The sequence below is a fragment of the Sphingomonas mollis genome, from assembly GCF_016427505.1.
Taxonomy (GTDB): domain Bacteria; phylum Pseudomonadota; class Alphaproteobacteria; order Sphingomonadales; family Sphingomonadaceae; genus Sphingomonas; species Sphingomonas mollis.
In genome coordinates, this window is the sequence record NZ_JAELXS010000001.1 from 1 (window position 1) to 57,007 (window position 57,007).

49 protein-coding genes, 1 tRNA gene and 1 pseudogene (1 of these 51 cut by a window edge) are annotated in these 57,007 nt (G+C 67.3%); 25 read left to right on the forward strand and 26 right to left on the reverse strand.

The features are described from left to right. The 4 genes and pseudogenes from JAO74_RS00005 to JAO74_RS00020 all read left to right on the forward strand — a co-directional run. Positions 1-294: pseudogene (locus JAO74_RS00005) on the forward strand (methyl-accepting chemotaxis protein); the annotation flags it as partial. Positions 295-567: 273 nt separating this feature from the next. Beyond that, positions 568-1,473 carry a 4-hydroxybenzoate octaprenyltransferase gene (gene ubiA, locus JAO74_RS00010; protein WP_199033810.1) on the forward strand — a complete coding sequence of 302 codons (906 nt, stop codon included), beginning with the start codon at positions 568-570 and terminating at the stop codon, positions 1,471-1,473. Between the two features lie 51 nt (positions 1,474-1,524). Next, the gene (locus tag JAO74_RS00015) at positions 1,525-2,871 is read left to right on the forward strand and encodes a TldD/PmbA family protein (RefSeq protein WP_199033812.1); all 1,347 of its coding nucleotides are present in this window, start codon (positions 1,525-1,527) and stop codon (positions 2,869-2,871) included. After that, a complete protein-coding gene (locus JAO74_RS00020; RefSeq protein ID WP_199033814.1) occupies positions 2,864-3,646 on the forward strand; it encodes a 3'(2'),5'-bisphosphate nucleotidase CysQ in 783 nt (260 codons plus the stop codon). The genes JAO74_RS00015 and JAO74_RS00020 overlap by 8 nt, the downstream gene beginning before the upstream one ends. A gap of 262 nt (positions 3,647-3,908) precedes the next feature. Here the strand turns inward: JAO74_RS00020 and JAO74_RS00025 are convergent, their stop codons facing one another. From JAO74_RS00025 to JAO74_RS00040, 4 genes are all read right to left on the reverse strand, one after another. Further along, a complete protein-coding gene (locus JAO74_RS00025) occupies positions 3,909-4,517 on the reverse strand; it encodes a hypothetical protein (protein ID WP_199033816.1) in 609 nt (202 codons plus the stop codon). Between the two features lie 98 nt (positions 4,518-4,615). Continuing rightward, positions 4,616-5,410, reverse strand: a complete 795-nt coding sequence (locus JAO74_RS00030) for a LytR/AlgR family response regulator transcription factor (protein ID WP_056527152.1) — start codon at positions 5,408-5,410, stop codon at positions 4,616-4,618. Continuing rightward, the gene (locus JAO74_RS00035) at positions 5,407-6,558 is read right to left on the reverse strand and encodes a sensor histidine kinase (protein ID WP_199033818.1); all 1,152 of its coding nucleotides are present in this window, start codon (positions 6,556-6,558) and stop codon (positions 5,407-5,409) included. Before JAO74_RS00035 ends, JAO74_RS00030 begins: the two co-directional genes overlap by 4 nt. Before the next feature lie 115 nt (positions 6,559-6,673). Beyond that, positions 6,674-10,144 carry a TonB-dependent receptor gene (locus tag JAO74_RS00040; RefSeq protein WP_199033819.1) on the reverse strand — a complete coding sequence of 1,157 codons (3,471 nt, stop codon included), beginning with the start codon at positions 10,142-10,144 and terminating at the stop codon, positions 6,674-6,676. Between the two features lie 316 nt (positions 10,145-10,460). On the opposite strand from JAO74_RS00040, the gene JAO74_RS00045 reads away from it, so the two are divergent. The 3 genes from JAO74_RS00045 to JAO74_RS00055 are packed head-to-tail and all read left to right on the forward strand — an operon-like array spanning position 10,461 to position 13,799. Then, positions 10,461-11,678: a trypsin-like peptidase domain-containing protein gene (locus JAO74_RS00045; protein WP_199033821.1), complete on the forward strand. Its 1,218-nt coding sequence runs from the start codon at positions 10,461-10,463 to the stop codon at positions 11,676-11,678. A 50-nt stretch (positions 11,679-11,728) separates the two neighbouring features. Continuing rightward, positions 11,729-12,421 carry a response regulator transcription factor gene (locus tag JAO74_RS00050; RefSeq protein ID WP_269845911.1) on the forward strand — a complete coding sequence of 231 codons (693 nt, stop codon included), beginning with the start codon at positions 11,729-11,731 and terminating at the stop codon, positions 12,419-12,421. 1 nt (position 12,422) lies between these two features. After that, positions 12,423-13,799 carry a sensor histidine kinase gene (locus tag JAO74_RS00055; protein ID WP_199033823.1) on the forward strand — a complete coding sequence of 459 codons (1,377 nt, stop codon included), beginning with the start codon at positions 12,423-12,425 and terminating at the stop codon, positions 13,797-13,799. A gap of 69 nt (positions 13,800-13,868) precedes the next feature. On the opposite strand, the gene JAO74_RS00060 is transcribed toward JAO74_RS00055, so the two are convergent. The 5 genes from JAO74_RS00060 to JAO74_RS00080 all read right to left on the reverse strand — a co-directional run bounded on the left by JAO74_RS00060 (position 13,869) and on the right by JAO74_RS00080 (position 21,461). Beyond that, entirely contained in the window at positions 13,869-14,711 is an 843-nt protein-coding gene (locus JAO74_RS00060) for a D-alanyl-D-alanine carboxypeptidase family protein (RefSeq protein ID WP_199033825.1), read from the reverse strand. 176 nt (positions 14,712-14,887) lie between these two features. After that, complete coding sequence (locus tag JAO74_RS00065; RefSeq protein WP_199033827.1) at positions 14,888-16,378, reverse strand: porin; 1,491 nt, start codon at positions 16,376-16,378, stop codon at positions 14,888-14,890. 145 nt (positions 16,379-16,523) lie between these two features. Next, positions 16,524-18,656: an NAD-dependent DNA ligase LigA gene (gene ligA / locus JAO74_RS00070; protein WP_199033829.1), complete on the reverse strand. Its 2,133-nt coding sequence runs from the start codon at positions 18,654-18,656 to the stop codon at positions 16,524-16,526. 50 nt (positions 18,657-18,706) lie between these two features. Then, positions 18,707-20,389, reverse strand: a complete 1,683-nt coding sequence (gene recN / locus JAO74_RS00075; RefSeq protein WP_199033831.1) for a DNA repair protein RecN — start codon at positions 20,387-20,389, stop codon at positions 18,707-18,709. Between the two features lie 73 nt (positions 20,390-20,462). After that, on the reverse strand, positions 20,463-21,461 hold the full coding sequence (locus JAO74_RS00080) for an outer membrane protein assembly factor BamD (RefSeq protein ID WP_199033833.1): 999 nt from the start codon (positions 21,459-21,461) through the stop codon (positions 20,463-20,465). Between the two features lie 117 nt (positions 21,462-21,578). Between JAO74_RS00080 and JAO74_RS00085 the strand changes: the two genes are divergently transcribed. Then, on the forward strand, positions 21,579-22,403 hold the full coding sequence (locus JAO74_RS00085; protein WP_199033835.1) for a class I mannose-6-phosphate isomerase: 825 nt from the start codon (positions 21,579-21,581) through the stop codon (positions 22,401-22,403). 153 nt (positions 22,404-22,556) lie between these two features. Here JAO74_RS00085 and JAO74_RS00090 read toward each other — a convergent pair whose 3' ends face one another. From JAO74_RS00090 to yajC, 4 genes are all read right to left on the reverse strand, one after another. Beyond that, entirely contained in the window at positions 22,557-22,931 is a 375-nt protein-coding gene (locus JAO74_RS00090) for an Mth938-like domain-containing protein (protein WP_199033837.1), read from the reverse strand. A 7-nt stretch (positions 22,932-22,938) separates the two neighbouring features. Further along, a complete protein-coding gene (gene secF, locus JAO74_RS00095) occupies positions 22,939-23,925 on the reverse strand; it encodes a protein translocase subunit SecF (protein WP_199033838.1) in 987 nt (328 codons plus the stop codon). 63 nt (positions 23,926-23,988) lie between these two features. Next, positions 23,989-25,590 carry a protein translocase subunit SecD gene (gene secD / locus JAO74_RS00100; protein ID WP_199033839.1) on the reverse strand — a complete coding sequence of 534 codons (1,602 nt, stop codon included), beginning with the start codon at positions 25,588-25,590 and terminating at the stop codon, positions 23,989-23,991. After that, a complete protein-coding gene (gene yajC, locus JAO74_RS00105) occupies positions 25,590-25,940 on the reverse strand; it encodes a preprotein translocase subunit YajC (protein ID WP_199033841.1) in 351 nt (116 codons plus the stop codon). Before yajC ends, secD begins: the two co-directional genes overlap by 1 nt. Positions 25,941-26,138: 198 nt before the next feature. Here yajC and JAO74_RS00110 point away from each other — a divergent pair. After that, positions 26,139-26,215, forward strand: a tRNA-Pro gene (locus JAO74_RS00110). Positions 26,216-26,399: 184 nt separating this feature from the next. Beyond that, complete coding sequence (uxuA, locus tag JAO74_RS00115) at positions 26,400-27,608, forward strand: mannonate dehydratase (protein WP_233150518.1); 1,209 nt, start codon at positions 26,400-26,402, stop codon at positions 27,606-27,608. A 91-nt stretch (positions 27,609-27,699) separates the two neighbouring features. Here uxuA and JAO74_RS00120 read toward each other — a convergent pair whose 3' ends face one another. The 3 genes from JAO74_RS00120 to JAO74_RS00130 all read right to left on the reverse strand — a co-directional run bounded on the left by JAO74_RS00120 (position 27,700) and on the right by JAO74_RS00130 (position 30,612). After that, complete coding sequence (locus JAO74_RS00120) at positions 27,700-28,251, reverse strand: DNA-3-methyladenine glycosylase (RefSeq protein WP_199033842.1); 552 nt, start codon at positions 28,249-28,251, stop codon at positions 27,700-27,702. A 172-nt stretch (positions 28,252-28,423) separates the two neighbouring features. Then, positions 28,424-29,587 (reverse strand): galactokinase, encoded by a 1,164-nt coding sequence (galK, locus tag JAO74_RS00125; RefSeq protein WP_199033843.1) that lies wholly within the window; start codon positions 29,585-29,587, stop codon positions 28,424-28,426. Next, a complete protein-coding gene (locus JAO74_RS00130; RefSeq protein WP_199033844.1) occupies positions 29,584-30,612 on the reverse strand; it encodes a UDP-glucose--hexose-1-phosphate uridylyltransferase in 1,029 nt (342 codons plus the stop codon). Before JAO74_RS00130 ends, galK begins: the two co-directional genes overlap by 4 nt. 84 nt (positions 30,613-30,696) lie before the next feature. On the opposite strand from JAO74_RS00130, the gene JAO74_RS00135 reads away from it, so the two are divergent. Further along, positions 30,697-31,692, forward strand: a complete 996-nt coding sequence (locus tag JAO74_RS00135; protein ID WP_199033845.1) for an aldo/keto reductase — start codon at positions 30,697-30,699, stop codon at positions 31,690-31,692. A gap of 20 nt (positions 31,693-31,712) precedes the next feature. Here JAO74_RS00135 and JAO74_RS00140 read toward each other — a convergent pair whose 3' ends face one another. Next, positions 31,713-32,948: an ROK family transcriptional regulator gene (locus JAO74_RS00140; protein WP_199033847.1), complete on the reverse strand. Its 1,236-nt coding sequence runs from the start codon at positions 32,946-32,948 to the stop codon at positions 31,713-31,715. A gap of 189 nt (positions 32,949-33,137) precedes the next feature. On the opposite strand from JAO74_RS00140, the gene JAO74_RS00145 reads away from it, so the two are divergent. Together JAO74_RS00145 and JAO74_RS00150 are read left to right on the forward strand one after the other, a co-directional pair. Continuing rightward, the gene (locus tag JAO74_RS00145) at positions 33,138-34,421 is read left to right on the forward strand and encodes a sugar MFS transporter (RefSeq protein WP_233150519.1); all 1,284 of its coding nucleotides are present in this window, start codon (positions 33,138-33,140) and stop codon (positions 34,419-34,421) included. 1 nt (position 34,422) lies between these two features. Next, positions 34,423-35,325 (forward strand): ROK family protein, encoded by a 903-nt coding sequence (locus JAO74_RS00150; RefSeq protein WP_199033848.1) that lies wholly within the window; start codon positions 34,423-34,425, stop codon positions 35,323-35,325. 97 nt (positions 35,326-35,422) lie between these two features. Here JAO74_RS00150 and JAO74_RS00155 read toward each other — a convergent pair whose 3' ends face one another. Next, the gene (locus JAO74_RS00155; RefSeq protein ID WP_199033849.1) at positions 35,423-36,181 is read right to left on the reverse strand and encodes an N-formylglutamate amidohydrolase; all 759 of its coding nucleotides are present in this window, start codon (positions 36,179-36,181) and stop codon (positions 35,423-35,425) included. Between the two features lie 16 nt (positions 36,182-36,197). Between JAO74_RS00155 and JAO74_RS00160 the strand changes: the two genes are divergently transcribed. The 5 genes from JAO74_RS00160 (at position 36,198) to JAO74_RS00180 (ending at position 42,190) form a co-directional block, all read left to right on the forward strand. Continuing rightward, positions 36,198-37,154: a transglutaminase family protein gene (locus JAO74_RS00160; protein ID WP_199033850.1), complete on the forward strand. Its 957-nt coding sequence runs from the start codon at positions 36,198-36,200 to the stop codon at positions 37,152-37,154. Further along, positions 37,154-37,969 carry a transglutaminase-like domain-containing protein gene (locus JAO74_RS00165; protein ID WP_199033851.1) on the forward strand — a complete coding sequence of 272 codons (816 nt, stop codon included), beginning with the start codon at positions 37,154-37,156 and terminating at the stop codon, positions 37,967-37,969. The genes JAO74_RS00160 and JAO74_RS00165 overlap by 1 nt, the downstream gene beginning before the upstream one ends. Before the next feature lie 65 nt (positions 37,970-38,034). Further along, a complete protein-coding gene (locus JAO74_RS00170; RefSeq protein WP_199033852.1) occupies positions 38,035-39,468 on the forward strand; it encodes an amidohydrolase in 1,434 nt (477 codons plus the stop codon). After that, a complete protein-coding gene (locus tag JAO74_RS00175) occupies positions 39,465-40,754 on the forward strand; it encodes an amidohydrolase family protein (protein ID WP_199033853.1) in 1,290 nt (429 codons plus the stop codon). The genes JAO74_RS00170 and JAO74_RS00175 overlap by 4 nt, the downstream gene beginning before the upstream one ends. Before the next feature lie 143 nt (positions 40,755-40,897). Continuing rightward, complete coding sequence (locus JAO74_RS00180; protein WP_199033855.1) at positions 40,898-42,190, forward strand: chymotrypsin family serine protease; 1,293 nt, start codon at positions 40,898-40,900, stop codon at positions 42,188-42,190. Positions 42,191-42,215: 25 nt separating this feature from the next. Here JAO74_RS00180 and JAO74_RS00185 read toward each other — a convergent pair whose 3' ends face one another. Then, positions 42,216-43,622, reverse strand: a complete 1,407-nt coding sequence (locus JAO74_RS00185; RefSeq protein WP_199035035.1) for a UdgX family uracil-DNA binding protein — start codon at positions 43,620-43,622, stop codon at positions 42,216-42,218. Between the two features lie 2 nt (positions 43,623-43,624). Continuing rightward, positions 43,625-44,872: a putative DNA modification/repair radical SAM protein gene (locus JAO74_RS00190; protein ID WP_199033857.1), complete on the reverse strand. Its 1,248-nt coding sequence runs from the start codon at positions 44,870-44,872 to the stop codon at positions 43,625-43,627. A gap of 125 nt (positions 44,873-44,997) precedes the next feature. Here JAO74_RS00190 and JAO74_RS00195 point away from each other — a divergent pair, with 125 nt between their 5' ends. Beyond that, on the forward strand, positions 44,998-45,750 hold the full coding sequence (locus JAO74_RS00195) for an outer membrane protein (RefSeq protein ID WP_199033859.1): 753 nt from the start codon (positions 44,998-45,000) through the stop codon (positions 45,748-45,750). 125 nt (positions 45,751-45,875) lie between these two features. Here JAO74_RS00195 and JAO74_RS00200 read toward each other — a convergent pair whose 3' ends face one another. From JAO74_RS00200 to JAO74_RS00210, 3 genes are read right to left on the reverse strand one after another with little or no spacing between them, the layout of a single operon-like run. Next, the gene (locus tag JAO74_RS00200) at positions 45,876-46,610 is read right to left on the reverse strand and encodes a thioredoxin domain-containing protein (RefSeq protein WP_199033861.1); all 735 of its coding nucleotides are present in this window, start codon (positions 46,608-46,610) and stop codon (positions 45,876-45,878) included. Positions 46,611-46,624: 14 nt separating this feature from the next. After that, complete coding sequence (locus JAO74_RS00205; protein WP_233150520.1) at positions 46,625-47,311, reverse strand: DsbA family protein; 687 nt, start codon at positions 47,309-47,311, stop codon at positions 46,625-46,627. Beyond that, positions 47,311-47,844 (reverse strand): DUF721 domain-containing protein, encoded by a 534-nt coding sequence (locus tag JAO74_RS00210; RefSeq protein WP_233150521.1) that lies wholly within the window; start codon positions 47,842-47,844, stop codon positions 47,311-47,313. Before JAO74_RS00210 ends, JAO74_RS00205 begins: the two co-directional genes overlap by 1 nt. 26 nt (positions 47,845-47,870) lie before the next feature. Between JAO74_RS00210 and JAO74_RS00215 the strand changes: the two genes are divergently transcribed. Genes JAO74_RS00215 through nudC form a run of 3 tightly spaced genes read left to right on the forward strand, consistent with a single transcriptional unit; the run spans position 47,871 to position 51,153 of the window. Further along, on the forward strand, positions 47,871-48,953 hold the full coding sequence (locus JAO74_RS00215) for an A/G-specific adenine glycosylase (protein WP_199033865.1): 1,083 nt from the start codon (positions 47,871-47,873) through the stop codon (positions 48,951-48,953). After that, the gene (locus JAO74_RS00220; RefSeq protein ID WP_199033866.1) at positions 48,950-50,272 is read left to right on the forward strand and encodes a serine hydrolase domain-containing protein; all 1,323 of its coding nucleotides are present in this window, start codon (positions 48,950-48,952) and stop codon (positions 50,270-50,272) included. Before JAO74_RS00215 ends, JAO74_RS00220 begins: the two co-directional genes overlap by 4 nt. Further along, complete coding sequence (nudC, locus tag JAO74_RS00225; protein WP_199033867.1) at positions 50,269-51,153, forward strand: NAD(+) diphosphatase; 885 nt, start codon at positions 50,269-50,271, stop codon at positions 51,151-51,153. The genes JAO74_RS00220 and nudC overlap by 4 nt, the downstream gene beginning before the upstream one ends. A gap of 4 nt (positions 51,154-51,157) precedes the next feature. Here the strand turns inward: nudC and JAO74_RS00230 are convergent, their stop codons facing one another. Next, entirely contained in the window at positions 51,158-52,048 is an 891-nt protein-coding gene (locus JAO74_RS00230) for a prephenate dehydratase (protein WP_199033868.1), read from the reverse strand. 97 nt (positions 52,049-52,145) lie between these two features. Here JAO74_RS00230 and JAO74_RS00235 point away from each other — a divergent pair, with 97 nt between their 5' ends. Further along, positions 52,146-52,847, forward strand: a complete 702-nt coding sequence (locus tag JAO74_RS00235; RefSeq protein WP_199033869.1) for a c-type cytochrome — start codon at positions 52,146-52,148, stop codon at positions 52,845-52,847. Between the two features lie 435 nt (positions 52,848-53,282). Here JAO74_RS00235 and JAO74_RS00240 read toward each other — a convergent pair whose 3' ends face one another. Further along, positions 53,283-54,167 carry an LOG family protein gene (locus tag JAO74_RS00240; protein WP_199033870.1) on the reverse strand — a complete coding sequence of 295 codons (885 nt, stop codon included), beginning with the start codon at positions 54,165-54,167 and terminating at the stop codon, positions 53,283-53,285. A gap of 31 nt (positions 54,168-54,198) precedes the next feature. Then, positions 54,199-54,858 carry an extensin family protein gene (locus tag JAO74_RS00245; protein WP_233150522.1) on the reverse strand — a complete coding sequence of 220 codons (660 nt, stop codon included), beginning with the start codon at positions 54,856-54,858 and terminating at the stop codon, positions 54,199-54,201. Positions 54,859-55,359: 501 nt separating this feature from the next. Here JAO74_RS00245 and JAO74_RS00250 point away from each other — a divergent pair. Together JAO74_RS00250 and serA are read left to right on the forward strand one after the other, a co-directional pair. Continuing rightward, a complete protein-coding gene (locus tag JAO74_RS00250) occupies positions 55,360-56,526 on the forward strand; it encodes a phosphoserine transaminase (RefSeq protein WP_199033871.1) in 1,167 nt (388 codons plus the stop codon). Between the two features lie 186 nt (positions 56,527-56,712). Beyond that, positions 56,713-57,007: the 5' end (the start) of a phosphoglycerate dehydrogenase gene (gene serA / locus JAO74_RS00255; protein ID WP_199033873.1), read on the forward strand. 1,283 nt of this gene lie beyond the right edge of the window; only the first 295 of its 1,578 coding nucleotides appear in the window; it begins with the start codon at positions 56,713-56,715; the stop codon falls past the right edge of the window.

The window sequence follows — 57,007 nt, forward strand, 5'->3', positions numbered from 1 at the left end:
TCGGCGGCGATCACGCAGATCTCGGCGGCGATCGGGACGATGGACCAGTCGACGCAGCAGAACGCGGCGATGGTCGAAGAAACGTCGGCGGCGGCGCGGAACCTCGCCAGCGAAGTGGGCAATCTCGCCGATCAGGCGGGGCGGTTCAAGGTCGCTCAGGGCGGTGGCCGTTCCGCACCGGCCCGCAAGCCGGATTATGTGACGCCGGGGGCGTATACCTCGCCGATCAAACCGCTGCCGGCCGCCGCCATTCCGGCGATGGTGCGGGCGGATGACGACTGGAAGTCGTTCTAGGTTGTTCCCCGGAGGCCGGGGTCCAGTTGGGTGACCGGTGGTGGTCATATCACTGCGGCCTTCCCGACTGGGCCCCGGCCTTCGCCGGGGAACTCCCGTGCCGAAAGTCTCGAAAGTCACACCCTCCTACGCGTGCGCGATCGTGCGCGGGGGTGGGTGGCGGGCGGTCTACGGTTAGAAAGAGCGGTTCCTGACGGGATACCTTAGGGCCGAGGTGTAGGACAGCGACGATCATGGATGGCATGAAGCGTCGGGCATAGTAGAGCCGGTGTTATGACCATCATCGTTCCCGACAGCGAGCATCGCGGGCTCGTCGCGCGGCTGCCCCGGCGCTTGCGGGGGCTGGCGCTGTTGGCGCGGCTCGACCGGCCGATCGGCTGGTGGCTGTTGTTCTGGCCGGGGGCGTGGGGCGTGGCGCTGGCCGGGGGCGTGGTGGCGCGGTGGGATCTGATCCTGTGGATCTTGGCGGGATCGATCGCGATGCGTGGCGCCGGCTGCGTCTATAACGACATCGTCGACCGCGATCTCGATGCACAGGTCGCGCGCACCGCGGCGCGGCCGATCCCCAGCGGCATGGTGTCGGTGCGGACTGCGTGGTTGTGGCTGGTGGCGCTCAGTCTGGTCGGGCTGGTCGTGCTGGTGCAGCTACATGCGCTGGCCGCCGGAGTGGCGCTGGCCAGTCTGGCGCCGGTCGCGGCCTATCCCTTCATGAAGCGGATCACGTGGTGGCCGCAGGCGTGGCTGGGGCTGGTGTTCTCGTGGGCGGCGCTGGTCGGGTGGAGCGAGGTGGCGGGCGACCTGTCTGCGCCGATGTGGTGGCTGTATGCCGGGTCGATCGCGTGGGTGATCGGGTACGACACGATCTATGCGTTGCAGGACCGTGAGGACGATGCGCTGATCGGCGTGCGATCGTCGGCATTGCGGATGGGGCGGCATGTGCAGGGCGGTGTCGCATCCTTCTATGCACTGGCGTTGCTGTTGTGGAGCGCGGCGATCTGGGCGGTGCGGCCCGATCCGCTGGCACTGGCGGCGCTGTTGCCGGCGGCGGTGCATCTGGGATGGCAGGTGGTGACGCTGCGGCCCGACGACGGCGGCAATGCGCTCGCCCGGTTCAGGGCCAATCGCCTGACCGGATTGCTGCTGTTTCTGGCCTTTGCCGTGGTGGGCACCGGCGCCTGACGGCGCGGTCGGCCATTGCCGATCCGGGGCGGCGCCCCTAAGTCGCCAGCCATGCTGGATATCGATCAGGTACGCGAGCGCGCGCAGGACATCGTCGTCCGCGCGCGGGCCGGGGGCGCGGATGCCGCCGATGCCGTTTTCGCGGCGGATGCCTCGCTCGACGTGTCGGTCCGGCTCGGCAGGCTGGAGGATGTCGGCCGGTCGGAAAGCGCCGATCTGGGCCTGCGCGTGTTCGTCGGCCGGCGATCGGCCAGCGTGTCGACATCGGATATGTCGTCGGCGGCGCTGGATGCGCTGGTCGAACGTGCCGTCGCGATGGCACGCGAGGCGCCGGAGGATGCGTGGGCGGGGCTGGCCCCGGCCGAGCGGCTGCTCCACGGCGCGCCGCCGCAACTCGATCTGGACGATGGCGGCGAGGCATCGCCCGAAAGCCTGCGCGATGCGGCGCTGGCGACGGAGGCCGCGGCGCGCGACGTCGCGGGCGTGACCAACAGCGAGGGCGGCGGCGCGAGTGCGTCGCGCAGCATCTGGGCGCTGGCGACCTCCACCGGCTTTGCGGGCGCCTATGCCACCACCGCATACGGCCTGTCCGCCAGCGTCGTGGCGGGCGAGGGCAGCGCGATGCAGCGCGACCATGCTCATCATGCCGCCCGCCGCCGCCGGTTGCTCGACGATCCCGCCGCGATCGGTCGCGAGGCGGGCGAGCGGGCGGTAGCGCGGGTGAACCCCGGCCGTCTGGCGAGCGGATCGATGCCGGTGGTGTTCGATCCGCGTGTCGGTGCCTCGCTGCTCGGCCATCTGGTCGGGGCGGTATCGGGTGCGTCGATCACGCGGCGGACGAGTTTCCTGCTGGAGGCGCTGGGTACGCAGGTGATGCCGGTCGGCCTGTCGGTACGCGACGATCCGCACCGCCCGCACGGCCTGCGTTCGCGCCCGTTCGATGGCGAGGGGCTGGCGGTGTCGCCGGTCGCCATTGTCGAGGAAGGGATGCTGGAGACGTGGCTGCTCGATTCGGCGGCTGCGCGGCAACTGGGGCTGGAGCCGACCGGTCACGCGACGCGCGGGATCGGCGGCGGGCCGGGGGTGTCGACGGCGAACCTGTATCTGGATGGCGGCCATGTGCCGGTCGAGACGTTGCTCGCCGATGTCGGTGACGGCGTTTATGTCACCGAGTTGATCGGGCAGGGCGTGAACGGCGTGACCGGCGATTACAGTCGCGGGGCGGCGGGGTTCCGGATCGAGGGCGGCGCGATCGCCGGGCCGGTCGCCGAGTTCACCATCGCCGGCAATCTGAAGGACATGCTCCTTAACCTGACCGCCGCGAACGACCTGCGGTTCCGGTTCGGCATCAACGTACCGACGCTGCGCGTGGACGGATTGACGGTTGCCAGTGGCTGACCTGCTGGCGGCCGTCGCGCAGATCGCCGCCGAGGCGGGGCAGATGGCGCTTGCCCGCTGGCGCACCGATTTCCGCCGATGGGAAAAGGAAGCGGGCAGCCCGGTGTGCGAGGTCGATCTGGATGTCGACCGGATGCTCAATGCGCGGCTGTCGGCCTTGCTGCCCGATGCGGGGTGGCTGTCGGAGGAGGCCGCCGACGCGCCCGACCGCCTGCGTCACGATCGCATCTGGGTGGTCGATCCGATCGACGGTACGCGCGATTATATCCGCGGGCGCGAGGGGTGGGCGGTGTCAGTGGCGCTGGTCGAGAATGGTCGGCCGCTGCTGGCGGTGCTCGACGCGCCGGCGCGACGGGAGCGGTGGTCGGCGGCGGCGGGGCGCGGGGCGTGGCGGAACGGCGTGCGGCTGGCGGCGGGCGATCGTACCGAACTGGCAGGTGCCCGCGTGCCGGCGGATGTGCTGCCCCGGGCGGACCGCGATTTCGTGGCGGTGGCCAAGCCCAATTCGATCGCGCTGCGGATCGCGATGGTGGCCGCCGACGAGGCCGATCTGGTCGCGACGCTGCGCTGGGGCCATGAGTGGGACATCGCCGCCGCCGTGCTGATCGGGGCGGAAGCGGGGGCGGGCGTCAGCGATGCGTTGGGTCAGGCATTGACCTTCAACAAGCCCGACCCGCAGGCGTTCGGCGTGCTGGTGACGGCGCCGGGGATGCATGCGGCGGCGGTGGCGCGGCTGGCGGAGCGCGGCGCGGCGTTGGTGAGCGTGCGGGGTTGAGGGCTGATGCTGTCGGTTCGCGCCGGGGGCAGACGGAGCAGCCCGGAAGGGGCGTGTCGAGAGCTACGGTGTCGCGCTACAATTTGCACGGGCCTTCCTGCAAACTGGTCGTCATTGCGAGCGCAGCGAAGCAACCCAGTGTTCCGTGTGCCGCCCTGGATTGCTTCGCTGCGCTCGCAACGACGACTGCACTTTGTCAGCGAGCCTTGGTATCAGTCACCATTCGGTATGGACGGCTAATTCTATACCGGGGTCTCCACCGTCAGGAATTGCCGCGCCGATCCGATGGCGCGGGAAGTTTTCGTAGTGCTTCTACATTCAGGTGGCGGGTGAGGACGGCGTCTTCTGCCAGAGCCTGACGCAGCGCCTCGCCGGTCAGGTGCGGGGCTTCGGTCGGCGTGACCTGCCGGCGATAGAGGCGCAGAGGCCGGCGCGGATGATGGACGCGGGTGGCGCGACGCACGTGCGGCACCGTGGACCGGGCGACGGACGCCGACACGATCGCCGCCGGGAGCGACCCGGCCGGGGGCGGGGCGATCACGTGATCGACCGGGAACGGCGGCGTGGGAGTCGACAGATCGGGTGCCTCCCGCGCGCGCGCCATGGGTGGGGTCGGCGCAGGCTCTTGCAGCAACGGCACCGCGATCACGCCGACGAGCGCGACGAAGGCGGCGAAGCCGATCGTGGCGACACCGTCGATGCGGGCGAACAACGACGCCGGTCGCGATGGTGGCGGCGAGGCCGGTGACAACCGATCGACCGCCGCCGGCCCGGCGACCGGCTCGGTAACCGGCGTGGAGACGCCCGCATCGGGCGCGGTCCGGCTGAAGATCCTGCGCATATCGGCGGTGACGGCATCGTTATCGAACATCGGCCATCCTTGCCAAGCTGCTGCTTTCCTTCAGTTACGTTCGATAGCGTGATTCGGACCAACCCGATCGATCGATTACCCGAATGCGGTCACCCGCATCAATGGACGAACCGGGCCACCACGTCGCGGTAAGATCGCGATACCTTCACCTGCGCGCCGGAGCCCAGCACCAGGAAACATTCGCCGTTGGTGTGCGGCTTCACCTGCTTGACCAGATCGAGGTTGACGATGGTGGAGCGGTGGATGCGCTGGAACCGGCGCGGGTCGAGGCGCTTTTCCAGATCTTTCATCGTCTCGCGCAGGATCAGCGTGTTGTCGCCGGTGTAGATGCACATGTAATCGCCGGCGGCATCGATGCGTTCGATCGTATCGACATCGACGCGGAAGATCTGGCCGCGATCCTTGATGTTGATGAGCTTTTCGAAGCGGTTGGCGGAAACGTCCGCCTCGACCATGTCGGCGGCGGCTTCGGGTGCGTGTTCGGCCAGCACTTCCTTCAGCCGGTCGACCTCCTCGACCCCGCGCTTTTCGGCGAGACGCTGGCGCACGCGATCGAGCGTGTCGGCGAGGCGGCTCTCCTCGACGGGTTTCATCAGGTAATCGACCGCCTGCGCCTCGAACGCACGGAGCGCATGGTCGCTATAGGCGGTGACGAAGACGAACAGCGGCGGTTCGACCTCCATCAATCCCTGCACGACCGAGAAGCCGTCGAAGCCGGGCATCTGGATGTCGAGGAAGACGAGGTCGGGTTTGTGGGTCTTGATCGCGCGGATCGCCTCGCGACCGTTCATGCATTTTTCGATGATTTCCACGTCTTCATGACGTTCGAGGCGAAGTTCCAGGCCCTGGATGGCAAGGGGCTCGTCGTCGACGAGGATGGTACGGATGGTCATGCGGCCTCTCTGTTCACGTCTTCCAGCTGAAACGGAATCTCGATCTCTACCGAGAAACCGCCAGCGGGTGCCGAGCGCGTTTCGAAACGCTGTTCCGGGCCATAAGCCTGGACCAGCCGTTCGCGTATATTGGTGAGCCCGACACCGGTTGAAAGGCTTGGACTGATCCGCGCCTCGTGCAAGCCGGGGCCGGTATCGGATACGCCGATCTGCACCCGTTCCCCGGCGAGCCGCACGCGGACGCAAATTTCGGCGCCTTCCTCCTGCGGGGTGACGGCGTATTTGATCGCGTTTTCCACCAGAGGCTGGAGCAGCAGCGACGGCAGGCGGGCGCGTTCGGCGCGGGGATCGATGTCGAATTCGGTGCGCAGGCGATCCTCGAACCGCATCTTCTCGATTTCGAGATACAGCTTCAGCGTCTCGACCTCCTGCGCGACGGTGACGTGCGCGGTGGGTTCGTTGGCGAGCGTGTAGCGGAGGAAGGACGACAGCCGGCTGAGCATCGCGTTGGCGCGCTCGGTCTGTTTCAGCAGCACCAAAGTCGAGATGGAATTGAGCGTGTTGAACAGGAAATGCGGGTTCAGCTGGTATCGCAGCATCGCGAGCTGCGCGTTCGACGCCTGCAATTCCAGCGCGCGCATCTCATCGATCTGGTTCTCGACGATCAGGTAATAGTTGATCGCGAAATACAGCGCCGACCAGCCCGCCAGCGACACCGAGTTGATGAACAGCGACCCCGCCACCAGCGTCAGCGAGATGCCGGCCATGCCGGGCTTCATCAGCGAGAAGGAGAAGGCGTTGAGCGTCGCATAGAGGATCGCCGCCACCACCAGCGTCGCGACGCTGAGCAAGGCGCCGGCGACGCGGGGCAGGTGGCGGTAATAGCCGTAACAGGCCGACAGCAGCAGCGTGACGCAATAGCCGACGATCGCCTCGACGATCACCGGGATGATGCGTTCGAGCGTGAAGCCGTTCGAGATCGACGACACGCTGCGCAACAACAAGTAGCCGGCCCAGCCGACCGCCTGCAGCGTCCAGAACGCACGCGACTTGTCCTCGAAAAACGGCCGGACGTTCAACGCCCTGCGCCGGCCCGACGATCCGGGCGACGACAGGGAGGCAGCGGAGGAAGCGGGAAGCGTAGCCATCGGTCCGCCCGCTTCTACACGGGGCATCGGTCCGGCGCAAAAGCCGGTTCGCCCGCAAAAGCGAAAGGCCGCCGTTCCGGGTGGAACGACGGCCCTTCGTACGACGCGCGACGGATCAGAAGCTGAAGCGGGCGCCGACGCGGATCGAGTAGAGCGACTGGTTCACATAGACCTGATCGACCGGGGTTGTGAACGACGTCGTGCCACCGAGCGGCGAGTAGCGATACTGCGCGCAGGCCTGACCGACATTGTTGGTCACCACGCCCGTCGTTGCCACGCCAGTCGCGGTCGGCGTCGCCAGGCACTGAACCTGCGTCACGGCTGCATTGTACGGGAACGTGTATTCGCGCAGCTGGCCCCACTTCTTGTTGATGAAGTTGGTCAGGTTTTCGATGTCGGCGAACACCTGAAGACGCGAATTGCCGATGCCGGTCGGTACTTCCTGCGATACGTGCAGGTCGAGACGGGTAAACCAGCGCGAGTTGAAGGCGTTGCGCGGCGCGACCTTGCCGCGATACTTGGCCAGACCCGAAGAGTCGATGAACGCGTTCAGGGCGTTCTGGAACTCGGCGCTGCTGTACGAGACCCGCGTATCGTTCACGGTCGGCACGTACATCAGATAGCGCTGACCGCCGGTGCCGGTCGCGGTGCTGCGGCCGGTGGTGCCGAAGATCGCGGAGCGCGGCGTACCGCCCGTGGGCTGATAATCCTGAAACGTGTAGCTGTACGGATGGCCGATGCGGGTTTCGCCGAACAGGCCGATCTGCGTCTTGCTGTCGCCGAAGAACGCGTGATCGAAGTTGACGCCGTACTTGAAGAAGTACTTCACCTGATCGTTCGAGATACCATAGGCGACGTTGTTCGGATCGACGAACGCACCGTTGCTGTAGTTCGAACCAGCGGTCGACGAGGTAGCCGGCGCCTGATCCTTCACATCGGAATAGGTGAAGCTGCCGTTCACGCTGAGGCCGAAATCCCATGCCTTTTCGAGGCGGGCGACGGCGATATAGGCGCGGCCCTTCTTCGTATTGGTCAACAGGATGTCGCTGTTGGTGTTGGTGCTGGCAGTGCCGTTGGCGATGTCCTGATAGCGCTGGCGGCCATCGGGGGTCAGCGATCCGACAATCGGCTGCGAGCGGATGTCGGTGAAGAACACCTGATTGCGGACATCAGAGTACAGGAAGTCGGCCCCGACGATCCAGTTGTCGCCGAGCGGACCGAGGTTGGCCGTGTATTCACCCGACAGGGTTGCACGCCACTGCGACGGCACCTTGAAATTCGGATCGAGGGCGTTGACCGTCGCGCTGGTGGCGATTGCAGCATTGCCGAGCGTCGTGTTGACGCTGCCCGGGATCGAGGTGCCGGTCACGCCATTCAGCGCGGCATTGCCGATTTCGATCTGCGTGGCGGCGGGCGTACCGGCCGGGAAGCCGTTATACCCGGTCGCGGTGCGCGTGAGCGACAGTGAGTTGGTCAGCACGCCGGTGTTGGAGAAGCTGTTTGACACGTACACGTCGGGCGTGCCGCCGCCGAAGATGCCGCCACCGCCACGGATAGACAGTCGACGGAAGGGCTTCCAGTCGAAGCCGGCGCGCGGCTGGAACAGGTTGAAGCCCGAGATGTTCGTCGTGTTTCCGCCAATTACCTTTTGCTGACCATTGACGATGGCGCCGCCAGCATAACGCGTAAGGTATGCATTGCTCAGGGCAGGCGAGTCGTGCATCGCATAGAGGTCGTATCGGGCACCATAACTGAAGTTCAGCGTCGGCGTGATCCGCCAGTTGTCCATGATGCCGAACGTATAGCTCTGGTATCCGAACTTCGCCGCGGCGGCATCGGGGTTGAACGCCTCCAGACCGTTGTTGGCGCGGATCGCGTTGCCATAGGCGAAGGTACTGGCGCGACGTGCCTGGAAGTCGGCGATCGAGTCGAAATAATAGCTGCCGGCGCTGTTCTGCAGGAACGAGTTGAAGACCGACACATCCTGGATTTCGGTGAATACGCGGAGATCATGGTCGTTCATGGTCAAGCGTGCCTGAACGAGGCCGCCCCATGTTTCGGTGTAGAGCTGGTTCGTCTGGCGGGAGCTGTCCGGACCGAAGGACACGACCGCATCGGTGCCGTTCCGACCCGTAACGCTCGACTCGCAGCCGGTCAGCGAACCGATCGAGGTCGGGTTCGTGCAGACGCGCATCTGGGCGAAGCCACGGCCAAGCAGCGGCTCCTGGATACGGGTGTAATGCTTGTAGAAACCGCGTGCTTCGGTCGAGAAGGTGTCCGACCAATCGGAGTTCAACTGTACGACGCCAGTGTGCAGGCGGTTGCCCTGCGTATAGGCGTTGGAGGCGAGGCCTAGACCTGGGCTGCCTGTAGTAATGGTGCTGAACGTATTGTTGAGCAGCGTGACGCCATCATCGGCATAGGTATAGGTCAGGGCGACGCGCTGACGGTCCGACAGGTTGGCGTCGATCCGGGCGACGATGCGGTCGTCCTTGTCGTTCAGGCTGCGTTGCACACCGCCTGTATTGTAGCCGTAAACACTCTGCGCGATGGCCGAAATTGTATTGACCTGCGACTGGATCAGGTTGGGGATCGCGGTGCCGGCATTGTTGTCGGTCGGGCCTTCCGGGATCGGACGACCACCGCGCAGGCGCTCGCCGGCGACCATGAAGAACAGCTTGTCCTTGATGATCGGGCCGGCAAGTTCAGCACCGTAGTTGTCAATCTTGAAGTTCGGCACGGTCGCGCGACCGTTGGTGATGCCGGGTCCGGGCTTGGTACGCTTGCCGACGAACTCGTCGCCCGAACGTGCATAGAAGCCGGTGCCGTGGAAGTCGTTCGTGCCCGACTTCAGAATGATGTTGATCGAGCCGCCCTGGAAGTTGCCCTGACGCACGTCATAGGGGGCGACCTGTGCCTGGAACTGGCCGATGGCATCGAAGGGGATCGGCGAACGGCGGCTGGGCAGGCCATCGGCGTTGAGGCCGAAATTGTCGGTGATCGGCACGCCGTCGACCGTGAAGCGGTTATAGCGCGCGTTCTGACCCGCGAACGAGATGGCGCGGCCGCCGGTCGGCGTATCGTCGAGTCGGGCGAAAGGGTCGCGGCGCGACAGATCGCGGATGTCGCGATTGAGGCTGGCGATGTTGGCGATGTCGGCGGCGTTCAGCACGGTTGCCGGTCCCTGCGACACGGAACGCGCGTTGGGCAGGCGCGCCGCGGTCACGACTATCTCTTCGCCCGTCCCGGTGCCTTCGGCCGCCAGTTCGATCGGCAGTTCATAGGTCTGCGCGACAATGGTGTTGATTTCGGTCACCTGCGCGGCGGTATAGCCGGGGGCCGTGACGCTGACGGTGTAGGGGCCGCCCGGGCGCAGGCCGGTGGCGGTGAAGCTGCCGTTCGCGTCCGTGGTGCTGGTCGCGGTGGTGCCCTGCGTCGTGCTGACGATCGTCACGGTCGCGCCGGCGACGGCGGTGCCGTTGGCGGTCACGGTGCCGCGGATCGAGGATGTCGTCTCCTGCGCCATGGCGCCGGCCGGTGCGACCAGCGCGACCGCGGCCACGCCAAGGAAAAGATTGTTCCGCATCTGATTACCCCTTTTGAGCTTTCGCTCTACCCCACGGCACCGCCGTTCACCGCGCTGCCCTGTGCGTGGATTATGACGCTTCCATGACAGATGCGAGTCGGTTCCCGGTCATGATGCAAAGCTTTGTGCCGCGTTGCAAAAAGGCCACGAATTCTACCGTGTTCGGGCCGCATCGGTCGCGGTGCCGACGCGACCCGCATTCAACGCGAAAGGCGCGAGGCCGAAAGATTGCACCGATGTAATGTTCACCACAGGGGGGCCTCATGATCGCGATCCAGAAGGACCCGTAATCTCCCGTCCGAAGAAGGATCGCCCCATGTTCGCCAATCGCCGTCTGACCATACGCCCCATCATCGCCGCCGCGGCACTGGGCACCACCGCGATCGCCGGCATTGCCGGTGGGGCGATCGCCGCCGATCAGGGTCGCGACGGGATCATCGAGCGGTTCACCGCACCCGGGCCTGCCGCCGTCGCGTCCACCGGCATCCATGCTTCGCTGTCCGACATGGTCGAAGCCGTCGGCCCCAGTGTGGTCCAGATCCAGGTCAAACCGCAGATGATGTCGCAACAGCAGGGGATGCCGATGCAGTTCGGATCGGACGACGGCGATCTGTCCGACCGGCTTGGGCAATTATTCGGGTTCGCCATGCCGGACGGCGGCGAACGGCCAAGTCGGCCCGATCCGCGGCAGGGGCCGCAGCGCGGTGCGCTGGGATCGGGCTTCATCGTCGATGCGTCCGGGCTCGTCATCACCAACAACCACGTCGTCGAAGGCGCCGACCGGGTCACCGTCCAGATGTCGGACGGGCGGGAATTGCCGGGCCGCGTCCTCGGTCGCGATCCCAAGATCGATGTCGCGGTCGTGCGGATCGAGGGGAAGGGTATATTTATCCCGATCAAATGGGGCGACAGCGATCACATCCGGGTCGGCGACAGCGTGTTCGCGGTCGGCAGCCCGTTCGGTCTCGGCAACACGGTGACGTCGGGCATCGTCTCCGCGCGCGGACGCGAGATCGGGGCGGGGCCGTATGATGATTTCCTTCAGGTCGATGCCGCGATCAACAGCGGCAATTCGGGTGGCCCGCTGTTCGACGGCAGCGGCCGGGTGGTCGGCGTCAACACCGCGATCTTCTCCCCCAGTGGCGGCAATGTCGGCATCGGGTTTGCCATTCCCGCCAAGATGGCGCGGCAGGTCGCGCTCCAGATCGCACAGACCGGCCATGTCTCGCGCGGCCGGATCGGCGTGGCGTTGCAGGACGTGACGCCGGAAATCGCCGGCGCGATGGGCCTGAATGTCGCCAGGGGGGCATTGATCGCGGAGGTCGAGGACGAAGGCGCTGCCGCGCGATCCGGCATGCAGCGCGGCGACGTCGTTCGCCGCTTCGGTTCCAGACCGATCGACAACGGACGCGACCTCGCCCGCGCCGTGGCGGAGGCCCGGATCGGGTCGAGCGTTGCGACGCAGGTCATCCGCGATGGCCGTCCGGTCTCGCTCGACCTGCGTATCGCGGGTGAGGCATCCGCCCGGTCCTGAACCGACGGAACCGGGGAGCGGCCCGCGCGTCCGCTTTCCGGACCCCCTGAATGGAACGCCCGGCCTTGAAGCTGCTGTTGATCGAAGACGATGCGCAGACCGCGGATTATGTCCGCCGGGGTCTGGCGGAACTGGGCCATGCGACCGATCATGCCGCGACCGGTGTCGATGGCCTGACCGCCGCGATCGTCGGTCGATACGATGCGATCATCCTCGATCGCAATCTGCCGGGGCTTGATGGATTATCCGTGCTGAAGTCGCTGCGTGCGCAGGGGGATCGCACCCCGGTGCTCGTCCTCTCCGCGCTGGGGCAGGTCGATGACCGGATCGCCGGCCTGCGTGCGGGTGGCGACGATTATCTGCCCAAGCCGTTCTCGTTCGGCGAACTGATGGCGCGGATCGACGCGATCTCGCGCCGGCGTGGCGACGAGGATATCACGGAGGCGGTTCGTCAGACGGGCTCGCTGACGCTCGATCTGCTGGCCCGCACGGCAACCCGGAACGGCCGGCGGATCGAACTGCTCAACAAGGAATATCAGCTGCTCGAATATCTGACCCGCCATGCCGGGCAGGTGGTGACCCGGACGATGCTGATCGAGGCGATCTGGGACTATAGCTTCGACCCCGGCACCAATATCGTCGACGTGCATGTCAGCCGGCTGCGGGCAAAGATCGACGGTGACGGCGAACCGCCGATGATCCGCACGATACGCGGTGCCGGCTATCGGCTGGACGCCCGCTGAAATGCGGCGTCTGCCGTCGACGGCCGCCTTGCGCGGGGCGTTGTGGATCACGCTGATCGCGCTGATGGCGACCGGGATCGCGCTGACCGTCCAGTACGGGCAGACGGTCCGCCTGCTCGATACCCGTGCGCAGGCGAGCGTCGACGACGAGATGGCCGGTTTGGTCGAACGCTATCAGGCAGATGGGCCGCTTGCCGTCGCGCAGGCGGTGTCGCGCGCCGTCGGTCGTCCGCGCGTGACGGACTTCATCTACCTGATGACGGACGCCGCCGGGCGGCCGATCGCGGGCAATCTCGCCGCATGGCCGGGCGAGATCGATCGCACGGGATATCGGACGTTCGATACCCGGATCGCGACGACGCGGGGCACCATGATCGAACGGCAGGTGGCGGCGCGAACGGTGCTGCTGGGGGACGATTATCGCCTGCTGGTGGGCAGCCTGTCAGACGATCGCCGTCTGCTCCACGATCGCTATGTCTCGGCGCTGATCTGGTCGTTGCTGGCGACGGGCGCGGTCGGCCTGCTTTTCGGGTTGTGGTACAGTCGCCGGGGCCTCGCGTTCCTCGATGCGGCCAGTGCGGCCGGCGACCGGTTTCGGGCGGGGCACCTGGACGAACGCCTGCCAGTGACCGGGCGGGGCGACGAATATGACCGGCTGGCCGCAACGCTGAATCACGGATTTGCCGAGATCGAACGTCTGGTCGATTCGCTGCGAACGGCGACCGATGCGCTGGCGCACGACCTCAAGACGCCGTTGACCCGCATCCGGTCGCGCATCGAACTGGCGACGATGCAGGGCGATGCCGACGGCGTATCGGCGGACATCCGCGACGATCTGGATGCGTTGCTTCGGACGATCGACGACACGCTGCGCCTCGCCCGCGCCGAGACGACGATGGCGAGCGAGTTCGCGCCGGTCGATCTGGCCGCGATCGTCCGCGAGGCCGGCGAGTTGTTCGACCCCGTCGCCGAGGATCGAGGGATCGCGTTGACCGTCACGGCCGCGCCGGCGAGCGTGAACGGCGTCCGGTCGCTCCTTGGGCAACTGGTCGCGAACCTCATCGACAACGCGCTCAAATACACGCCCGCGGGTGGTTCGGTCACGGTATCACTGTCGCAGGAGGGCGACGGCATCAGGCTGCGCGTGGCGGATACCGGACCCGGCATTCCCGTCGATCAACGCGACCATGTCCTGACCCGCTTCGTCCGGCTCGATACGAGCCGGCAAACGGACGGCAGCGGCCTGGGGCTCAGCATCGCGCAGGTCGCCGCACGCGTTCATGGCGCCCGGCTTTTACTGGATGACAATCGGCCGGGGTTGATCGTTACCGTCCATTTCGCCGGTGGCAACGGCAGCGAAGCCGCGACGAGCCTGTAGGCGCGCTCCATGACCACCACCGACGTCCGGGCGCAGCGTGGCGGGCGGGGTGATCGTGGCGGTTCAACCTTATCGGGAACGACGTCGGGAAACCTGTCCGGTCGCTCGCGGTGAGGAGAAGCCCGATTCCAGAAGGTTCGACACCAACAGATCGCGCGCGGCCGCGCTGCGGGCGCCAAGGACGACGACGACGACCCGTTTATCGCCGCGTCGACCGGACGCGGCCAGATTATATCCGGCCGGCACCGTGTACCCCGTCTTGACGCCGTCCACGCCGCGCAGCTTGCCGAGAAGATGGTTGTGGTTCGGTCGGACCTGGCCGCGCCACCGGATTACGGGCGTCGAGAAGATCCGGTAGCGTACCGGATGGTGACTGATGATGTAGCGAGCCAGTGTCGCCATATCCCGTGCGGTCGTCAGGCCGCCGGATGGCGCGAGACCGGTGGCATTGGTGAACCGCGTCGCGGTCATGCCCAGTTTCCTCGCCCGCCGGTTCATGGCCTGAACGAACAACGCCTCGCTGCCGGCTACCCGTTCCGCCAACGCGACGGCGACGTCATTGGCGGAGATCACGGCAACCGCGCGCATCGCCGCATCGAGGCCGATCGTTCGTCCTGCCGCCAGCCCCAGCCGTGATGCCGGTTGCCGCGCTCCTCGCGGTGTCATGACGACCTTCCCGGTGGAGCGCAGTCTTCCCGCATCGATCGCCTCGAAGGTCAGGAGAAGCGTCATCATCTTCACGAGCGAGGCGGGCGGGCGGCTCCGGTTGCCGGCGGCTTCGTACAGAACCCGTCCGGACCGGGCATCGACGACGATTTCAGAAACCGGCGCGGTTGCCGCGGATGCCGCGCCCGGAAGGCCGGTTGCCATAACGAACGGCAACAATGCCATCTTGATGTAAGGCAGTTTCATCGGATGCCTTTATGGTTTCGATCGGTGTGGATCGATAGCGGTCTACACGGCGAACCGGATGTACAGCCTGCCCCGGTGACGGCCGACCGTAAAGCTGCCTCGTGGATACGGTGGTGCGCTGCGCAGGTATCGCGACCGTCGAGTTCGGCAGGATGTCCCGAACAGGCCCGGCCGCGTCAGTAATTCCATTGCAGCTGGGTGCGGATCAGGTTCCCCTCGGCCGTGCCCTGACGGCGTTCGTCCGCTTCGGTGCGTTGCATGCGGGCATAGGCGATCGTGAATTCAATCGGCGGCACGGGCTGGAATTCGATGCCCAGTTCGAACTCGTCGGTCTCCAGTCGCGGGGCGTTGGGCAGGGCTTTCCAGCCGCCGCGATAACGCTGCCAGCGGGCGTAGGGCATGAACGCGCCGAGTGGCGAGCGGGGCACGCGGGCCATCGTCTGGATATAGCCGCCATTCAGCGATTTGTCGGTGATCGACCGCAGGACGCGATCATATTCGGGGCCGCGCCCCCAGTTCCATTCGGCCTGGAAACCGATCGGTTGCGGATAGAAGATCGCATGGACGCCGACGCGCTCCTCGCGGAAAGCGACCGGACTGATGCCGCCGTTGCGCAGTTCGGGCTGGACGTCGTTGCGCAGCGCGGCAGCGCCGACTTCGAGGACCTGTCCGGACAATCCCGTGCCCAGCCCGTCGAGTTCGAACGGCCAGGTGACGAGGGCCACGGTCATCACGCCGTCGTTGGTTTCCGTGCGGTTGATACCCTGGCCGTTGAAGACGCCGATCCCGAACGCGCCGTAATTGCCGAACAGCTTCTGTCCGTCGCTTGCCAGCCGCTTCCATGTCCGCTCGGCCTTCAGCGGGGTGTAATAGGCGACGACGCCGATATCGCGCTCGCTCGGCACCGCGCTGTTGATGCCGTCGCTGCGATCGAGCGTCAGGCGGTTTGACGAGGACTGCATGTTCTCCCACCCGAACGGCACCTTCGACTGGCCGAAGCGCAGGCGGAGGCGCTTGTCGCGGTCGATGACGGTGTCGACATACGCGTCGCGAAGCTGGGCGAACCCTTCGCGCCGTTCGCCGCCCGACTGGTTGCTGACGCTGGTCGCGAAATCGGGCTGGAAATAAAAGGACACGCGGTCGTTCAGATCGCCCTGCAGGACGACGCGGATACGCCGGAACGTGAAGCCGGTATTGTCGCCGATGCCGCTGTCATGCACCGACCGCAGGCGCGACGCGCCGTCGGGCGCGGTGCGATCGCCCGATAGAATCTCGTTGAAGCGCAACTGCGTATAGCCGCGCAGCAGGATGCGATCCGACCAGAGCCTGTGGCCGGTGGTGCGGCCGGCGAGCGACGCGGGGCCCTGCGCCAGTTGCGTGTTGCCGGGCATCGTTCCGGTGGGTGCGACCGGGCGTGTCGCAGCCAGTTTCGGGGCAGGATCGGCTTTCGGCGGAGCGGACCCGGATGCCGGCGACGTCTGCGCGAGCGTGACGGCCGGCGGTATCGCGGCCGCACCCGTCGTCTGTGCCGCCTGCATCCGGGCGATCGTCGCCTTCAGTTCATCGATCTGGCGCTGTAGATCCTGCACGGTCTGGGCCTGGGCCGGGGCGGCGGGCAGGGCGAGCGATCCGAACCCGGCCATCGCCACCAGCAAATTTCGTGGCATGGCTGGTCTTTGCCCTCGTTGAACGGGTTCGAAAGCGGACCGGCTTCGTTGCCCGCATTGCACTTTTGTGACGCCACCTATGACGATTTGGTGTTCCACGGCAATCCATTCCGTTCGGCGACTCGGGGGCCGCATCAGCGCATGGTCAGCCGGCGGTGGCGACGATGTCGGCCCAGGCGGCCTCGTCAATCACCCGGATGCCCAGATCGGCGGCCTTTTTCAGCTTGCTGCCGGCACCGGGGCCGGCGACGACCAGATCGGTCTTCTTCGAGACGGAGCCGGATACATGCGCGCCCAGCGCCTCGGCCTGCGCCTTGGCCTCGTCGCGGCTCATCGTTTCCAGGCTGCCGGTGAAGACGATGGTCTGGCCGGACACCTCGGAGACCCGGACCCGGTGGATCAGGTCGACCGGTTCCACCTGACGGAGCAGGGCGGCGACGACGTCGCGGTTGTGCTTCTCCGCGAAGAATCCGAGCAGCGCATCGGCCACTTCCGGCCCGATGCCGGCGGTGTCGATCGCGGCGACGAGCGCGCGGCCGCGGCGCAGGACGAACTTGCGCTCCGGCTCGCCCAGCACCGGCACGGTCGCGCGACGGACGCGAAGGGCGGCGTGGATCATGGCGGCGAAACCGGCGGCGGAGACGTAGCGGCGGGCGAGGTCGCGGGCGGTGATCTCACCGACATGGCGGATGCCGAGCGAGAAGAGAAAGCGGTCGAGCGGGATGCGGCGGCGCTCCTCGATCGCCTCCAGCAGCTTGCCGACGACCAGCTCGCTCATCCGCTCGCGCGCGATCAGCGCGTCGCGGTGCTCGTGCAGCCGGAAGATGTCGGCGGGCGAGGCGATCAGGCCGTCGCGGAAGAAATCCTCGATCCGCACCAGCCCCAGCCCGGTGATGTCGAAGGCATGGCGCGACACAAAATGGATCAGCCGCTCGACGCGCTGTGCCGGGCAGACGAGGCCGCCGGTGCAGCGCACCACCACCTCGCCCTCGCCCCGTTCCGCCAGCGAGCCGCATTCGGGGCAGTGATCGGGAAAGACCCAGGCGTCGCGCGGTTCGTCGCGGGTCAGGTTCTCGACGATCTGGGGGATGACGTCGCCCGCCCGTTGCAGCACGACGCGGTCGCCGATGCGGACGCCCAGCCGGTCGATCTCGTCGGCATTGTGCAGCGTCGCGTTGGTGACGACGACGCCGCCCACGGTCACCGGGTCAAGCCGGGCGACGGGGGTGAGCGCGCCGGTGCGGCCGACCTGGATATCGATCGCGTTCAGCGTGGTCTGCGCGCGTTCGGCCGGAAACTTGTGCGCGATCGCCCAGCGCGGCGTGCGGCCGACGATGCCGAGCCGTGCCTGCCAGTCGAGCCGATCGACCTTATAAACGACGCCATCGATGTCGTAGGGCAGGTCGGCGCGGGCGGTCTCGATCCCGCGATAGATCGCCAGCGCGGCCTCGATGGTCGGCGTGCGGGTGAAGCCATCGGCCACCGGCAGGCCCCAGTGGCGGATCGCGTCGACCAGCTGCGCCTGCGTCTCGCCGGGGACCGCGCTGGCCTCGCCCCAGCCATGCGCCAGGAAGCGGAGCGGCCGGCTGGCGGTGACGGTGGCGTCCTTCTGGCGCAGCGATCCGGCGGCGGCGTTGCGGGGGTTGGCGAACTGGCGCGCTTCCTTGCCGGCGGCGGTCGCCTCGGCGAGCAGGCGGGCGTTGAGGTCGGCGAAGTCGGTCTTCGCCATGTACACCTCGCCGCGAATCTCGAACACGGCCGGGGCCTCGCCGGCCAGCGTCGCGGGGATGTCGGCGATGGTGCGGACATTCTCCGTCACATCCTCGCCGGTCGTGCCGTCGCCGCGGGTCAGTGCCTGAACGAGGCGGCCGTTGTCGTACCGGAGCGAGCAGGACAGGCCGTCGATCTTCGGCTCGGCGGTCAGCGCGACGGGTTCGTCGTCGGGCAGCTTCAGGAAGCGGCGGACGCGGGCGAGGAATTCGGCCACGTCCTCGTCGGCGAAGGCGTTGTCGAGGCTGGTCATCGGCCGGGCATGGGGCACCTTCGCCAGATGCGCGGCAGGGGCGGCGCCGACCTGCGCGTTGGGCGAATCGGCGCGGACCAGGTGCGGGAAGGCGGCCTCGATCGCGGTATTGCGGCGGGTCAGCGCGTCATAGGCGGCGTCGCTGATCTCGGGCGTGTCGTCGGTGTGGTAGAGGCGGTTGTGACGCGCGATCTCGGCGGCGAGGGTGGCCAGTTCGGCGGCGGCGGCAAGGTCGGAGTCGGGCAGCGGGTCCATGGTCGCCGGGTTAGGTATCGCGGTGGAGGCCGGCAAGCCCGACGCTTGCGTCAGGACGGCAGGGGCAGGGCGATATCGTCCGGTTCCAGCAACCGGTCGGCCTGAGCGCGGGCTTCGTCGGTGATCGTGGCGCCGGACAGCATGCGGGCGATTTCCTCGCGGCGTTCGGTGTCGGTGAGCTGGCGGACGCCGGTGCGGGTGACGGTGCCGTCGTTCGACTTGGCGATCAGCAAATGCGCCGCACCGCGCGCGGCGACCTGCGGGCTGTGGGTGACGACGAGCAATTGCGTCGCTTTGGCCAGCCGGGCGAGCCGCTCGCCGATCGCGGAGGCGACGGCGCCGCCGACGCCGCGATCGATCTCGTCGAACACGATGGTCGCCGCGCCGCCCTGATCCGCCAATGCTACCTTCAGGGCGAGGATGAAGCGTGACAATTCGCCGCCGCTGGCGATCTTGGTCAGCGGGGCGAAGGGGGCGCCCGGGTTGGTCGAGATCTCGAATTCCACCCGGTCCTTGCCCGCGCCCGACCAGTTGTCCGGCGCGGCGGGGGCGACGACGGTGCGGAAGCGCGCGGCACCCAGTTTCAGCGGCGCGAGTTCGCCGGCGACCGCCCTGTCCAGCCCCTTGGCGGCGGCGAGGCGGCGGGCGGTGAGGGCGTCGGCGGCCTTGTCGTACGCGGCACGCGCCTTGGCCACGGTCGCCTGCAACGTGGCGACGCCGCCTTCGCCGGCCTCCAGTCGCTGCAACCGGGCCGACAGATCGGCGGACAGCGCGGCGAGGTCGTCGGGCTGGACGCGGTGCTTGCGCGCCATCGCCCGCAGCTCGAACAACCGTGCCTCGTCATCCTCCAGCGCGCGGGGATCGTAGACGAGGGCGAAGCGCGCCTCGCGCAGGCGTTCCTCGGCCACCGACCCCTCGATCACCGCGCGGTCGACCGCGCCCAGCGCGTCGGCGAGCGCGGGATGATCCTCGGCGACGCGTTCCAGCACGCGGGCGGCCTGACGCAGCTTGGCGAGGCCGCCGTCCGATCCGTCGAGATAATCCTCGATCGCGGACAGATCGTCGGTGACCTTTTCGGCGCGCTGCATCGACCGGCGCTTGTCGGCGAGTGCTTCCTCCTCACCCGGTTCGGCGGCGAGTTTCTCCAATTCGGCGACGGTGTGTTCCAGCCATTCGCGGTCGCGGGCGGCGGTTTCGATCTCCGCGCGGGCGGCGGTCAGTGCAGCCTCCGCGTCGCGCAACGTCGCCCAGGCGCGGGTGGTGTCGGCGGGGTCGCAGCGGCCGAAATCGTCGAGCAGCGCGCGGTGGCCGCGGGCGTTCAGCAGGCCGCGATCATCGTGCTGGCCGTGGATTTCGACCAGACGCGGCGCGATCTCCCGCAACAGGGTGGCGGAGGCGGGCTGGTTGTTGATGAAGGCGCGGCTGCCGCCATCGGCCTTTACGACGCGGCGGACCAGCAGTGGTTCGCCCGGTTCCACCTCGACGCCGTTTTCATCGAGCATCGCGGCGAGGGCGGGGGTGGGGGGATCGAAGCTGGCGGTGACGACCGCCTGCACGGCACCGTGGCGGACGAGGCCGCTGTCGCCGCGGCCACCGAGCGCGAGGCCCAGCGCGTCGAGCAGGATCGATTTTCCCGCGCCCGTTTCCCCGGTCAACACGCCCAGACCGGCACCGAAATCGAGGTCGAGCGCCTCGATCAGCACCACGTCGCGAATGGAAAGCGCGGTCAGCATCGTGACCGGATGTAGGCGGGTCGGACGCGGAATTGAACCGCTTATGTTCCGCCCGCCCGATCGGGGGCGGTTATTATTGCGGCGTCGACTGGCTCGGCAGCGGCGCGGAGCCGGCACCGGTGCCGACCGTCGACGGCGTGGTGCCTGCCGGAGTCGCGGTGGACGGCTGCGCCGTGCCGGGGGCGGCATCGGGCTGCGCGTTGCGCGGCTCCTTGGTGCTGAGGCCGGGGAGCGAGGCGGGGCGCGTCCCTTCCGGTACGATCGGCGTGCCGGGTGGCACCAGCGCCGCCTGCTGCACCGGATGCTTCTCCATCAGCTTGTACGCATGGTCGTACCAGTCGCTGCCGGGATAGTTGGCGCCGAGGACGGCGGCCGATTTCTGCGCCTCGACCGGCACGCCCAGCGCCAGATACGTCTCGGTCAGGCGCATCAGCGCCTCGGGCGCGTGGGTCGTCGTCTGATACTGGTCGATCACGGTGCGGAAGCGCATGCTGGCCGCCAGCCACTGGCTGCGCGTTTCATAGAAGCGACCGATCTCCATTTCCTTGCCGGCGAGATGGTCGTTGACCAGATCGATCTTCAGCCGCGCGTCTGACGCGTAACGGGTGTTGGGATAACGCCGCGTGAGTTCGCCCAGCGCGTCGAGCGCCTGCCGCGTGATCTTCTGATCGCGGGTCACGTCGGTCACCTGCTCGTAATAGCCGAGCGCGATCAGGTAATAGGCATAGGGCGCGTCGCGGTTGCCGGGATGGACCGAGATGAAACGCTGCGCCGACTGGATCGACGCGGTATAATCCTTGGCGAGGTAATAGCTGAACGCGCTCATCAACTGCGCCCGGCGTGCCCAGATCGAATAGGGGTGCTGGCGTTCCACCTCGTCGAACAGGATAGCCGCCTCCTTGTAGCGGTTCTGATCGAGCCGGCGGCGGGCGAGGCTGTACAGCGTACCCACGTCGCGCGCGATATAGGGCGTATCGCCCTTCGCGGCGCGGTTGCGGGCGCAACCGGCGATGGGAAGCGCGACGGCGGCGATCAGCGCGAGGGAAAGCGCGCGGGACTGGTGGATACGCATCGACAGCCGCCTTAGCGCAGCGGACAGCGCCCGAACAATAGGCTAGAGGCGGTGCAAGCGGCACGCATGGCACATCCGTGCGTTTCGCCCGTCGATCAACGAAGCCAGAGGACCATCATGCCGGCCACCAAGCTCCACACCCACCGCGTCGAGAAGCCCTGGGGCCGGTGCGACCTGTTTCCCGGATTCGAGGATGTCGCGGCCGGCGGCGAGCCGGTGGGCGAAGTGTGGTTCCAGGAGCCGGGCGACACGACGCCCGACCTGCTCATCAAATATCTGTTCACCGGCGAGAAGCTGTCGGTACAGGTCCATCCCGACGATGTCGAGGCGCACAAGCGCGGCCTGCCGCGGGGCAAGGACGAATGCTGGACGATCCTGGCCGCCAAGCCCGATTCGACGATCGCGCTGGGGCCGAAAGAGGCGATGACCGCGCCGGAACTGCACGATGCGGCGCTGGACGGATCGATCGAGGACAAGCTGGACTGGGTGCCGATCGAAGCGGGCGATTTCTATTATGCCGCGTCGGGGACGATCCATGCGATCGGCGCCGGCCTGACCCTGATCGAGGTGCAGCAGAATTCGGAGACGACGTACCGGCTGTACGATTACGGCCGGCCGCGCGAGCTGCATCTGGAAGACGGCGTCGCGGTGGCGCATCTCGATCCGTACCAGCCGATCGTCTCGCCGGGGCCGGTGGGCCAGCATCGCACGATCCTGGTCGAGGGGCCGAAGTTCGTGCTGGAACGCTGGACCGGTGGCGAGCATGCGGTGACGTTGCCCGAGGGCAAGACGGCGTGGATCGTGCCGATCGCCGGATCGGGCGAGGTCGCGGGCGTTTCGTTCAAGGCGGGCGAGTGCGTGACGATGACCGGCAGCGAGACGATCACCGCCGGGGCGGATGCGGATTACCTGTTCGCCTATCCGGGGACGACGCGGGTCTGAGGGTATCGGGGTGAGAGGCGGGTTGCCCTCACCCTGGCCTGATCGTCATTGCGAGCGTAGCGAAGCAACCCAGAGCCACATCTCCGACGCTCTGGGTTGCCGCGTCGCTTCGCTCCTCGCAAGGACCACCCGATTACGACATGGGCCGCGGTGTCATGCGTCCAGCGGGTAGAGCGCCGCGGCGATCACGCGGCCTTCCTCGCGCAGCACGCCCCACGCGCGTGCAGCGGCGCGGCTGTCCATGGCCTCCAGCCCGATGTTGCGGGCCTCCAGCGCGCGGACCAGCGAGAGGGGCGGGCGGACGAGGTGGGTGCCGGTGCCGATCAGGACGAACTCCGGCGCGGGGGTCAGCACCGGCTCCAGCGATTCGGTCGTTAGTGTAGCGATCGGCGGCGGCGTCCAGTCCAGCGCCTGCGTCATCGTCAGCAACAGCGCCGGTGCGACGGTGACGTCGTCCAGCCGGTAACCGGTACCGGAAAAGCCCCGGATTGCCGGGCCTTCCGACGGCTGGCCACGCTCCATCCGCATCGGCGGCTCAGCGCTCGCGCGGGACGATCCGCTCCGCGTCCTGACGACGCGTGGGATCGTTGGTGCCGGGCTTTTCCTTGTTCGGCTCGGCGCGCAGGCCCAGCGAGATCAGGAGCGACGACGATACGTAGATCGACGAATAGGTGCCGACCACGATGCCGAGGATCATTGCCGCGGTGAAGCCGCGCAGCACATGGCCGCCCAGCAACAGCAGCGCCGCGAGCGCCAGCAGGATGGTGACCGAGGTCATCACCGTGCGCGGCAGCGTCTCGTTGACCGACAGGTTGACGATCTCGCGCATCTCCATCTTGCGATAACGGCGCATGTTCTCGCGGATACGATCGTCGATCACGATCTTGTCGTTGATCGAATAGCCGATGATCGTCAGCACGGCAGCGACCGTATTGAGGTCGAATTCGAAATAGTCGCGCATCAGTGCAAAGAAGCCGACGGTCATCAGCAGATCGTGAACGATCGCAACGACGGTCGATACGCCGAACTGCCATTCGAAGCGGAAGATCGCGAACAGCGCGATGCCCAGCACCGCCAGCACGACGGCGAGGACGCCGTTGCGGATCAGCTCGCCCGACACCTTGCTGCCGACGGTCGCGTAGCGGCTGAACGTCGCGCCCGGGAACTCCGCCGCGATCGCGGTCTGCACCTTGCGTACGACGGCGTTGGTGGCACCCTCGTCGGCGCTGTCCTGCACCGGCAGGCGGATGGTGACGGTGCGCCCGTCGCTCGATTGCTGGAGGGCCGCCTGTCCAACGCCCTGCGCATCGACGACCTCGCGGACGCGGTCGAGAGACGGTGGCGTGGCGAAGCGTTCCTCGATCGACAGGCCGCCGGTGAAATCGACGCCCATGTTGAGACCGCGGATGCCGACCAGCGAAACGGCGATGATCGACAGCGCCAGCGTCAGCCCGAACGCCCATTTGCGCCAGGCGACGAAATCGATGTTGGTATCGTCGGGGACTAGCTTGAGGAGTTTCATGTCAGATTCCCGTCACCCCGGCGCAAGCCGGGGTCGCTTCGCGCAGGGGCGACGAAAGGAGGGTCATATATTGATCGTCTTCGGCTTGTTGCGCCGAATCCACTGCACGACCAGCATGCGCGTGAAGGTGACGGCGGTGAACACCGACGTACAGATGCCGATCAACAGCACGACCGCGAAGCCCTTCACCGGGCCGGAACCCAGCACCAGCATGATGACGCCCGAAATCGCGTGCGTCACGTTCGCCTCGAAAATCGTGCGGCTGGCTTCCTTGTAACCCAGCTCCACCGCCTGCACGACGGACCGCCCGCGATGCCGTTCCTCGCGGATGCGTTCGTTGATGAGCACGTTGGCGTCGACCGCGGTGCCGATCGTCAGCACGAAACCGGCGATCCCGGGCAGGGTCAGCGTACCGTTCAGCAACGCCAGCACGCCGAGGATGACGAACACGTTGATGACGACCGCGAGGTTCGCATAGAAACCGAACCGGCCATAGGTGACCAGCATGAACGCCACGACCAGCGCGACGGCGACGGCGGAGGCAAGCACGCCGGCGCGGATCGAATCGGCGCCCAGTTCCGGCCCGACGGTCGATTCCTCGATCACCTTCAATGCGATCGGCAGCTTGCCGGAGCGCAGCGCGATGGCGAGCTGATTGGCCGAATCGACGGTGAAGTTGCCCGAGATCGATGCCCGGCCACCCAGGATCGGTTCGTTTATGTTGGGGGCCGAGATCACCGAATTGTCGAGGATGATCGCGAACTGCTTGCCGGTGTTCTCCTGCGTCACCCGGGCGAAGCGGGTGCCGCCGGGGCCGTTGAAGGTCAGCGCCACCTGTGGCGCATTGGTCTGCGGATCGAAGGTCTGCGTCGCATCGACGATCTGGTCGCCCGACAGGATCGTCTGGCGCTTCAGCGCGATCATCGGCGGACCGATGGGGTTCGACGGATAGGGGAGGATGACGCTGCCGATCGGTGCCTGACGCTGCACCAGCTGTTGCGGCGTCGCGCTTTCGTCGACCAGCTTGAATTCCAGCTTGGCGGTCTTGCCGAGCAGATCCTTCAGCTCCTGCGGGTTCTGGAGGCCGGGGACCTGCACGACGATGCGATTGCTGCCCTGACGGATGATCGTCGGCTCACGCGTGCCGAGCGCGTCGATGCGGCGACGGACGACTTCCGTCGCGTCGTTCATCGCGGTGTCGATCGCCTGCATCATGCCGGCCTGGGTGGGCTTCAGCACGAAACGGCTCGAATCGACGACCTGGATGTCCCATTCGCGCTGGCCGGTCATGCCGGCGCCGCCGCCCATGATCGTCAGCAGGCGCTCGCGCGCGGCATCGACCTGGCTGGGATCGCGCAACAGGAACGACAGCTGGCCGTCCCGCGTGGAAATGTCGCCGATGCCGATGCGCGGGTTGCCCCGGCGCATTTCGGTCTGCACCTGATCGCGCATCGTTTCGATCCGCGTACCCGCCAGATCGTTCACGTCCGCTTCCAGCATCAGGTAGCTGCCGCCGGCCAGATCGAGGCCGAGATTGATCTTCGGCGCGCGCGCGAGCCAAGTCGGGGTGTAGCGTTCGGGCACGACGCTGGGGATCGCCAGCGCGCACAACACCGCGAGCAACGCCCAGATGGACCACACTTTCCAGCGCGGGAAATCCAGCATCAGTCGTTCGCCGGCTTCGAGTTCGGGCTGGTGATGTCGGTCAGCGTCGATTTCACCACGCGGACGCGGGTGTTGGGCGCGATCTCGACCTCGACGATCGTGTCCTCGACGCGCGTCACCTTGCCGACGATGCCGCCGGCGGTGACGACGTTGTCACCCTTCTTCACCGCCTCGACCGCCTGTTGCAGCGCCTTCATCCGCTTTTGCTGCGGACGGATCATCAGGAAATAGAAGACCACGAAGACGAGGAACAGCGGCGCGAGGCTGAGGAACGAGGCGATCCCGCTGCCCTGCGCGGCGCCGCCCGCAGCACCGGCTGCGGTCTGGGCATAAGCTGATGGAATGAACATCGGACCCGTTTTTTATCTGGTTGGCGGAGGGAAAGCCTCCACGCACGAACCGCGCCGCTACCACCCGCACGCATCCGTGGCAACGGCCGGCACCGTTTGCCGCCCATCCCATACGTGCCGAAGCGCTTGCATCGGCCGCGGCCCACGCGTAGAGGCCGCGGCTCGGATCGGTCGACGGCGTCGGCACGGTCCCTCGGTCGGGGCGTAGCGCAGCCTGGTAGCGCATCACACTGGGGGTGTGGGGGTCGCAGGTTCGAATCCTGTCGCCCCGACCATTTCATTATTTCGTTGGGCCAAGGTGGCGGCATCCGGAAATCGGCGACGCCGGCCTTGCCAGTCGCGCGCCCCGAATCCATCACGGTCGGGCGATAGGCGGTCCGCGTGCAGGGATCGCCAAGGCACGCGGCGGGTTTGACCGATGCCGCGCGCGGAGTCGGCACAGCGAACGGGGGGTAGTGGATGGTGCCTGCAACGGCGGTATGCGGGGCGATGCCCGGCATGATGGAACAGACGATGCGCTGGTTCGGCCCGCGCGATCCGGTCAGCCTGGCGGATATCCGTCAGGCCGGCTGCACCGGTGTCGTCACCGCCCTGCACGAGGTGCCGAACGGCGCGGTCTGGACGGTCGAGGCGATCGCCGCGCGTCAGGCCGAGATCGCGGCGGCGGGCATGGTGTGGTCGGTGGTCGAGAGCCTGCCGGTGCACGAGGCGATCAAGGCGCAGGGGCCGGGCTGGAAAGCGTTGGTCGATGCGTATCGGCAGAGCCTCGCCAATCTGGCCGCCTGCGGGTTGCGGGTCGTGACCTATAATTTCATGCCGGTGCTGGACTGGACGCGCACCGACCTTGCTTATGAATTGCCCGATGGCGCGCGGGCGCTGCGGTTCGAGATGGCGGCGCTGGCGGCGTACGACCTGCACATCCTGAAGCGGCCGGATGCCGCACGCGATTATGACGCCGCGACGATCGACGCCGCTGCGGTGCGCTTCGCGGCGATGGACGATGCGGCGCGCGGGGTGCTGGAGCGGACGGTGGCGGCCGGCCTGCCGGGCAGCGAGGAGAGTTTCGCCGGCGATGCGCTGTTGCAGGCGATCGATGCCTATGCCGGGATCGACGCCGACCGGCTGCGCGCGAACCATGTCGCCTTTTTGCGGGCGATCTGCCCGGAGGCGGACCGGCTGGGCATCCGGCTGGTGGTGCATCCCGACGATCCGCCGTTCCCGCTGTTCGGCCTGCCGCGTGTAGTGAGTACGGAGGCGGATCTGGCGGCGCTGTTCGCGGCAGTGCCGAATCCGTCGAATGGCTTGTGCCTGTGTACCGGATCGCTGGGGGTGCGGCCCGACAACGACCTGCCGGGCATGGCGCGGCGGCTGGGCGATCGCATCCATTTCGTCCATTTGCGCAACACGCGCAGCATCGCCGACGGCGAGTTCCACGAATCGGAGCATCTGTCGGGGTCGGTCGATATGTATGCGGTGGTCGCAGCGCTGCACGACGTGGCCCGCGCGGACGGACGGCGCATTCCGATGCGGCCGGATCATGGCCACCAGATGCTGGACGATCTGCGCAAGGTGACGAACCCCGGTTACTCGGCGATCGGCCGGTTGCGCGGGCTGGCGGAGCTGCGGGGGCTGGAACTGGGTATTGCGCGGAGTGTCGCGGGTCCTTGACCCGTCATTGCGGGCGCAGCGAAGCAACCCAGAGGAGCACGTGACGCCCTGGGTTGCTTCGCTGCGCTCGCAATGACGGAGGAGTCGCGATTTAGCGAAAGGGACGGCTGAGGAAGCGGGAGACGGCGAGGCCGAAGCGCCAGGGTTCGGCGGCGGCCTTGGTGATGCCGATGCGGGGGCCGATCAGGAGGGGCGGTTCCTCGATCCGGGGTGTGAGGGCGAAGGGCGGCGCATCCATTGGCTCGCCGTTCAGGGCGTCGGTGACGGCCAGCGCCGCACAGAGCCGGCCCGGTCCGGCGCACCATAGGCGCGGGTCCGTCATGCCGCGTCGCGTGGCCATCGCCTCGACACCAACGGTAGGCTCCAGCGCGCGGAGCAGCACCGCCGCGCCCGGTTCCTCGCCGCCGACGATGTTCAGGCACCAGTGCAGGCCGTAGCTGCGATAGATATAGGCATGGCCCGGCGGCCCGAACATCACCGCGTTGCGCCGTCCCGGCCCGGCGAAGCTGTGCGAGGCGGCGTCGCCGGCGTGATACGCCTCCGTCTCGACGATGATGCCGCCGACGCCGTCGACGGTCAGGTGACAGCCGATCAGGGCGCGGGCGAGGTCGAGGACGGGGCGGGTGTAGAAGTCGGGGGGCATGGTGGTCGGATAAGGGTGCGCGCGGATTGGGGAAACGATCGCGTCGTTAAAAAAGCGCCGTTTCCCGGCGGAGGCCGGGGTCCAGTCGGGTGAACGTTTGGGACAGCTTACGATGGCCTTCCCAACTGGACCCCGGCCTTCGCCGGGGAATAGCGTGGTCGAAGCGTGGATATTATCCCGCCACGGGCCCGGCACCCGCCACGGCGTGCGCCACCATGATGTCCGGCGCGTCGCCGGCCGGCGTGCGATAGCGTTCGCGGATGCCGGCGGTGACGGCCTCGACGCCCTCGATCGGCATCAGCGCAACGACCGCGCCGCCGAAGCCGCCGCCGGTCATGCGGGCGCCGCCCCGACCGTCGCACAATGTCGCGATCAGGTCGTGCGCGGTGGCGGCGAGTTCGTCGACCTTGGGCACCGTCACCTGGAAATCGTCGCGCATCGAGGCGTGGCTTTCGGCCATCAGCCGGCCCATCGCGCGCAGGTCGTCGCCGGCCAGCGCCTCGCCGGCCAGCAGCACGCGGTCGTTTTCGGTCACGACGTGGCGGGCGCGGGCCAGCGTGTCGCCGGTCAGCGCCGGGTTGTCGAGCATCGCCACGGTGGCATCGCGCAGCTTGGCGACGCCGAGCAGGGTCGCGGCTTCCTCGCATTCGGCGCGGCGGCGGTTGTAATGACCCTCGACCAGTCCGCGCACGACGCCGGAATGGATGATGACGATCGCGGTGCCGGCGGGGATCGGGATCGCCCGCGTCTCCAGCGAGCGGCAGTCGATCAGCAGGGCCGCGTCGGCGACGCTGGCGGCGGAGGCGAGCTGGTCCATCACGCCGCACTTCATGCCGACGAAGTCGTTCTCGGCGGTCTGCGCCTGCACCGCGATCTTCGTGGCGTCGGGCGTCTCGCCCAGCACCGCCAGCATCGCATGACCGACCGCGACCTCCAGTGAGGCCGACGACGACAGGCCGGCGCCGCGCGGGATATCGCCGACGATCGCAAGATCGGCGCCCTTCAGCGTGCGGCCTTCCTTGATGAGCGTCGCGATCATCGCGCGGACGTAATCGCGCCAGCCGCCCTCGGCAGCATGTTCGATCGGGCGCGACAGATCGAACGCGTCGATCTCGTTGCCGAATTCGCACGCGACGACGCGGACGGTCGAATCGGGACGGGCGCGCCATGCGATCCGCGTTTCGACGGGGATCGCGCAGGGCAGGACGAAACCGTCATTATAGTCGGTATGCTCGCCGATGATGTTCACGCGGCCGGGGGCGCGGACGACGCCGTCGGGCTTGCCCTCGAACGTCGCGGCGAAACCGTCGAGGAGGCGGGTGTTGAGATCGGTCACGCTGTTGTCTCCAGAAGGGGGCTGGCCGCGCGCAGGCGCTGGGCGGCCTGTTCGGGCGTCAGGTCGCGCTGGGGCTCGCCCAGCATTTCGAACCCGACCATGAACTTGCGCACCGTCGCCGAGCGAAGGAGCGGCGGAAAGACGTGCGCGTGCAGGCGCCAGCCATCGGTGTTCGCGTTGCCGTGCGGCGCGCCATGCCAGCCGAACGAATAGGGAAAGCTGGTCGAGAACAGGTTGTCGTACCGCGCCATCAACCGGCCGAGCAGTTGCGCCAGCGCGTCGCGGGCGGCGTCGGACAGATCCTCCATGCGGACGACGGGATCGCGGGCGATGATGAGCGTTTCGAACGGCCATGCCGCCCACCACGGCACGATCGCCAGCCAATGCCCGTTCGCCTCGACCTCGCGCTCGCCACCCGCCTCGCGTTCGGCGACGGCATCGAGCAGCACGGTGCCGTGTTCGGCCAGCCAGCCGCGCTGCGCCTCGTCCTCGCGTTCGACATGCGCGGGGACGAAATCGCCGGCCCAGACCTGTCCGTGCGGATGGGGCGACGAACAGCCCATCATCGCGCCCTTGTTCTCGAACAACTGCACATGCGCCCAGCGCGCGCCCAGTTCCGCCGACTGGTCCGCCCACGTGTCGACGATCATGCGGCGTTCGCCATCGGTCAGTTGCGGCAGCGAGCGGGAGTGATCGGGGGAGAAGCAGATCACCCGCGCCTCGCCGCTGGCCCCCTGCGCCGGGAACAGCGGATCATTGGGCGGGGCGGGGGTGTCGGGTCGCATCGCCGCGAAATCATTGGGGAAGACGAAGGTGCCGGTATAGTCCGGATTGCGCTCGCCGCTGGTGCGGACATTGCCGGGACAGAGATAGCAGTTCGGGTCGTGGCGGGGGCCGGGCGGGGGCGCGGGCGGTGCCTCCTCACCCTGCCATGGCCGCTTGGCGCGATGCGGCGATACGAGCACCCATTCGCCGGTCAGCAGGTTGCGCCGGCGGTGCGGATGTTCGGACGCGTCAAATATCATATAAAACCTCTCCGCCGGCTTACTACGCGTTGACCGCACGGCCTGCAATTCCTAGCCGACAGGCAAAATCGAAAGGACCCGAGGATGCCCTATCAGCCCGACGCGACCCGTTATGACGACCGCATGCCCTATCGACGGTGTGGAAGAAGCGGGCTGGACCTGCCGGCGATCTCGCTGGGTCTGTGGCAGAATTTCGGCGGGCAGGACGTGTTCGAGACGGGCCGCGCGCTGCTCCGCCGCGCCTTCGATCGTGGTGTCACGCATTTCGATCTCGCGAACAATTACGGCCCGCCCTATGGATCGGCGGAGGAGAATTTCGGCCGCTGGATGGCGCAGGACTTCGCTCCGTATCGCGACGAACTCATCATCTCGTCCAAGGCCGGATACGACATGTGGCCGGGACCGTATGGCGGCCCGTCGGGCAGCCGCAAATATGTGATCGCCAGCGCCGAACAGAGCCTGAAGCGCATGGGCCTCGATTATGTCGACATCTTCTATTCGCACCGGATGGATGCGACGACGCCGCTGGAGGAGACGTGCGGCGCGCTGGCGCAGCTGCACCGGCAGGGCAAGGCGCTGTATGTCGGCGTGTCGAACTACACGCCCGAGGCGACCGCGCGCGTCGCGGAAATCCTGGCCGAGGAACGCATCCCGCTGCTGATCCACCAGCCGCGTTATTCGATGCTCGAACGCACGATCGAGGGCGGTCTGCTCGACACGCTGGAGACGGTGGGCGCGGGGTGCATCGTGTTCTCGCCGCTGGCGCAGGGGTTGCTGACGAACAAGTATATTGGTGACGGTGCCCCGGCGGCGGGGACGCGGCTGGCCAAGGCGCGGACGCTGACGCCGGACCGGCTGACCGACGACCTGCGCGAGCGGCTGCGCGGGCTGGACGCGATCGCGACCGCGCGGGGGCAGAGCCTGGCGCAGATGGCGGTGACGTGGGTCTTGCGCGATGCCCGCGTCACCTCTGCCCTGATCGGCGCGCGGACGCTGGAACAGCTCGACCAGTTGCTCGACGCGACGAAGACGGCGCCGCTGACGGGCGAGGAGTTGGCGAAGATCGAGGCGCTGATCTGAAGAAGAACGGGCGGGGCGGGTTATCGCCCCGCCTGGATCAGGATCGAGTCCGACGGCAACAGATGGTCGAGGAACGGCAGGATCGCCGCGCCGATCGCCGGTGCGTCCTGCGCCATGACGGCGGGCATGATCTGCGCACGGGCGGGCAGTTTCAACACGCGCAGCGCGTCCGACAGGGCGGCGGACAGCCGCTCGATCAACGGCACCGGCAGCCGTCCGCCGATCAGCACCGCATCGGGGTTCAGCAGGCAGTTGATCGCCACCATCGGCGGCATCAACGAGCGGACCGCATCGACCAGCCAGCGATCGACCACGTCGCCGGCGGTGCCGGTCGCCGCGGCGAGATCGGCGACCGCCGGGACGACGCAATCGGCATCCTCCAGCCGTGCGAGCAGGGCGGAGACGGAAACGGTGTCCTGAATCGTCGCGCCCTTCATACCGGTGGTGGCGTCGGGCATCAGGCCGATCTCTCCCGACCGGGCGGTGGCGCCGCGATGATAGCTGCGGTCGATCACCACGCCGCCGCCCAGCCCGGCGCTGATGAGCAGGTAGAAGAAGCTGGGATTGTCGAATGCGGAGCCATATTCGGCCTCGCCCAGCGCCGCCGACGCCGCGTCGTTGTCGCAATGGATCGGCCATGCCAGCGTATCGCCGAGCAGCGTCGACAGATTGGTGTCGTTCCACGCCTCGTACCCCGCCGGCTGATGGGGCAGGGCGATCGCGCCCAGTTCGTCGGGGATTGCGACGCCGACGCCCAGCACGCGGGCGCGGTCGATGCCGCCCTCCGCGATCGCCGCGTCGAGTTCGTCCTGGACGAACGCCACCACATCCTGCGGCAGGGCGAAGGCGATCTCCCGCGTCACGCGGCTGCGCACCGCGCCGGCCAGATCGAGCGTCACCAACGTCAGGTGATCGCGATCGATGTTCAGGCCGATGCCGAACGCGCCGTCCGGTTCGACTTCCAGTTGCAGCGCGGGCTGACCGCGACCGCCCTGTTTGCGGCCGCTGATCCTGACCAGTCCCATGTCGACCAGCCGCCCGGTGATGTTGGCGATGGTCGGCGCGGTCAGCCCGGTCATCCGCGCGATCTCGACCCGCGTCGTCGTGCGTTCCAGGCGGATCGCCTGCAGGACGGTGCGCAGGTTATAGTCGCCGGCGCGTTCCAGATTGGTGCCCGACAAACTGCGCGACAGGCGCGCTTCCCGGCTATCGGCACTCAGCGGATCGTACGAACCCGATTCGATCCTGCTCAACATTGCCGCTCGACGCTCCCTGAGACTGATAAAGCCGGACTTTGCTATCGACCGGACACAGTGGCTTGACCAATTATTCTCGAATTGTCAGACAAGGTCAACCAACGAACAAATAATTCAAATTGACTTTTTAGCCGTGAACCGGCCTGTAGCATACCAATCCGGCACCACCGGAGCGGGGAGGATACGCAATTGATATCGACATCGGCAAGTAGCGGAGCCGGCGACGGCGGCAGGAGCCAGCTCGCCTTTTCCTATGTCACCGCGCTGTTCTTCATCTGGGGAGCGGTGACGTCGGTCAATGACGTATTGGTGCCGGCGGTCAAATCGATCTTCGCACTGAGCGATACCGAGGCGTTCCTGACGCAGTTCGCGTTCTTCCTGGCGTACGGCATCGTGTCGTTGCCGGCGGCGGCGCTGGTCGCGCGGCTGGGCGCATCGCGGTCGATCACCGTCGCGTTGGTGGTGATGGTCGTCGGCTGCCTGTTGATGCCGCTGGCCACCAGCCTGCGCGCCTATTCATTGGTATTGCTGGCGCTGTTCGTGATCGCGAGCGGTATCACGTTGCTGCAAGTGTCGGCCAATCCGCTGTCGGCGGTGCTGGGCACGCCGGAACGCTCGCATTTCCGCCTCGTCCTCAGCCAGGCGTTCAATTCGGTCGGCACGGTGGTCGGCCCGTTCCTTGCCGCCCACACGCTGCTGCGCGGCGGGTTGTTCGACGGTGGCCCCGTCACCGATGCCAAGATCGTCGAATCGCTGGGCAAGATCGACATCGCCTATGCGGTGATCGCGACGATCATCGTCGTGCTCGCCATCCTGCTATACCGCGCCCGCCATCTGATCGATGCGGCCGCACCGGAGGTCGCGGGCGGCAGCGTGCTGGCGGCGTTCGGGTCGCGATGGGCGTTGCTCGGCGCGGGCGCGATCTTCCTGTATGTCGGGGCGGAGGTGTCGATCGGCACCGCGATGGTCAATTACCTCGAACAGCCGAACATCCTGGCGGTCACGGCGGTCGAGGCGGGCAGCCTCGTCAGCCTGTACTGGCTGGGGGCACTGATCGGCCGGTTTGCCGGCACTGCGTTGCTGGCGAAGATTCCGGCCGGGCGGTTGCTGACCATCGTGGCGACGGGGGCGGCGCTGCTGTGCCTGATCCTGACGCAATTGAGCGGATCGCTCGCCGGCGTGCTGGCGCTGTCGATCGGGTTGTTCAACGCGATCATGTTTCCGGTGATCTTCACGCTGACGCTGGAACGGTCGAGCGCGCCGGCACCGGCGACGTCGGGCCTGCTGGTCATGGCGATCGTCGGCGGCGCGGTCGTGCCGCTCGCCTATGCGGCGGTGGCGGATGCGACGACGCGGTCGACGGCGTTCGCGGTGCCGATGATCTGTTACGTCGTCATCGCCGTCTTCGCGTTGGCGGCGGCGAGGGCGCGGGTGGTGATGACCGATGCGGTCCGTCCGGGGGCGGCGCACTAAAATGATTCAGATCGGTATCGATTTCGGCGGCACCAAGATCGAGGCGGCGGCGCTCGACGCGTCCGGCCGTTTCCTGTCGCGCGTTCGGACGCCCAACCCCGGCGATTACGATCAGGCCCTGCGCGACCTGCGCGATCTGGTCGCCAAGGTGGAGGCGGAGGCGGGCGCCACCGGCACCGTCGGTATCGGCATGCCCGGATCGATCAGCCCGCGCGACGGCCTGATGCGCAATGCCAACGCCACCTTCCTGAACGGTCGTTCTTTCCGCGAGGATGTCGAGGTCGTGATGGGCCGCGAGATCCGCACCGCCAACGACGCCAATTGCCTTGCCCTGTCGGAAGCCGTCGATGGCGCGGCGGCGGGCGCGAAATCGGCGTTCGCGGTGATCGTCGGCACGGGTGTCGGCGGCGGACTGGTCGTCGATGGCCAGATCGTCGAGGGCGCGAACGGCATGGGTGGCGAATGGGGCCATGTGCCGCTGCCGTGGATGACGGCGGAAGAGTTTCCGGGGCCGGCATGCTGGTGCGGGCTGCATGGATGTCTCGACATGCTGGTGTCGGGCACGGGTTTTCAAGCCGATCATGCGCGACGCACCGGCCACACGCTGGACGGCCCGGCGATCGTGCAGGCGGCACGGCGCGGCGATGCGGCGGCGGTCGCGACGCTCGACGCCTATGTCGACCGGCTGGGGCGGGCGATGGCGATGATCGCCAATATCGTCGATCCCGACGTGTTCGTGCTGGGTGGCGGCATGTCGAACGTCGAGGAAATCTATGACCGGCTGCCCGCCGTCATCGACGCCTATGCGTTTGGCGGCAACTGGAAGGGGCGGATCGTGCCGGCCCGCTGGGGTGATTCTTCCGGTGTACGCGGTGCGGCGCGGCTGTGGCCGTTATCGGCCTGATCCATGCCGTCATTGCGAGCGTAGCGAGGCAACCCAAGGCGTCAGGGATGGGGCTCTGGGTTGCTTCGCTGCGCTCGCAATGCCGACCGATTGCCTGCTAATCCGCCAGCAAATCTGCGATACGATCGGCCCATTCGGCGATCCCGGCGGGCGTGGCGAGCAGGTCCTGCCTGATCTCCAGTTCCAGATAGGGGCGATCGGGCCCGGCATGGCGGGGGATCGTGTAATCGATGCTGTCCATCCGGTACGGCTCGTTATCGCCCACCGTCAGTCCTGACATCGCGTTCAGTCGCGCCAGCGTGCGGTGGGCGAGACTCAGATTGCCGCGATCGTGCAGCACGCCGATCTCCCACGGCCGGGCGAATCCCCGCATGGTGGGCGTGAAGCTGTGCAGCGATACCAGTTCGGTCGTCACGCCCGCCGCGTCACGTCGCGCCAGTTCGGCGGCGATCGCGGTCTGATAAGGGGTGTGGATCGCCGCCACCCGCGCGGCGCGGTCGTCGGGATCGAGGGCGGCGTTGGCCGGTACGACGGTGCCGTCGCTCACCGCCGGCATCGCATCGATGGCACCCGGATCGCGGTTGCAGTCGATCACCAGTCGCGAATAGGTTTGCCGGATGAACGTCGCGTCGAGCATCGCGGCCAGCGCCTCGCCCAGCCCGGCGATGCCGATGTCCCAGCCGATGTGCCGCGACAACTCGCCTGGGCCAACCCCCAGCGATCGGAGCGCTGCCGGAACGATATTGCCGGCGTGGTCGCCCAGCAATAGGAACCGTGACGCACCGGAAGGGTTAATCACCTGAACCGGTGGGGGATCGTCCGGCGTGAGCAGCGGTCCGTTCGGTGAATCACGCATTGGACCTGCCTTTTCCATGCCATTCCTGAACCTCTCCCATGTCACTACCTACACCTATCGTCACCCCGTATCGTTCGGCGAACATCGCGTCATGGTGCGCCCGCGTGAGAGTTTCGACCAGCATCTGCTCGATGCCGCGCTGCTGATCTCGCCCGAACCGTCCGAGGTCCGCTGGTTGCAGGACGTGTTCGGCAATTCGGTGGCGATCGCCACGTTCGACCGGCGCGCGAAGGAGCTGGTCTTCGACAGCCGGGTGCGCGTGCTCCACACGCCTGCCGAATTGCAGGAGGTGCATATCGAGGAATATGCCCGCTCCTATCCCTTCACCTATTCGTCCGAGGAGATGCCCGATCTACTGCGGTCGATCGAACGCCAGCATCACGATCCGCAGCGGCAGATCGACGGCTGGGCGCGGCGTTTCGTCAACGCGCAGGGGCCGACCGATACGCTGGGCATGCTGGCCGACATGACGGCCGCGATCCGGCGCGAGTTCACCTATGTCCCCCGCCCCGAAAAGGGGACGCAGAGCCCGATCGAGACGTTGTCGCGGATGAAGGGCACGTGCCGCGATTATGCTATGTTCATGATCGAGGCGGTGCGCGCGCTGGGCTTCGCGGCGCGGTTCGTGTCGGGATATGTCTATAGCCCCACGGTCGGCGAGCATCGCACCGGTGGCGGCAACACGCATGCCTGGGTTCGGGTGTACCTGCCCGGTTCCGGCTGGGTGGAGTTCGATCCGACCAACGGTATCGTCGGCAACACCGGCCTGATCCGCGTCGCCATCGCGCGCGATATCTATCAGGCGGTGCCGATCTCCGGCACCTGGGCAGGCTTTCCCGGCAGTTTCCTCGACATGACGGTCAGCGTCGATGCGCGCATCGATGCCGCCACGATCACCGACGGTTCCGACTCCGCCGGCCCCGTATTGACGACCCCCGATGCGTTCGTTTCGGGCCAGAGGAGAACAGGCTGATGCTGATCCGTGCCGGTTACGACATCAGGTTCAATTGCGACGTGCCGACGCCGATGCTCGCACTGCTCAGCGTGCATCCGTCGCGCAACAAGGATCTGCGGACGCCGCACCGCATCCTGTCGTCCACCGACATCCCGATCTATGATTATGTCGATGCGTTCGGGAATATCTGCACGCGGCTGACGGTGCCGGCCGGCGGCGTCACCCTGTCGTGCGATTTCACGATCGAGGACGATGGCTTGCCCGATCCCGCCTCGCCCGATGCGGTCCAGCATGCGATCGAGGATCTGCCGGACGAGGTGCTCGTTTATCTGCTCGGTAGCCGATATTGCGAGACGGACCGGTTGTCGGAGACGGCATGGTCGCTGTTCGGTCATGTGCCGGCGGGCTGGGAGCGGGTGCGGGCGATCGTCGACTTCACGCATAACCACGTCGAATTCGGCTATCACCACGCCCGCCCGACCAAGACCGCGTGGGACGCGCATCAGGAACAGCAGGGCGTCTGCCGCGACTTCGCGCATCTGGCGATCACGCTGTGCCGGTGCATGAATATCCCGGCGCGGTACTGCACCGGGTATCTGGGCGATATCGGCGTGCCGGTGTCGGATGCGCCGATGGACTTTTCCGCCTGGTTCGATGTCTATCTCGGCGGCCGCTGGCACACGTTCGATGCGCGCCATAACCATGCGCGGATCGGGCGCATCCTGATGGCGCGGGGGCGTGATGCCACCGACACCGCCCTGACCACCGCCTTCGGCCCCGCCGAGCTGGTGCGGTTCGATGTCCACACCGACGAGATAACGCCCGCCGCCTGACACGAAACGCGTGGACGGCAGGCATCGCCCTGCGTAGGTTTCCCCTCAATTATCAAGGGGGCGATATGGCGGGACGGGTTTCGCGGGGATTGGTGGCGGCCGTGGCAGGGGCGGTCGCGCTGTCCGCCTGCGCCACCGACGGCAAGGACGACAAGCCGAAGAGCGCATCGGCGAAAGCACCCGCGCCCGGCCGGAACAAGGGCTATGCCCATGATCCCTTCCCCTCGACCTATCACGCCTATCCCGGTGTCCCGACGCTGGTCCGCAACGTCACCGTGTATGACGGCGAGGGTGGCCGGATCGAACGCGGCGCGGTGCTGTTCGCGGGCGGCAAGGTCGTCGCGGTCGGCCAGACGCTGGAGGCGCCCGCCGGTGCGACGGTGATCGACGGCACCGGCAAATGGGTGACGCCCGGCATCATCGATATCCACAGCCATCTGGGCGATTATCCCAGCCCGCAGGTCGAGGCGCTGTCCGACGGCAACGAGGCGACCGACCCCGTCACCGCCGATGTCTGGGCGGAACACAGCGTCTGGCCGCAGGACCCCGGTTTTGGCCGCGCGCTGGCCAATGGCGGCGTCACCACGCTCCAGATACTGCCCGGCTCCGCGAACCTGTTCGGTGGCCGCTCGGTCGTGCTGAAGAACGTCTATGCCCGCACGATGCAGGGGATGAAGTTCCCCGGCGCCGGATACGGCCTGAAAATGGCGTGCGGCGAGAATCCCAAGCGCGTCTATGGCGGCAAGAACCGCAAGCCCTCCACCCGGATGGGCAACGTCGCGGTCGACCGCGCCACCTGGGCCAAGGCGGTGGCGTACAAGCGCAAATGGGACAAGTACGAGGACAGCGGCGGCGACGCGCCGGATCGCGACATCGCGATGGACACGCTGCGCGGCGTGTTGGCGGGTGAAATCCGGGTGCAGAACCACTGCTATCGTGCCGACGAGATGGCCGTCGTCATGGATATGGCCAAGGAGTTCGGGTACAAGGTCACGGCGTTCCACCACGCGGTCGAGGCGTACAAGATCGGCGACCTGCTGAAGCAGAACGACACCTGCGCGGCGGTGTGGGCCGACTGGTACGGCTTCAAGATGGAAAGCTATGACGGCATCGGCGAGAACCTCGCGCTCCTGCAAAAGGAGGGCGCGTGTGCGATGATCCATTCCGATGACGAGAACGGCATCCAGCGGTTGAATCAGGAGGTGGCCAAGGCGCTGGCCTCCGGTCGCCGTGCGGGCATCGCGATCACGGATGAGGCGGCGTGGGAGTGGCTGTCGTTCAATCCCGCTAAGGCACTGGGCATTGCCGATCGCACCGGCAGCCTGAAACCCGGCAAGATGGCCGATGTGGTGCTGTGGAACGGCAACCCGCTCAGCGTCTATTCGCGGCCGGAGAAGGTGTGGGTGGACGGTGCGCTGCTCTATGACGCGAACGATCCGAAGCGTCGGCCGGTGAGCGATTTCGAACTTGGCCAGCCGGGTGAAGGAGACGTGAAGTGAAAGCGCTGCTCCTCGCCGCCGCGGCGCTGATCGCTGCGCCCGTCTCGGCTCAGACCATCGCCATCACCGGCGGCACCGTCGCGATCGGTGACGGTTCGCAACCGATCACCGGTGGCACTGTCGTGATCCGCGACGGCCGCGTCGTGGCGGCCGGCAGCGGCGTCGCGGTGCCGGCCGGCGCGCAGATCGTCGATGCGACCGGCAAATGGGTGACGCCCGGCATCGTCGCGGGCATCGGCAGTCTGGGACTGGTCGATGTCGGCGGGGTACAGGAAAGCAACGACAGCCGCGCCCGGACCTCGCCGTTCAACGCCGGTCTCGACGTGTCGACCGCTATCAATCCCCACGGCGTCATCATCGGTAACGAGCGGGCAGGCGGCGTAACGCGTGCGATCGTCGCCGACGACGCGGCCGGTTCGATCTTCGCCGGGCAGGGGGCGATCATCGATCTGGGCGACGATCCCGATCCCATTACCCGCCCGCGCGCGTTCCAGTATGTCGAGCTGGGCGAGGGCGGGGCGGACCGCGCCGGCGGTAGTCGTCCGGCCGCCTATGCGATGCTGTTCGACGCCTTTGCGCAGGCCGCCGACTTCCGCCGCAACCCGGCCGGGTTCGATGGCCGCAGCACCGATTCGCTGTTGAAGCGGGCGGATGCGGAGGCGTTGCTGCCGGTGCTCGACGGCAGGATGCCGCTGGTCGTGCATGTCGAGCGAGCGAGCGACATCCGGCAGGTGCTGACCCTGCCGCGCCGCTATCCGGGATTGAAGCTGATCCTGGCGGGGGCGGCCGAGGGATGGATGGTGGCGCCCGAGATCGCGGCGGCGCGCGTGCCGGTGATGGCGTCGGCCATCGCCGATCTGCCTGCTTCATTCGAGCAACTGGCGGCGACCGAATCGAACGTCGGCCGGATGACGCGCGCGGGCATCACCGTCGGCGTGCTGGCCGACGGTCGCGGTGGCGAACATGGCGTGACGCAGTTCGCCGGCAATCTGGTCGCGATCGCCAGGGTGCCGGGCGCGACCGGCCTCGACTGGGGTCAGGCGTTCGCCACGATCACGTCGAAGCCGGCACAGGTGATGGGCATGGACGGCGAGATCGGATCGCTGCGCGCGGGTCGCCGCGCGGATGTGGTGTTGTGGGACGGCGATCCGCTGGAACTATCGTCGGCACCGGTATCGGTGTTGATCGACGGGCGTGCCCAGCCGATGTCCTCGCGCCAGCGCCGGTTGCGCGACCGGTATCTGACGCCGGGCGAGACTGATCTCCCCAAGGCGTATAGCCGCTGAAAACGAGGGCCGATCGATCTGCCTCCCCGGCGGAGGCCGGGGAGGTATATTATGCGGGTCTCGACAGGCCCCGCGTTCAGCCGGGGTTTACGGCGGTCTGACATAGGCCGGTGGTGGATGGTCTGAGACTTGTGATTCTGGCGATGGCCCTGTGGCTGTCCGCATTCCCCGCCTCGGCACAGATCGTTGCACCCGTGCATGTCCAGACGGTGAACGAGGCGATGGCACAGGATGCCGCCGCCTATGCCGCGCGTCACGGCGTACCGCTGGACGAGGCCGTCCGTCGCCTGCGGGCGGAGGCCGACACCGTGGCGACCGCCGATGCGCTGGCGATCGAATTTGCCGACCGGATCGTGGGGATCGCGATCGAGCATGATCCCGCGTTCCGCCTGATCGTGCGGCTGACCGGCACCGATCCCGTGCCGAGCCGCATCGTGCCGGCGGGTGGCATGACGGTGCCGGTGATCTTCCGCCCCGGCCTGCCCGCGACGCATGCGCAACTGGTCGCGGCGATCAGCGCGTATCAGGCGGGTATCCGGGGGGCGCTGTCCACGCCGCCGGGCATCGGCGTCGATCCGCGTACCGGCGAACTGGTGGTGTTCGTGTCGCGGCGCGATGCCGATCGCGACGGTCCCGCGACGCTGCAGGCGCGGTTCGCGGCGATGACCGGCGTGCCGGTTCGCGTCCGCGTCGTCGATCGCCCGGAACTGGACATGGCCGACCCCGTCATCGCGGGCGGCGCGCGCGTCGTCGGGATCAGCCCGGTCGATGGCCGCCGGTATCTCTGCACGGCCGGCTTCACCGTGACGGACGGCACGCGGGTGGGCATCGCGACCGCCGCGCATTGCCCCGATACGCTAGGCTATGTCGATCCGGCGGGTGGCCCGGAGATACCGATGCCGATGGTCGGGCAATGGGGCTGGGGGTATCAGGACGTGCAGGTGAACCTGTCGCCCGGCGCGGTCAGTCCGTTATTCTATGCCGACACCGCCAAGACGCTGGCGCGGCCCGTCACCGGTCAGCGGCGGCTCGCCAATACCCGCGCGGGCGAGACCGTCTGCCATCGCGGCGAGCGGACCGGGTATAGCTGTGCCGAGGTCGAACTGACCGATTTCGCCCCGGCTGGCGACCTGTGCGGTGGCGCCTGCCTGCCGACGTGGATTACGGTGGGTGGCCCGACCTGCAAGAACGGCGACAGCGGCGCGCCGGTGTTCGCTGGCACCGTTGCCTTCGGCCTCGTCAAGGGCGGCACGTACCGCGCGGATGGCAGCTGTGCGTTCTATTTCTATATGTCGACGGACTATCTGCCGGAGGGCTGGTCGCTGGTCCGTGCCGTCCTGCCGGCCGCCGCCGACCCTGACCCTTCGCCGCCTCCGGCGTCTCTCCCATCGGGAGAGGGAAGGGGCCCGCCCGGCGCAGTCGGATGGGAAGGGTGAGGGCGACCGTCTAGACGTGATCCGGTCACGCCAATGTCGCGTGCGCCATGCGCAGTTCCGCGACGAAGCGCGCATATTCCTCTTCCGCCTGCGCCTTGTCGGGCAGGCGGAGGAGGTAACTGGGGTGGACAGTGATCCACGCCGCGCCGCCGCCGGGGAGTTGCATCTCGCGACCACGCTCGCGACCGATCGTCATCGTCTTGCCGAACAGCGACCGCGCCGCCGTCGCACCCAGCGCCACGGTGACCTGCGGTTTTATCAGCATCTGTTCCTGTTCGATCCACCAGCGGCAGGCGTCGATCTCGCCGGTGCCGGGCTTGTCGTGGATGCGGCGCTTGCCGCGCTGTTCGAACTTGAAATGCTTGACCGCGTTGGTGACGTAGACGCGCGACCGATCGACGCCCGCCTCGGCCAGCGCACGGTCGAACACCTGTCCCGCCGGGCCGACGAACGGGCGCCCGGCCAGATCCTCCTGATCGCCGGGTTGCTCGCCGACGAACATCAGCGGCGCATCGACCGGCCCCTCGCCGAACACCGTCTGCGTCGCGGGTTTGTAGAGCGGACAACGGGTGCAGCCCATCGCCTCCTCGCGCAGGGCATCCCACGCGATTTGGCTGTTGCCGCCGATGCCGCCATGATGGTCCTGCGCGCGTGCCGTCTCGATCATCCGCACCTCCCGTGCCTGTGCGCCTGCCAGCAATTGCGGCACCAGCGCGGTTTCGGGCATGTTCTTCCAGTATTTGCGCGGCATCTCCTTCAACATCGCGCCCACCTTCACGCGGGCGGGGTTGAAGATGCTGGCATAATAGGTCTTCCACACCTCTTCGACCGGATCGCCGTCGGGCGCATCCGCCTTGGTCGCGCCGGGGCCTTCGGTCAGCGCCTTGCCGTCCCAATGGATCGATACCTCAGGCGTCAGGATCGACCAGCGCATGATGGCGAAGCGGTTGACGAAGAACGCGGCGTTGGCGCGGACGATGTGGTGGTCCGGTTCAAACCACGCGACGAAGCGCTTGTCGCCGCCGTCCTCGACCTCGCGGAAGCGCAGGAAGGCGCGCATCTTGTGGATGTCGCGGCGGACCTGCTTGGCGATGACGTCGAGGCGCTTCATCAGCGGATCGGCGCGATCCTCCATCAGCCCGCGCTCCAGACGCAGGCGGGTGAGCAGCGTGTAGAGCAGGGCGAAGCGTTGCGGCTCGTTCGACAGGATGACGCTGCGCGCCAGATCGAGGAAGGCGCGGGGGACGGAGAAGCCGGGGGAGGCGGCGGGAGCAGGGGGGCGGCCGTTGCCCTCACCCGCGAACAGGTCGGTCGGCTGATCGCCGACCTGCCAGATCACGTCGTCGGGCGGCACCTGTTCCGCCGCCAGCCCGCGCGCCGCATCGCGCCACGTATCGAAGTCGTCGGGTTCGGACAGCGTGACGACGCGCATCGTCAAGCCGCGAACAATTCCAGTTGCTGCTTTTTCGGCGCGACGATCGGCCTGATCTCCGCCCGGTCCGCCAGCACTACCGGCCGCCAGTCCTCGGTCACGATGAACGGTCGCAGCTTGGCGATCGAGACGGTCAGCCGGGCGACGTCGTCAAGCCGCAGCTTGCGCCAGCGGCGGCTGGTGAGAATGCCGTTCACCGCTTTCACGCCCAGACCCGGCACGCGGAGCAGCAACTCGCGCGGAGCGCGGTTCACGTCGACGGGGAAGCTGCCGCGGAATTTCAGCGCCCAGGCCAGCTTGGGATCAATGTCGAGCGGTAACATTCCCGTTGCGTCGTCGGCGGCGGCGACCACCTCCTGCGGGGTGAATTCGTAGAAACGCATCAGCCAGTCGGACTGATACAACCGGTGTTCGCGCATGAGCGGCGGGCGTTGCAGGGGCAGGACGGCGCTCGCATCCGGGATCGGACTGAACGCCGAGTAATAGACCCGGCGGAGACCGAAGCGATCGTAAAGGGTCGATGCCTTCGTCACGATGTCGCCGTCCGTCGCGGCATCGGCGCCGACGATCATCTGGGTCGACTGGCCGGCGGGGGCGAAGCGGGGGGCGGACTTGTAGCGCTTCACGGCGTCCTTGTTGTCGACGATCGCGGTCCTGTTGGCCGCCATCGCACCTTCGATGCGGGCGCCGTCCTTCTCCGGCGCCAGCCGCTTCAGGCCGCCCGCGGTGGGCAGTTCGACGTTGATCGACAGGCGGTCGGCGTGGAGGCCAGCCTGATGCACGAGTTCGGGGTCGGCATCGGGGATCGTCTTCAGGTGGATATACCCCCTGAAATTATGATCCTCGCGCAGAGAGCGGGCCACCTCGACCATCTGCTCCATGGTGTAGTTGGAGGAGCCGATGATGCCGGAAGAGAGGAACAGCCCCTCGATGTAGTTACGGCGATAGAAGGAGAGCGTCAGGTTCACGACCTCTTGCGCCGTGAAGCGGGCGCGGCGGACGTTCGAGCTTTTGCGGTTGATGCAGTAATGGCAGTCGAAGATACAGCTGTTGGTCAGCAGGATTTTCAGCAGCGAGATGCAGCGGCCATCGGGCGCATAGGCGTGACAGATGCCCATACCCTCGGTCGAGCCCAGCCCCTTGCCGTCGCGGCTGTTACGCTTGGCGGTGCCCGACGATGCGCAGGAGGCGTCGTACTTCGCCGCATCCGCGAGGATCGCCAGCTTCTCCCGGGTATCAAGCTGCGCCATCTGTTCCATGTACGTTCTGCCACCGGCCGGGGCAAGGCACATGGGTTAACGGGTCGTGGATCGGGCTGGAGGGAACGGCGCGCGGGATAATGCGCTTTGCCGGCGTCGAAAACCGGGAGATTATCATGCGACGGATCGGACTGGCGGCGTTGGGCCTGTTGGCGGCGACACCCGCGAGCGCGGAGACGTTCATCGACGTGTTCGCCGGCCGGTCGTTTCCGGAAAACACGCGCGCCACGCTGACCGCCGGCGAGGCGCGGATCAACGGTACGATCGTGCCGGCCGAATTGCGCGTCGATGTCGAACGACTTCGGCCGACCAATTCCACCATCTATGGCGTGCGGCTGGGCCACTGGTTCGGCAATATCGGCCTGGCGATCGACGCCTCGACGCTCGATCCCGACGTGAAGCGGCAGACGATCCGCGCGACCGCCAATCTGCGGTTCGACGAGTCGGTGTTCGGCGAGCAGATCACGATCGATCCCGGCCGGTCGGTGGCGGTCGATATCCCCCGCATCACGGTGCCGACCACCGCGACGGTGGCCGCGCTGGCGATGGTGCGCGTGCCGATCGGCGCGGCGTCAGCGCGGCCGCAGGGCCGGATCGCGCCCTATGCCTTTGCCGGGCCGGTCTATCTGGTCACCGACTCGGATATCTCGGGCAACTGGGGCCTGCGGGCGGGCGGCGGCGTGATGTTGCCGCTGACGCGCAATCTCGCGCTGTTCGGCGAGTATCGGTACACGCGCGTCGCCGCCGATGCGGTGGCCGGGCGGATCGGCGGCGAGGCGATGGGCGTCACCGGATCGACCGGCGATATTCGCGTCGACCTGAACGTGCGCAACCACAGCGCGATCGGCGGGCTGAGTTTTAGTTTTTAACACCGTCATTGCGAGCGTAGCGAAGCAACCCAGGGCAGCGCGTCACGCCCTGGGTTGCTTCGCTACGCTCGCAATGACGGATGGACCTGCCGCTTAAACGGATTCGGCCTCAGCCGGGTCTGCGGTTACGCACCGGCGTTCTTCAGCGCCGTTTCCAGCTGCGGCCATGTCACCGTGTTGGCGATGGTGTTGCCGTTGATGATGAAGGTCGGCGTACCGGTGACGGTGCCGTTCTTCGTCGCGGTTTCGGTGGGCTTGGCGATCGCGTCGATGCGCGCCTGGCTGGTCAGGCACTGGCGGGCCTGCGTTTCGGGAATGCCGCGTTGCTTGATGAAATCGACCGCGCCCATCGCATCGGCGATCGATGTGATCTGCTGGACCGGCGACTGCGCCTGCAACGCCTGTTGCTGTGCCGGGGTCAGCGCCTGCAGCTTGTCGAGGAACGCGCTCTGGTTGGCATAGGTCTGTTCGAGGATCGGGAAGAACGCCGCCGTGCTGCCGCAGGTGCCAAGCAGGCTGAGCACCAGATCGGGGGCGCCGTGGACCAGATAGTCGCGGAATTCGAAGCTGACCTTGCCCGTCGAGACGTAATTGTTGGTCAGCGGCTGGAACCCCTCCCGCGCGAAGGCGCCGCAGGTGGGGCAGGTGCGCGCACCATATTCGACCAGCTTGATCGGGGCATTGGGGTTGCCCATCAGATAGCCTTCGGACGTCTTGGTCACCGTTTCGGTCCAGCTCTGGCCGGCGGGTGCCTTTACCGCGGCGACGGGTGCGGCGGCGGTCGTGTTGCCGCCGTCGCCACTGCCCGAACAGGCAGCGAGCGAGAGGGCGGGGGCGATGAGGGCGAGGGCGTACTTCATGAAGGCTCCTGGCTTTAACGGGCGCCGGCGGCGCGCAATTGCGGTTCCAGCTGCGTCCAACCGACATTGGGGACGAGCTTGCCGTTGAGGTAGAAGGTGGGCGTGCCCTGAAGATCGGCGGGCACGGTGGCGCTGAGCGCCAGCAGCTTGTCGGTCGCCGCCTTGTCCGCGAAACACGCCGCGATCGCGGGATCGGACAGGCCGCGCGCCTTGACGATCGCGGTCAGGCCGGCGGCATCGGCGAGCTGCCGGATCGCGACCGGTTGCGGCATCGCCTGCAGCTTGTCGGCATTGGCCTGCGCATATTCGGCACCCTTTTTCAGCCATGCATCCTGACCGGCCATCACCGCCGCATGGGCACCGGCAAAACCGCGCGGGCCGGCGCAGCGAGCCAGGATCGCGGCACCCAGATCGAGCGGATCGCGCACCAGATGCCGCACCTCGAAGCTGGTCGAGCCGGAACGGATCATCTGGCCCTTCAGCACCGGCGCCGATTCGTTCGAGAAATGCGCGCAGTGCGAACAGGTATAGCTGGCCCATTCCATCAGCTTCACGTGCGCCGCCGGATTGCCGATGACATAGGCGCCGTCGGGTTTCATCGTCGCGGTCGCCGACCAGTCGCGCGTCGGCGTGGCGGCGGTGAGCATCGGGGCAAGGAACAACAGGCCGGTCAGGGCCGCCATATTGGGGACGAAGCGCATCAGGATACCTTTGGCAGGCCCCGCGTCGCGGCGACGCCGGCGGCGAGGGATTCGAGAACGGCACGCAGTTCGGGATCGACGATCGCCTTCAACCCCTCACCCATTTCGACGGGGACGTCGACCGGCCGGATCGCCGCCGGGCCGCGCCGGATGGATGCGGCGATCACCTCGCCCTGCCGGATCTGGATGCGCGCGACGGCGGCATAGCCGAAGAAGCGGTTCACCCGCTCCACGATCTCCGGGATCACGTGCTGGATCATCGGCGCATGGGCGCCACGCACGGTAAGGGTCAGCGTGCCGTCCTGTTTCTGCCCGACCGGGAAGCGCAGCGATTCGGGCGACGATGCCCGCGCCAGCCGTTCACCGACGATCTCCGACCAGCGGCTGACGATCGAGGACTGGACGAAGCCGAACCGGCGAAAGGCGACGCCGCCCACTTCGGGCAGCAGTTCGGCCACCGCGCGCGATCGGTTGGAACGCTGCGGTTCGGTGGTCTTGCTGCCGGACGTGGGGGCGCGGAGGCGCTTGCTCATGCCGCGTGCCATGCCATAGCAGCGGCGTGGACGCCAAGCGCTCTTCTGCGGCCGATCGCGTGCCGGACCATCTATTGGCGTGGTACGACGTCGCCGCCCGCGACCTGCCGTGGCGGGCGCGGCCGGGCGAGGTCGCCGACCCGTACCGCGTGTGGCTGTCCGAGGTGATGCTGCAGCAGACGACGGTGGCGACGGTGCGGCCCCGATTCGCACAGTGGGTGGCGCGGTGGCCCGATATCGCCAGCCTGGCCGCCGCCGACGAGGCGGACGTGATGGCCGCGTGGGCGGGGCTGGGATATTACGCCCGCGCCCGCAATCTGGTGAAGGCGGCGCGCGCGGTGGTGGCGGATCATGGCGGCGCGTTTCCGCGTACCGAGGCGGCCCTGCGCGCGTTGCCGGGGCTGGGCGCCTATACCGCCGCGTCGGTGGCGGCGATCGCGTTCGGCGAACAGGCGGTGGTGGTCGATGCCAATGTCGAGCGGGTGGTCGCCCGGCTGTTCGCGATCGAAACGCCGCTGCCCGCCGCGCGCCCCGCGATCCGCGCCGCCGCCGCGACGATCACGCCGCGGGCGCGGGCGGGCGATTTCGCGCAAGCGATGATGGATCTGGGCGCGACGATCTGCACCAGCCGTCGCCCGCGCTGCCTGCTCTGTCCGATCCGCGTCGATTGCCGGGCGCATGCCGAGGGTATTCAGGAACGACTGCCGGCCAAGGCGGCCAAGCGCGCCAAGCCGCAGCGGCACGGTACGATCTTCTGGCTGGAGCATGACGGCCGGGTGCTGCTGGTGCGGCGGCCGGACAAGGGCCTGCTGGGCGGAATGCGGGCGTTGCCGACCGGGCCGTGGAGCGACGAGCCGCCGGGGCTGGCGGAGGCGCCGGTCGCGGCGGACTGGCGCTGGCGGCCGGAGCGGGTCGCGCATGGCTTCACGCATTTCGATCTCGATCTGGCGCTCGCCACCGCCGAGCCTGCGTGGCTGGCCAACGACGTAACCGGCGACGTGGCGGGCGAGTGGTGGCCGATCGACAATCTGGATTCGGCCGGATTGCCCACCTTGTTCGCAAAGGCCGCGAGGGCCATCATCGATCCCGTCTCCAGGAGTACCGCATGAAGCCGATATTCGCCTTATCCCTGCCGCTGTTGCTGGTGGCGCCTGCCCTGTCCGCCGTCGATGCCCGTCAGGCGCAGCGGCAGGTTCCGCGCCAGCCGGCCCCGGCCGCCCCGGCTGCGAACACGGCAACGCCGCTGCCCGCGACGCAGGCGATGTTCGCCAGCTATGTCCGTGACGGCAAGCTGACGGGGATCGTCGGGGCGTTCGGCGCGGGCAATCTGCCGCCGGTGTTCGTACAGGCGGGGCGGATCGCGGCGGAGCCGACCGCGCTGGCCGCCGGCCCCGATGCGCTGTGGCGCGTCTATTCGATGACCAAGCCGATCACCGGCATGGCGGCGATGCTGTTGATCGAGGAAGGCAGGATCGGGCTGGATGATCCGGTGTCGAAATACATCCCGTCTTTCGCGAAGATGCGGGTCCTGACCAGCCCGGATACCAGCCTTGATTCGGTGCCGGCGACGAAGCCGATCACGATCCGCAACCTGCTGACCCATACAGCCGGCCTGAGTTATTCGATCGTCGCCAAAGGGCCGTTGCTGAAGGAGTATGAGCGGCTGGGCCTGTTGCCGCTGGCGATCAATCCCGCCGCCGAGGTGAAGATGAAGCAAGTGCGGCCGAAGACGCTGGCCGAATTCGCCGACCGGGTCGCGACGGTGCCGCTGATCGCGGAGCCGGGGACGAAGTGGAGTTATTCGATCGGGCTGGACGTGCTGGGCCGGGTGATCGAGGTGGCGAGCGGCATGCCGTTCGACCGCTTCCTCCAGACGCGGTTCTTCACGCCGCTGGGCATGACTTCGACGTTTTTCGCGGTGCCGGCGGCGCAGGCGCAGCGGCTGGCGACGAACTATACCTTCGTCGGCGATACGCGCGTGCCGCTCGATCCCGGTGCGACGTCGATCTTCCTGCAACAGCCGAGCTTTCCCTATGGTGGCGCCGGGCTGGTGTCGTCGGCGCGCGATTACGACCGGTTCCTCGCGATGCTGGCCAATGGCGGGACGGTCGATGGCGTGCGGGTGATGAAGGAGGATACGGTGCGGCGGGGTATGTCGAACCTGTTGCCGGCCGGCGTCTTCTTCGACAGCGACGGCACGAAGCAGGGATATGGCGCGGGCGGCTTTTCCAATATCGTCGACCAGCCGGGGCGGTTGCCCAAGGGTTCCTATGGCTGGGGCGGGGCGGCGGGGACGCTGGCGTGGATCGATCCGGTGCGACATGCGCGGGCGACGATCATGGTCAATTACTTCCCCGCCGATCGCTATCCGCTGGCGACCGATGTCGGCGCGGCGTTGCTGAAGGATCGGGCACGGCTGGGGCTGTGACGGGCGTTTCAGGGATCGGCTTCATCGGCGGGGCGCTCGATCGTGCGGATGCGCTGCGTCATGACACGGGCGCGCTGGCGGCGGCGCTGGCCGATCCGGCGGCGCGGCTGTTGGTGCTGGACGGATTGTTGCCTGTGGCGGACGACGGGTTGCTCGGCTGGACGGCGCTGGCCGATCTGCCGGCGGGGGCGCAGCCGATCCTGCTGGGGCTGGACGATGGCGGGCGTCCGCATTTCACCGCGCTGACGGCGGGGATGCGGGTCGACAACGCGCCGGCGATGCGGTCGCCGGCGTTGATGGCGCTGCTCGCCTCGCTCAGGGCCGGGGAGGCGGCGACCTATGCCGCGGCGCGCAGCGTGATCGACTGGCATGTGCGGCATGGCTTCTGCGCCAATTGCGGCACGGCGACCGCGATGTTCCGTGCCGGCTGGGGGCGGCGATGCGACGCCTGCGGGACGGAGCATTTCCCGCGCGTCGATCCGGTGGTCATCATGATCGCCGAGCATGACGGCCGCGCGCTGCTGGGCCGGGGGAAGAACTGGCCGGCGGGGCGATATTCGGCGCTGGCCGGGTTTCTGGAACCCGGCGAATCGATCGAGGAAGCGGTGGCGCGCGAGGTGGCGGAGGAGGCCGGCGTGGTCGTCACCGACGTGCGCTATGTCGCCAGCCAGCCCTGGCCGTTCCCGTCGTCGCTGATGATCGCGTGCATCGGCCGCGCGGCGTCGGATGTGCTGACGATCGACCGCAACGAGCTGGAGGATGCGATCTGGGTGTCGCGGGCCGATGTGCGTGCGGTGCTGGCGGGCGAGGCGGGGCCGTTTATCGCGCCGCCACCCTATGCCATCGCGTACAACCTGCTGACGGCGTGGGCGGCGGAGTGATGCCTTAACCGCGCGCCCGCGCCTGTGGATAGGTGCCGAGCACGCGCATCCATTTGGAATGGAACCCCAGTTCCTCCAGCGCGCGATCGAAACCGGTCTCGCCGGGCCGTCCCTCGACATCGGCATAGAATTCGGTCGCCGCGAAGCTGCCGCCGCGTTGATAGCTTTCCAGCTTGAACATCTGCACGCCGTTGGTGGCGAGGCCGCCCAGCGCCTTGTACAGCGCGGCGGGGACGTTGCGCACCTCGAAGATGATCGTCGTCATCCACGGCCCGTCGCCCACCGCCGGCCGGCTGCCGCGCGCCAGCGTGACGAAGCGGGTGGTGTTGTGATCGGCATCGGCGATGTCGGTGGCGATCAGGTCCAGCCCGTACAGCCGGGCGGCCCCGGGCGGGGCGAGCGCGGCGACGCTGGGGTCGCCCATCTCCGCCACCATCGCGGCGGCGCCGGCGGTGTCGGGATAGGCGACGGGGGCGATGCCGTGCGCGCGCAGCCAATGGCGGCACTGGCCCAGCGCCTGCGGATGGCTCATCGCCTGGCGGATGCCGGCCATCGGTCCGCTGCCCATCAATGCGTGGCGGATCGGCAGGAAATGTTCGCCGGTGATCGCCAGCCCCGATTCGGGCAGCAGGAAATGCATGTCGGCGACGCGGCCGTGCAGCGAATTCTCGATCGGGATGACCGCGCAATCCGCGCGCCCGTCCTTCACCGCGTCCAGCGCGTCGGCGAAGTCGAAACAGGGCAGCGGCAGGCCGTCGGGGAATGCTTCGCGCGCGGCGACATGGCTGTTGGCGCCGGGCGCGCCCTGAAACGCGACAGCGCGTTCCGGCCGGGCGGCGGCGGCGGCGGTCATGGAGTCGACCAGTTTCAGCGCGGGGGCGGCAAAGCTCTGCATGGCGGCGCGCGGTAACAGACGGCGGCCCGCGATCAAGCGCGGCTTGCGGTGTGCGCCAGCGTTTCCTAAGGATCGAACAAAGTTTTAGGGGCGAATGATGGACCTGAAGACCAACACGATTGCCGGATGGGCGCTGGGCGCGGGCATGATCGCGCTCGGGTCGGCGATCGTCGGCGGCATGATCTTCGAGGGCCATCGCCCCGAAAAGATGGGCTACGCGATCGAGGGCGTCGAGGAAGCGGGCGCCGGCGGCGCCGGTCCTGAGGTCGCGATCGCCTCGCTCCTGCCCACCGCCGACCCGGCGAAGGGCGCCGAGGTCTTCAAGAAATGCGCCGCCTGTCACACCGTGGCGCAGGGCGGGGCGAACGGCATCGGGCCGAACCTGTACGCGACGCTGGGCGAAGGTATCGCGCAGGGCAAGGGCGGCTTCGCCTTCTCCGACGCGCTGAAGGCGGTCGGCGGCAAATGGACGTTCGACACGATGAACGCGTGGCTTACGTCTCCGCGCAAGTTTGCCAACGGGACGAAGATGACCTTCGCCGGCCTGTCGAACCCGGAGGACCGTGCGAACGTGATCGCCTATCTGAACAGCCAGGGATCGAACCTGCCGTTGCCAGCCGCCCCCGCGGCCGGTGCGGCGCCGGCGGCCGAGGAAGCCGGCGGCAACGTGGCCGCGGCGAGCAATACGGTTGAGGCGGATACGCGCGGCGAAACGGGCGACATCGCCAATACGGGCACCCCCGCCACCGGCGCGCCGTCGGTCGATCCGGAAGCGGCGCGCAAGGGTGCGCGGCAATAGGGGGATGGGTGGCGCCTGCTGTTCCCCGGCGGAGGTCGGGGTCCGGTTGGGTGAACGCCTGTTATGGATTCGCCACGGCCTTTCCATCTGGGCCCCGGCCTTCGCCGGGGAACAGGGTTTGGGCGATCTGTATTCTCTATCAGGCAACGTCCGTTCCGAACCGGCCAACAACTACTCCTGTGTTCCTGCGAAGGCAGGAATCCAGAGTCACGAACCATATCGCTTCTGACTCTGGGCTTCTGCCTTCGCACGAGCACGGCGCGCGTGATGGCGGGTATAAACCCGTCCGTCATTGCGAGCGAAGCGAAGCAATCCAGAGCTTAGCGCGTGACGCCCTGGGTTGCTTCGCTTCGCTCGCAATGACGGATCAAGCCAAAGACATCATACTCCAAATCCGCCCTAACGGGATCAACGCACCCGAAGCACGAGGAGGCTTCAAACCCCCTCGGCATCCTTCTTCGCCTGTTCCTCATAGAAGTGCCGCACCACGTCCCACGCTTCCTCGGCGGTTTCGACATAGGTGAAGATGCCCAGATCGCGTTCGGACACCACGCCTTCCTCGACCAGCGCGTCGAAATCGATGACGCGTTCCCAGAATTCGCGGCCGAACAACAGCACCGGGATCGGCTTGATCTTGCCGGTCTGGATCAGCGTCAGCAGTTCGAACAACTCGTCGAACGTGCCGAAGCCGCCCGGAAACGCCGCCAGCGCGCGGGCGTGGAGCAGGAAGTGCATCTTGCGCAGCGCGAAATAATGGAACTGCAGCGACAGCGACGGCGTGACATAGGGGTTCGGTGCCTGCTCATGCGGCAGGACGATGTTCAGGCCGATCGATTCGGCGCCGACATCGGACGCGCCGCGATTGGCGGCCTCCATGATTGACGGACCGCCGCCCGAACACACAACGAAGTGACGCTGCCCGGCCTCGTCACGTGGCAGGCGGCTGGTGATGCGGGCAAGTTTGCGCGCGACCTCGTAATATTTGCTCTTGGCGACGAGGCGCTCGGCGATCTTGCGCGACTTCTCGTCGCTGGCCATCTCCAGCAGCGCATGCGCCTTTTCCGGCTCCGGGATACGCGCCGAGCCATAGAAGACGAAGGTCGAGGCGATTTTTGCTTCGTCGAGCAGCAATTGCGCCTTCAGCAATTCGAGCTGGAACCGCACCGGGCGAAGATCCTCGCGCAACAGGAAATCCATATCCTGGAATGCGAGTTTATAGGCGGGATGCTCGGTCTGCGGCGTCGATACGACGGTCTTGGCGCTGGCGGCGTCTTCGCTGGCGGGGGGGAATACGCGGTTCGGTGCTCGTGGATCGGTCATCCAAGGCATCTAGGCGAAAGTTCGGTGGCCCTCAACGGCAGAAGCGGGCACCGTCATCCTCCAGATGCAGGTGGTCGCGGTGGGCGGCGTTGTAATCGGGCGATAATACCGTGCCGAACCGGCGACAGGCGGATGCGCGGATCGTGCGCAGGAAATTGCGCGTCGGCTCGTCCGGCGCGTTCCAGTCGCGCAAGATGGTGATGCGGCGACCGTCCTTCAGCGTCAGGCCGCCGACATCGACCGCATTGGCCAGCGCATGGCCCGACCGGCGACCGGCGTTGCGCGGCGATCCGACGACGTTGCGGCAGGCATAGGTGCCGAACCCCTCGACCTTCGCCAGTTCGGAGCCCAGCATCTGATACGCGCCGGGCGCGACCGCGTTGCGCACCCACCCGGCGAACGCCCGCGCCGTGCCGCACCGCATGGCGGTGACGCCGGTAACGGGCACGCCGATATCGAGCAACTGCACCGCCCCCAGCACCGCGCAACCGCCGCCATAATCCTTGTCGGGCAGTACGCGGAAATCGACGCCCTCGCGTCGCAGGTCGGCATGGCATTGCGCGGTCTGGCGGGCGGAGGGGGCGGTGGAGGCGGGCGGTGCGCCGGGGCGTTCGGTGCGGCCGCAGGCGGTGAGGGCGACGGCGAGAAGCAGGATGGCGAGACGGTGCATCGCCGCCATCATCCCGTTCATGGCTGGTGCTGTCAGCCTTTATGCGATGGGGCGTTGGTCGTGGTTATGGTTTGGAGGCGGATCGGCACGTTTTGGGAAAGTGGTTCACGCGAAGGCGCGAAGAAGTTTTGTTTTCGCGCGGAGGCGCGGAGGACGCGGAGGAAGTTCCGCCGGATCGTTATCGGATCAATCATCGCTCTCTCCTCCTCCCCGGCGAAGGCCGGGGTCCAATTGGGTTACAGCTGGTGATTATAACTACGGCTATCCCAACTGGACCCTGGCCTCCGCCGGGGAGGCGAAAAGGGCGATGATCGGTTCCAATAGCAGTTTGGCGGAACTTCCTCCGCGTCCTCCGCGCCTCTGCGCGAACCAACCTTACTCTTCGCTCCTTGCAAATTCACCTGAACGGAAAAAGGGCCGCGATGGCCGAACTCTCCCTTGACCCGTCAGCATACATCGCTAGGGCCGTCGGCGGGCCACGCGGTCCCAACGCCGCGCGCGCTCTCTGTGAGGAGAGATACATTGACGGATACTGTTACCGCACCCGACGTTCGGGGTGTGACCAAGCCCGCTACCAAGCCGGCCCGACCCTTTTTCAGCTCTGGTCCCTGCGCCAAGCCTCCGGGCTGGGATGCCGCCGCGCTGGCGACCGCCAGCCTTGGCCGGTCGCATCGCTCGAAGATCGGTAAACAGCGCCTGCAATATTGCATCGACCTGATGCGCGAGGTCCTGAAGCTCCCCGAGACGCACCGCATCGGCATCGTGCCGGGATCGGACACCGGCGCCTTCGAGATGGCGATGTGGACGATGCTGGGCGCGCGCGGCGTGACGGCGCTGGCGTGGGAGAGCTTCGGCGAGGGCTGGGTGACGGATGCCGTCAAGCAGTTGAAGATCGATCCGACCGTGATCCGCGCCGATTATGGGCAGTTGCCCGATCTGGCGGCGATCGACTGGTCGACCGATGTTCTCTTCACATGGAACGGCACCACCAGCGGCGTGCGCGTGCCGAACGCCGATTTCATTCCGGCCGACCGCGAGGGACTGTCCTTTGCCGACGCGACGTCGGGCGTATTCGCCTATGACATCGACTGGGCGAAGATCGATGTCGCGACCTTCTCATGGCAGAAGGTGCTGGGTGGCGAGGGCGCGCATGGCGTGCTGATCCTGGGGCCGCGCGCGGTCGAGCGGCTGGAGAATTATACGCCAGCCTGGCCGCTGCCGAAGGTGTTCCGCCTCGTGTCCAAGGGCAAACTGGCCGAGGGCGTTTTCAAGGGCGAGACGATCAATACCCCGTCGATGCTGGCGGTCGAGGATGCGATCTTCGCGCTGGAATGGGGCAAGTCGCTGGGCGCCGACGGAAAGGGGGGCGGGCTGATCGCGCGCTCCGATGCCAATGCGGCGGCGCTGGACCGGATCGTCGAGGAGCGCGACTGGCTGGGCCATCTGGCGGTCGATCCGGCGACGCGGTCGAAAACCAGCGTGTGCCTGACGGTCGAGGGCGCGGACGAGGCGCTTATCAAGAAGATGGCGTCGCTGCTGGAAGCCGAAGGCGCGGCGTATGACGTAGCCGGGTATCGCGATGCGCCGGCTGGTCTGCGCATCTGGTGCGGGGCGACCGTCGATACCGCGGATATCGAGGCGCTCGGTCCGTGGCTCGATTGGGCCTACGCGGTGGCCAAGGGCGCTTAAAAGCCCTCTCCCTCTTCAGGGGAGTTCCGGGTGAACAGCGCCCCGCGCTGTTCAGGTCATGCCGGGGGCATGACCGACCCGGAACTGGTTGGGAGAGGGGCCGTGCGCTGCCTCTCCACCTTCTCCCCTTCCCCCTCTCCCCGGCCCTCTCCCCTGAAGGGGAGAGGGAGCAGAAGGACATATTCCATGCCCAAGGTACTGATTTCCGACAAGATGGACCCCAAGGCCGCGCAGATCTTTCGTGAGCGTGGTGTCGAGGTGGACGAGATCACCGGCAAGACCCCGGCCGAACTGATCGCGATGATCGGCGAGTATGATGGCCTCGCCATCCGCTCCTCGACCAAGGTGACCGCCGAGATACTGGCGCATGCCACGAACCTGAAGGTCGTCGGCCGCGCCGGCATCGGCGTCGATAATGTCGATATCCCCGCCGCCAGCGCCAAGGGCGTCGTGGTGATGAACACGCCGTTCGGCAATTCGA

Coding starts and splice junctions, on each gene's coding strand:
- yajC (WP_199033841.1), bottom strand. CDS start 25,940: ATGTTCATTCCATCAGCTTATGCCCAGACCGCAGCCGGTGCTGCGGGC.
- JAO74_RS00055 (WP_199033823.1), top strand. CDS start 12,423: ATGCGGCGTCTGCCGTCGACGGCCGCCTTGCGCGGGGCGTTGTGGATC.
- JAO74_RS00235 (WP_199033869.1), top strand. CDS start 52,146: ATGGACCTGAAGACCAACACGATTGCCGGATGGGCGCTGGGCGCGGGC.
- JAO74_RS00210 (WP_233150521.1), bottom strand. CDS start 47,844: ATGAGCAAGCGCCTCCGCGCCCCCACGTCCGGCAGCAAGACCACCGAA.
- JAO74_RS00185 (WP_199035035.1), bottom strand. CDS start 43,622: ATGCGCGTCGTCACGCTGTCCGAACCCGACGACTTCGATACGTGGCGC.
- JAO74_RS00050 (WP_269845911.1), top strand. CDS start 11,729: ATGGAACGCCCGGCCTTGAAGCTGCTGTTGATCGAAGACGATGCGCAG.
- secD (WP_199033839.1), bottom strand. CDS start 25,590: ATGCTGGATTTCCCGCGCTGGAAAGTGTGGTCCATCTGGGCGTTGCTC.
- JAO74_RS00135 (WP_199033845.1), top strand. CDS start 30,697: ATGCCCTATCAGCCCGACGCGACCCGTTATGACGACCGCATGCCCTAT.
- JAO74_RS00160 (WP_199033850.1), top strand. CDS start 36,198: ATGCCATTCCTGAACCTCTCCCATGTCACTACCTACACCTATCGTCAC.
- recN (WP_199033831.1), bottom strand. CDS start 20,389: ATGCTGACCGCGCTTTCCATTCGCGACGTGGTGCTGATCGAGGCGCTC.
- JAO74_RS00245 (WP_233150522.1), bottom strand. CDS start 54,858: ATGAACGGGATGATGGCGGCGATGCACCGTCTCGCCATCCTGCTTCTC.
- ligA (WP_199033829.1), bottom strand. CDS start 18,656: ATGGACCCGCTGCCCGACTCCGACCTTGCCGCCGCCGCCGAACTGGCC.
- JAO74_RS00220 (WP_199033866.1), top strand. CDS start 48,950: ATGAAGCCGATATTCGCCTTATCCCTGCCGCTGTTGCTGGTGGCGCCT.
- JAO74_RS00240 (WP_199033870.1), bottom strand. CDS start 54,167: ATGACCGATCCACGAGCACCGAACCGCGTATTCCCCCCCGCCAGCGAA.
- JAO74_RS00065 (WP_199033827.1), bottom strand. CDS start 16,378: ATGCCACGAAATTTGCTGGTGGCGATGGCCGGGTTCGGATCGCTCGCC.
- JAO74_RS00080 (WP_199033833.1), bottom strand. CDS start 21,461: ATGCGTATCCACCAGTCCCGCGCGCTTTCCCTCGCGCTGATCGCCGCC.
- JAO74_RS00090 (WP_199033837.1), bottom strand. CDS start 22,931: ATGCGGATGGAGCGTGGCCAGCCGTCGGAAGGCCCGGCAATCCGGGGC.
- JAO74_RS00170 (WP_199033852.1), top strand. CDS start 38,035: ATGGCGGGACGGGTTTCGCGGGGATTGGTGGCGGCCGTGGCAGGGGCG.
- JAO74_RS00165 (WP_199033851.1), top strand. CDS start 37,154: ATGCTGATCCGTGCCGGTTACGACATCAGGTTCAATTGCGACGTGCCG.
- JAO74_RS00120 (WP_199033842.1), bottom strand. CDS start 28,251: ATGCCCCCCGACTTCTACACCCGCCCCGTCCTCGACCTCGCCCGCGCC.
- JAO74_RS00180 (WP_199033855.1), top strand. CDS start 40,898: ATGGCCCTGTGGCTGTCCGCATTCCCCGCCTCGGCACAGATCGTTGCA.
- JAO74_RS00025 (WP_199033816.1), bottom strand. CDS start 4,517: ATGTTCGATAACGATGCCGTCACCGCCGATATGCGCAGGATCTTCAGC.
- JAO74_RS00045 (WP_199033821.1), top strand. CDS start 10,461: ATGTTCGCCAATCGCCGTCTGACCATACGCCCCATCATCGCCGCCGCG.
- JAO74_RS00140 (WP_199033847.1), bottom strand. CDS start 32,948: ATGTTGAGCAGGATCGAATCGGGTTCGTACGATCCGCTGAGTGCCGAT.
- JAO74_RS00200 (WP_199033861.1), bottom strand. CDS start 46,610: ATGAAGTACGCCCTCGCCCTCATCGCCCCCGCCCTCTCGCTCGCTGCC.
- JAO74_RS00030 (WP_056527152.1), bottom strand. CDS start 5,410: ATGACCATCCGTACCATCCTCGTCGACGACGAGCCCCTTGCCATCCAG.
- JAO74_RS00085 (WP_199033835.1), top strand. CDS start 21,579: ATGCCGGCCACCAAGCTCCACACCCACCGCGTCGAGAAGCCCTGGGGC.
- JAO74_RS00035 (WP_199033818.1), bottom strand. CDS start 6,558: ATGGCTACGCTTCCCGCTTCCTCCGCTGCCTCCCTGTCGTCGCCCGGA.
- ubiA (WP_199033810.1), top strand. CDS start 568: ATGACCATCATCGTTCCCGACAGCGAGCATCGCGGGCTCGTCGCGCGG.
- JAO74_RS00060 (WP_199033825.1), bottom strand. CDS start 14,711: ATGAAACTGCCTTACATCAAGATGGCATTGTTGCCGTTCGTTATGGCA.
- JAO74_RS00195 (WP_199033859.1), top strand. CDS start 44,998: ATGCGACGGATCGGACTGGCGGCGTTGGGCCTGTTGGCGGCGACACCC.
- JAO74_RS00150 (WP_199033848.1), top strand. CDS start 34,423: ATGATTCAGATCGGTATCGATTTCGGCGGCACCAAGATCGAGGCGGCG.
- secF (WP_199033838.1), bottom strand. CDS start 23,925: ATGAAACTCCTCAAGCTAGTCCCCGACGATACCAACATCGATTTCGTC.
- JAO74_RS00130 (WP_199033844.1), bottom strand. CDS start 30,612: ATGATATTTGACGCGTCCGAACATCCGCACCGCCGGCGCAACCTGCTG.
- JAO74_RS00155 (WP_199033849.1), bottom strand. CDS start 36,181: ATGCGTGATTCACCGAACGGACCGCTGCTCACGCCGGACGATCCCCCA.
- JAO74_RS00040 (WP_199033819.1), bottom strand. CDS start 10,144: ATGCGGAACAATCTTTTCCTTGGCGTGGCCGCGGTCGCGCTGGTCGCA.
- JAO74_RS00230 (WP_199033868.1), bottom strand. CDS start 52,048: ATGCAGAGCTTTGCCGCCCCCGCGCTGAAACTGGTCGACTCCATGACC.
- JAO74_RS00190 (WP_199033857.1), bottom strand. CDS start 44,872: ATGGCGCAGCTTGATACCCGGGAGAAGCTGGCGATCCTCGCGGATGCG.
- JAO74_RS00205 (WP_233150520.1), bottom strand. CDS start 47,311: ATGCGCTTCGTCCCCAATATGGCGGCCCTGACCGGCCTGTTGTTCCTT.
- uxuA (WP_233150518.1), top strand. CDS start 26,400: ATGGTGCCTGCAACGGCGGTATGCGGGGCGATGCCCGGCATGATGGAA.
- JAO74_RS00015 (WP_199033812.1), top strand. CDS start 1,525: ATGCTGGATATCGATCAGGTACGCGAGCGCGCGCAGGACATCGTCGTC.